Genomic DNA, 57,671 nt, shown 5'->3' on the forward strand with positions numbered 1-57,671 from the left:
GCTTTATTTTCTGGGTTTTCTATGAATTTGTAAGAAGAATTAATAATTTTATTAAAATAAGATGTGTTTTTTTTAAAAAGAAGATCTATAGATTCATCATTATAGTTTAATCTATTTTTTTCCTTAAGATACGTGTCGGCTTTTTTAAAACTATCGACAACCTTTTTTAAGGGTTCAATATTTTTAATAAAAGAAGGAGTGTTTTTTGCTTCATTAGCGTATAACGCCATTTTGGTAATCTGCTGGCTATACATTCTCTGTTTGCCTGCAACGTTTATCGTTTTTGCATCAGAACTTTGTATAGAAATAGCATTTTCAATGATTATTTGACCAGAAATAATGATCAAAATAAAAATAATAATTAATATTCTAAATTTGTTATTTAACAATATTAGGGGGTTGGAGTTAAACTAAAATTATAATTTTCGCTACTATATACTCGTTGCCGATTCTAAAAAAACAGAGAGTATGTAAATGTAAATCTATTTTAAACGAATAACAATTTTTTTTATTAAAAAATAGTGATTGCCTACTGATGTAAGAGAAAGAAAAACAGCACCAATGCAAGGAGACTTCGTTATTTTTTAGGTGACCCTTTTTAAGGTATTTAGAGCAATGTTTTTGATTGTATAACGTATAGAGTTTGTTCTTTGCTTTGTTTTTTAAATTCATAATCGAACCAAATAATTTCAGAAACTATATCTTTGAATTTTTTAAATGCTACAATCTTTTAATACAGTAAAAATGAACATAGAAAATGCACAACAGCAAGTAGATGATTGGATTAAAAATCATGGAGTTCGGTACTTTAATGAGTTGACCAATATGGCGCAATTAACCGAAGAGGTTGGTGAAGTTGCCCGAATTATAGCAAGACGTTATGGTGAGCAAAGCGAAAAAGAATCGGATAAAAATAAAGACTTAGGAGAAGAATTAGCAGATGTACTATTTGTTGTTTTGTGTTTGGCAAACCAAACGGGAATTAATTTGCAAGATGCTTTTGAAAAAAAATTAGATCTTAAAACAAAACGCGATCATGAGCGTCATCATAACAACCAAAAATTAAAATAATGAGTTTTATTAAGAATTTTATAAAAGGCGCAAAAATTGTTTTTTCCAAAATGCAAACTAAAGAATTTTGGGTAAGTTTTCTAAAAGTAGCGCTTCCTTTTTTTGTTGTGGTTACTTTAATTTCATTATTTTTAAATAGCTGGCGAGATATTTTTGAAGGTGATTTTGCAGCGGTTTCAGAATTAAATTTTAAAGGAGATCAATGGAAATCCTTTTGGGGAATAAAAATATTTATTAGCGTTTTTTATGGGTTATATATGACTATTAAAAATATAAAGTGATGAGCCTAAAAAATATAAATGATCAGTTGAATAAAAATGTAAATGAAGAAACTGAGTTGATAAACTCTTTATCTTTAGGTAAATATTTATTGATATACATTCCTGTTCTTTTTGCAATGTTTGCTTTTGGTCAATTTATAGCCAGTTTCTTTTTGGATTTTGAATTTGATTGGCGAATGATTTTATTTCAAGCTGTGAGTTTTTCTGTCTTTTTTAGAGTTTTTCATAAAGTTCGAAAAGCAATCCACAAGAATTGGAAAAATAAACACAATTAAAAAAAGCGACTCAAAAGTCGCTTTTTTTATGATTTAAAAGATATTGATTAGTCCAATTGAATCAAATCAATAGTACTTTCTTTTACTTTTTGATTTAATTCTTTTACGCCGTTATCAAAAAGTGCGTATAATTTCTTTAATTCGATGTCTATTTCTTTGGTTATTTCTCTTTTAAAATCAATGGCTTGTTGTGTTGGAGCATAATTTCCAATTCTTGTTAACGAATTTAAATGCGCTAATTTGTTGTTTAGTCTAATAGGATAATTTAAAGGATCTTGCCCGCTTTTAGATTTTGTTTGATATAAAGTTTCTTCGATTTTCGTCATATCTTTTACTAAATTAGAAGCTACATCTAACAAGGCTTTATGCTTCTCTTTATCTTTGATAGCTTTCTTTAAAACACCAACTTGAGCTCTCACTTTTTTCACATTTTTCAATGCTTTGTGTATTTCAGTCATCTTTTTATTGATGTCGTTAATAAAATCAAACTGAGCTTTCATTTCATTTTCCGATACTTCAGAAACAGGATTGTTGATAATTCTAAAAGTTTGAGTTTGTTTTGCATCATTTACAGCTAACTCTACTTTATAATTACCAGGTAATGCCATCGGTCCGCTTAAAGAAGCCCACCATAAAATCATTCCTTTTACAGATTCTGCTCCAGGATACATCATATTCCAATTAAAAATATTGTTTCCATCCTCGATTTTCAGAGTTTCTTCTTTGTTTTCTTTATTGGGTTTTGTCGAATATTTTTTAATCAAATTATTGTTTGCGTCATAAAAAGAGAGTGTAATCGTATCTTTCTTGTTTGCTGTTTTGATAAAATAATTGACAGCAACACCACCTGCATGATTGGTTCCTGCAGTTCTAGAAGTTCTTCCGTTTCCGCCAGATAGATTATAGGCATCTTTTGGCTTGTATAAAACGACCTCTTGTTTTAAAATGTTGGCGTTTAATTGATGCAACGGAGTTAAATCGTCAATAATCCATAGGGAACGACCTTGCGTTGCGGCAATTAAGTTATCATCTTTAATGGTTAAATCTGTAATCGGAACAATCGGTAGATTTTGTTGGAAAGTTTGCCAGTTTTTTCCATCATCAAAAGAAATATACATCCCTCTCTCGGTTCCGGCATATAACAAACCTTTTCTTTTAGGATCAGCTCTTAAGGCTCTTGTAAAATCTTCATTTCCAATGCCGTTCACTAGTAGTTCCCAAGATTTTCCATAGTTTTCAGTTTTGTAGATGTACGGTGCATAATCGCCAGACTTATATTTTGTTCCTACAATGTAAGCACCACCTTTGGTAAAAGGATCCACTTCAATACAGTTAATCATCATCCATTCTGGCATTTTTTTAGGAGTGATATTGTCCCAAGTTTCACCATTATTTTTGCTGATGTGTACCAAGCCATCATCAGAACCTGTATAAATTAAACCAGGTTCAAAAGCCGATTCTGTGGCAGCAAAAATAGTTCCGTAATACTCAACACCTGTATTATCCTGAGTGATGGGTCCACCAGAAGATTTTAAAGTTTCAGGATCGTTTCTTGTTAAATCAGGACTGATTAACTTCCAGGTTTGCCCCTCATCTTCGGTCGTATGCAAGTGGTTAGAAGCCGCATATAATTTCTTCTTATTGTTGGGTGAAAAGAAAATAGGAAAATTCCACTGAAAACGATATTTAAAATCTTCAGCGCCATGTCCCATTGGGTCATCTGGCCAAACATTAATAGCTCTTGTTTCATTTGTTTTATGATTAACTCTCGTTAACAAACCACCATAACTACCACCATATACAATATCATCATTTAAAGGGTCTACAGCAATATGGGCACTTTCTCCACCAGCAGTAGATTCCCAATCAGACTCCGTGATAAATCTCCCTGAAGTTCTATGAGAAATTCGCACGGTTGAATTATCCTGCTGTGCAGCTAAAATTCTATACGGAAAATGATTGTCTGTTGTGACTCTGTAAAATTGTGAAGTTGGCTGATTCATATAAGTACTCCAATTTTCGCCAGCATCAAAAGAAATTTGAGCGCCACCATCATCACCAATAATCATTCTTTGGTTATCTTCTGGTGCAATCCATAAATCATGATGATCTCCATGCGGCGCATTGTAGGTTGAGTATGTTTTTCCGCCATCGGTAGATTTATGATAACGTACATTTAAAACATATAAAATATCTTCATCTTGTGTATCTGCATATAAACGTGTGTAATACCAAGCTCTTTGGCGTAATTTACGTTCAGCATTGATCAATTTCCAGGTTTTACCAGCATCCGTAGATTTATAGATACCTCCTTTTTCGTTTTCAATTAAAGCCCAAACGATATCAGAATTTACTGGCGAAACAGTAACGCCACTAATCCCCCAAATTCCGCTTGGCAACCCTTTGTGAGTAGATATATTTGACCAAGTTTCACCTTCATCTGTACTTTTCCACATCGCAGAACCTTTTCCGCCAGAAGACAAACTATACGGAGTTCTTCTTACATCCCAAGTAGTGGCATATAAAATTCTTGGATTATTAGGGTCGATGATTAAATCGACAACGCCAGAATTTTCATCAGAAAACAATACTTTTTTCCAATTTTCGCCACCATCAACAGATTTATAAACGCCTCTTTCTTGGGTGGGTTTGTATAAATCGCCCATGACGCCTGCAAAAACGATGTCTGAATTTTTTGGATGAATTCTCATTCTTGGAATATGCCTAGAGTTTTTTAAACCCATATGTTTCCATGTTTTTCCTGCATTTTCAGATTTCCAAATTCCATCACCAGAAGAAACATTTCCACGAACAGTTTTTTCTCCCATTCCAACATAGATTACATTGTTATCAGATTCAGAAACTGCGACAGCGCCTACAGAACCGCCAAAAAATCCGTCAGAAATATTTTGCCAAGTATTACCAGCATCCGTAGTTTTCCATACACCACCGCCAGTAGAACCCATATAAAAAAGGTTTGCTTTGCCAGAAACTCCAGTAACTGCGGCGCTTCTTCCCCCTCTAAAAGGACCAATATTTCGCCATTTTATGGCACTAAAATATTCGTCAGAAACTTGGGTAGCTTTTTTTTGTGCATTAACTTTGACGTTTGCAGATAAAAAAATACAAATCGTCAGAAAAAGAATTTTTTTCATGTTGGTTATTTATTGAGTTTGGGTGTTAAAAATAAGAATTAAAATTAGTTTTTAGAATGGACATATTGTTAAATGTTTTAGAGGATAAAAAAATAAAAGAAGAAATTACAATTTCTGGTTCTAAAAGTGAATCGAATCGATTACTGATTTTACAAAAATTATTTCCAGAAATTTCGATTGAAAATTTATCAGATTCTGATGATTCCATTCATATGCAGCATGCACTTTCTACAAATAATGAAACCGTAGATATTGGTCATGCAGGAACTGCGATGCGTTTTTTAACTTCTTATTTTGCTGCGAATGAGGGTAGAGAAACTGTTTTAACGGGTTCTGAAAGAATGCAAAATAGGCCGATTGAAATTTTAGTGAATGCACTGAATACCTTAGGCGCAGAAATATCCTACGAGGAAAAAATTGGATATCCGCCGATAAGAATTAAAGGGAAAAAAATAACAAAAGACAAAGTTCAAGTACAAGGGAATGTAAGTAGTCAATATATTTCTTCGTTACTATTAATGGCATCGAAGTTAGAAAACGGATTAGAAATTGAACTTTTAGGTGCAATTACTTCGATTCCTTATATTAAGATGACATTGAGTTTATTAACCCAACTCGGAATCGAAAATAAATTTGAAGGAAATTTTATTCAGGTATATCCGAAGAAAGAAATCGAAAAACAAACGGTTGTGGTAGAATCGGATTGGAGTTCTGCAAGTTATTTTTATTCGATCATAGCATTATCAGAAATTGGTTCTAAAATTCAATTATCAGCGTATAAAAAAGAAAGTTTGCAGGGCGATTCTTGTTTGATAGAAATTTACAAACATTTTGGCGTGGAAACTACTTTTGGTGAATATTTTATCACCTTAAAAAAGAAAAAAAACAGTAGCAAAGAGGTTTTAGCAATCGATTTAAAAAATGCTCCAGATATTGCACAAACGATTGCAGTTACTTGTTTTGCAGAGGGAATTGCCTGTAATTTGTTGGGTTTACATACTTTAAAAATAAAAGAAACAGATCGTTTACTGGCGCTGCATGACGAATTATCTAAATTGGGCGCTAATATTTCGGTTACTGATGATAGTTTACATTTAGAAAAATCATCAAAAATAAAAGAAAATATTGCCATCAAAACCTACAATGATCATAGAATGGCAATGGCTTTTGCACCTTTGGCTTTAAAGGTTCCTATTCAAATTTTAAATGCCGAGGTAGTGACCAAATCATATCAGAATTTTTGGAATGATATGCAACAAATAGGAATTAATATTACTGATTATCAAAGATAAACACTCAAACACTTGACAACGCCTATTTGCATATCGTATCTTTGCAACTTTCACAGCAAATATATATATGAAATTATCACAATTTGATTTTGAATTGCCAAAAGAACTGTTAGCAAAATATCCGGCAGAACATAGAGATGAGTCTCGTTTAATGGTATTGAACAGAAAAGAGCAAACGATAGAACACAAAACATTTAAAGACCTTATTAATTATTTTGAAGAAGGCGATGTAATGATGTTGAATAACACCAAGGTTTTTCCTGCCAGAATGTATGGCAATAAAGAGAAAACGGGTGCAAGAATCGAGGTTTTCTTATTGAGAGAACTAAATGCAGAAAATAGATTATGGGATGTTTTAGTAGATCCTGCAAGAAAAATTAGAATAGGAAATAAATTATTTTTTGGAGATGACGATAGTTTAGTCGCAGAAGTAATCGATAATACCACTTCTAGAGGAAGAACTTTACGTTTTTTATACGATGGAAGTTACGAAGCTTTTAGAGAAAAATTATTAGAACTAGGAGAAACTCCTTTACCAAAAGCTATTAATAGAGAGGTGGAAGCTTCAGATGAAGAACGCTATCAAACTATTTATGCAAAACACGAAGGAGCAGTGGCAGCACCAGCTGCGGGCCTCCATTTTTCTAAACATTTATTAAAGCGTTTAGAAATTAAAGGAGTCGATTTTGCAGAGATGACTTTGCATATTGGTTTGGGAACTTTTAGTGCTGTTGAAGTTGAAGATTTGTCGAAACATAAAATGGACTCTGAACAAATTGTAATTCCTGAAGCTACAGCAGATAAAATAAACAAAGCTAAAAAGGAAAAAAGAAGAATTTGTGCGGTAGGAACTACAGTAATGAGAACTGTAGAATCTTCTGTTTCTTCAAAACAAGAGCTAAATGCTTTTGAAGGTTGGACAAATAAATTTATTTTCCCTCCTTTTGAGTTTAGTATTGCAAATGCTATGATTACAAATTTTCATGAACCAAAATCTACCTTAATGATGCAGGGAGCTGCTTTTGCCGGATATGATTTTTTAATGGAAGCGTACAAACAAGCAATTAAAGAAGGTTATAAATTCTCTACCTATGGAGATGCCATGTTAATTATATAATTACAAACTATTTATACAATCATGAGCCTCACTAGTATGTACTGAACTAAATTCAGTATTACGGTGAGGTTTTGTACTTTTGCAAACAATGGAAGTAAAAAAGAAAGATATTAGAGCCTTAACCAAAGAGCAATTACGTGATTTTTTTTTAGAAAATGGTGATAAAGCTTTTCGTGGAAACCAAGTGTATGAATGGTTATGGAGTAAATCTTTACACACTTTTGAGGCCATGACCAACATTTCTAAACAAACCCGAGAAATGTTAGAAGAAAACTTTGTGATTAATCACATAAAAGTAGATTCTATGCAAAAAAGTGAGGATGGTACGATTAAAAACGGAATTAAATTACATGATGGTTTAATTGTAGAATCTGTATTAATACCCACTAAAAAAAGAACAACAGCATGTGTTTCTAGTCAAGTGGGGTGCAGTTTAGATTGTAAATTCTGTGCAACTTCTCGCTTAAAAAGAATGCGTAATTTAAATCCTGATGAAATTTATGATCAAGTAGTAATTATTGATCAACAAAGTAGGTTGTATTACAATCATAAACTCTCAAATATTGTTTTTATGGGAATGGGAGAACCTCTCATGAACTATAAAAATGTCATGAAATCTATTGAAATGATTACTTCACCAGAAGGTTTAGGAATGTCATCAAAAAGAATTACCGTATCTACTTCTGGTGTGCCAAAAATGATTAAAAGGATGGCAGATGAAGAGGTGAAATTTAACTTAGCGGTTTCTTTACATTCTGCGGTAGATGAAGTTAGAACATCCATTATGCCTTTTAATACCACGTTTCCGTTAAAAGATTTACGCGAATCTTTAGAGTATTGGTATGAGAAAACTAAACGTGAAATCACCTACGAATATATTGTTTGGGAAGGAATTAATGATCAAAAGGAAGATATAAAAGCACTAGTCGATTTTTGTAAAGCTGTGCCTTGTAAAGTTAATTTAATAGAATATAATCCTATTGACGATGGTGAGTTTCAACAAGCAAGCTCGTCTGCAATTAATAATTATATTTCTAATTTAGAAATGAACGATATTACCATCAATGTAAGAAGAAGTAGAGGTAAAGATATCGATGCTGCTTGTGGGCAATTGGCGAATAAATCATAATTTAATTGAACGAAAATAAATAATAAAAGACCGTTATAAATGCGAAAATATGTAATTGTAATCTTGCTTATTTTAACGACCATAAGTATCAATTCGCAAGAGAAAAAAAAATCTTTTTGGAAAATTTTAAAAGGGAAGCCATTAGAAACCTCCATAAGTTTTCTTCCGATAGGGAACCATGTAAACCCTATAGATTTACTAGATACTTGGCTTACTGCCTTTAATTATAGAAGTGTAGAGGTTCTAGCATTTAAAAATTCAGTAGACGATTTAACCGTTGCTACCATGTATAAGAGAGAAATTGAGATATCAGAAAAATGGTCATTTATCTATGGTTTAGGTATTATGTATGGTTATGATGGTATTTTGGTAGATGTTCCAGGAATTCCTTTCAGAAAAACCTTTTTATTTCAAGGTCCTATTAACCCAATTACCGGTTTTACTTTTGATTATAGAGTTGCTAAAAAATTTAGTTTACAAGCCAGCATTTCTCCAGCGGTTTTTGTTTATGGAGTAAGATTTATTTTATAAGATTAAAATATTTAGTAAACCATGAAACCTGTAGAACAAATAAAACTTCCTATTAAAAGTGAGATGGAACTTTTTGAAAAAAAGTTCAAAGACGCGATGCTCTCTAAAGCACCACTTTTAAATAGAATTACATATTATATTGTTCGCAGAAAAGGAAAACAAATGCGACCCATGTTTGTTTTCTTAGTTGCTAAAATGGTTTCTGATGGCGGTTTTGATGAACGAACCTATAGAGGTGCTTCTGTGGTAGAATTAATCCATACTGCTACATTAGTGCATGATGATGTGGTAGATGATAGCAATAGAAGACGTGGTTTTTTCTCGGTAAATGCTTTATGGAAAAATAAAATTGCTGTTTTAGTGGGCGACTATTTGTTGTCAAAAGGATTGCTTTTATCCATAGATAATGAAGATTTTGATTTGTTAAAATTGATTTCAATTGCGGTTCGTGAAATGAGTGAGGGTGAACTGCTGCAAATAGAAAAAGCACGAAAACTAGACATTACAGAAGATATTTATTTTGATATTATTCGTCAGAAAACAGCTACTTTAATTGCAGCTTGTTGCGGAATAGGGGCAGCTTCTGTGGGTGCAAATCAAGATACAGTGCAACAAATGCGAAAATTTGGCGAATATATAGGAATCGCTTTTCAAATTAAAGACGATTTGTTTGATTATTCTGATGAAAAAATAGGAAAACCTACCGGCATTGATATCAAAGAACAAAAAATGACATTGCCTTTAATTTATACGCTGAATAACTGCTCTAAAAAACAAAAATCTTGGATTATTAATTCTATCAAAAAATATAACAAAGATAAAGTTAGAGTTAAAGAAGTAATTGCCTTTGTTAAAGAAAATGGCGGTATAGCATATACCATTTCTAAAATGAACGACTATAAAAACAAAGCTTTGGTTATTTTAGAAAACTACCCAGAATCTGCCTATAAGAATTCTCTTGTGCAGATGATTGAATATGTTGTAGCGCGCAAGGTTTAATTTAAATAGTTGCTTTTAAAGAGATTACAAAGTTTCTTCCGGGAGAAACAATTCCAGAGCTATAAGGTCGGTAACGTTTGTCTTCCAAATTTTCTACTCCCGTAGAAATTAAAAAATTTTCTGTAAATCGATAAGACGTTTTTACATTTAAAGTGATCCAAGAAGGAGAATATGGATTTCCATTTTCATCAATTGCATACATAAACTCTTTAGATTTTTCGGTAATTGGTAAATCATTAAAAGCTACAGAACCGCTATAATCTGCATAAAATTGCGCTTTTAATTTGCTTGCGTTATAGGTAACGCGCGTGGTGCCAAACCAAGGGGCGGCATGTCTAGAAGCACTTGTATCTCCATTGTCTAATTCTTCTTCTCCTTTTTGGTAATTAAAGTCTGATGAAATGCCTAAACCTTTTCCTAATTCAGCTTCAAAACTTGTTTGAAACCCATATACATTTGCAGCTGCAGCGTTTTGCAACGCTTGTACATTGCTTAATTCGCCATCATACATAATTTCAGTAAGACCGTTTAAAGTATAATCTCTTCGCACGATAGCATTTTGTAAATTGGTATAAAATCCTGTTACTTCAATTTTTAAGTAATCACCAAAAGTTTTTGCAATAGAAACATCTGTATTATAAGCATATTCTGCTTTTAAATTGGGATTAGGCACTACTACAGAACCTGGTTCTGAATCAAAAACTTTACCAATATCATCTACATTCGGTGATCGAAAAGCTGTTGAAAAATTTGTACTTAGTAACCAATCTTTTGCAGGTTTAAAGACCAACCCCAAACTACCTGTCCAAGCACCGTCATTTATGGTTGTTTGTGTAAAAGGAAGCGGATAAAAAGTAGTATTAAAGGTAGCGTTTAAACTGTATAAATTATAACGTAAACCAGATTGTAACACCCATTTTTTAGAAAAATCATATTGATTAGATGCATAAAAACCTAAAGAAGACCAATTGGCATCGGGGTATCGGCTAGGACCTTTCTGAGAAATATTTGTATCAATATTTGTTTGAACTCCTGTAGAATTTACATCGTTCAAAACATATTCTGTTCCGTAAAAGAACTTACTTTTTCTATTAAAACTTTTAACGAAATCTAAATTTGTAGAATAAGCATCTACTTTTTCTGTTCTTGTATTTCTGTTAGAATCGTTAAAATTTCTACTAATTCTGCTTTCTTCAAATTTTTGATAGGTTAACCTTAAAGTTACATAATCATAAAAAAGACTGTTTCCTTTTTTGTTGATCTCAAAATTATTCATCATCCATTTTTGTGGGCCGTATTTCCATTCACCATATCTCGGGTTGCCATTTCTTGTTCTTAAATGGCGATCATATCTGGCGTAGCTAGAGGTTTCGGATAAATGAAATCCATACTCAAAATTCCATTTTTCATTTGGTTTATACCTTACTTTTTGCATTAAATTTGTTTGGGTATAACCAGAGGGATTTTGAATTTTATTGTCTTTATTAGAGATGACAATATCTTGATTATTTTGTCTTTCTACATAAAAATTTCTTACATATTCGTCGGGTCCGTTGTTTCCCATTCGTAAATCGCCATAATCGTTGTAGCTTAAGCTTGTAACAAATGCCCATTTTTTATATCCTAAATTAAAATCTGTATGATATGTTTTTTCTTCGTTAGCAGATGAAAATCTACTAAAAGCATTCCCCGTAATTAAGGTTTCTTCGTTTAAAGATAGGCTAGGAGACAGGGTTTTAAAACTCATAACAGCCCCAATAGCATCACTTCCATAAATTACAGAACCTGGTCCAAAAATTATTTCTGTTTCTTCTAAGGCAAACGGATCTAAAGAAATTACATTCTGAATATTTCCTGCTCTAAAAATTGCGTTATTCATTCTAACACCGTCAATTGTGTAGAGTAATCTGTTGGTTGCAAAGCCTCTAATCATTGGGCTTCCGCCACCTTGCTGGCTTTTTTGAACAAATACTTTACCAGAAACCGTTAGCAGATCTGCGGCAGTTTGTGGGTTTATTAATGCGACTTCTTGAGGGGAGATTGCCTTGATTTTTGAGGCTAAGTCGGATGTTTTCTGTTGCCACTTTGTTGCAGAAATTACGATTTCATCAGTTCTTAAAACAGTAGGAATCAATTGAATTAGAAAGTTGTTTTTCTTTAAAATTTCATAGCTGAGATATTTTGTTTTAAAACCAAGAAAACGAATCTCTAGGATTTTTACGTTTATAAAGTCGCTAATATTTGCTTGGCCTTTTCCGTTAGTAGTTACATAGTTATTGGTGGCTCTGTTAAAAATAGTTACTTGTTCTAAGTTTTCTTTAGTTTCTTTGTTAATGATGGTTATTATTTGGGAGTGGGATGCGAAGCTAAAAGATAAGAATACTATAATTAAAATAACGTTTTTAATCATTAGAGAGGTCGTTTTGTTTTTGATAAATTATCATATTAATGATCAAAAATCATGCCTAGTTAGGTAAGGTAAAAATAACAGTAGGAATTTTATCGGAATTAGAGATTTAATAATTCATCAACAAAAGCTCTAGAATTGCTCAATCTTGGCACTTTATGTTGTCCGCCTAATTTATCTCTTTTCTTTAACCAATCATAAAACAAATCTTTTTTAGCAACATGAATTTTAGGCATTGCCAATGCCATAGAATTATATCTTTTAGCTTCATAATCAGAATTAATAGATTTTAAAGCATTGTCTAATAGTTCTGTAAAATAGCTCATGCTTTCAGGTTTTTCGTTAAACTCAATAATCCATTCATGACCACCACTGTTTTTATCTTTCATAAAAATAGGACCCACTGTATAGTCGGTAATTGTTGCGGCTGTTTTTTCACATGCTAATTTTAAAGCATCTTCTACATTCTCAATATTTAGTTCTTCACCAAAAACATTAATATAGTGTTTTGTTCTTCCGGTAATTTTAATTCTATAAGGTTCTAAAGATGTAAACCGAACCGTATCACCAATTAAATAACGCCACAAACCACTATTGGTTGTAATGACTAAAGCATAATTAACATCCGTTTTTACTTCGGATAGTGGAATTGTGGTAGAATTTTCTCCCTTATAATTTTTCATAGGGATAAACTCATAGAAAATTCCATAATCTAGCATCAACAATAACTCTTTAGAACCATTTCTATCTTGTATGGCGAAAAATCCTTCGGAAGCATTATAGGTTTCATAATATTGAAAATCCTTTTTAGGAATCAGTTTTTTATACTGTTCTCGATACGGATTAAAGTTAACGCCCCCATGAAAATAGACTTCTAAATTTGGCCAAACTTCTAAAATATTATCTTTTCCTGTGCGCTCTAAAACTCGGTTTAATAAGACCAACATCCAACTGGGTACCCCTACTAAACTGGTAATATCTTCATAAATTGTTTCATCAATAATAGCTTCCATTTTCGTTTCCCATTCTGCCATTAAAGATACTTCTTGGCTAGGTGCAGAGCTATAATCTGCCCAAAAAGGCAAGTTTTCGGTAATAATTGCTGATAAATCTCCAAAATAGGAATTACCATCTTCATGAATATCAGAACTGCCGCCTAATTTTAAACCTTTACCGGTAAATAATTGTGTTTCTTCATTATTATTAATAAATAAACATAGCATATCTTTACCTGCTTTCATGTGGCAATATTCTAAAGCCTCATTGCTTACCGGAATAAATTTACTTTTAGCATTGGTAGTTCCGCTAGATTTAGCAAACCATTTTATCTGAGTGGGCCAAAATAAATTTTGTTCTCCTTTTCTGCAACGCTCAATTAAAGGTTCTATACTTTCGTATTTTTGAATCGGAACATGCTTTGCAAAATCGTTGTAATTTTTGATAGTATCAAAATGATGCGTTTGCCCAAATACTGTTTTTCTTGCCGTATACGTTAATTTCAGCAACAATTCTTGCTGAACATCAGAAGGGTATTTTAAAAATAGTTCAATCTGATGAATCCGTTTTTTTAAAAACCAAGAAATGATTGAATTTACTATGGGAAATGCCATAATTTAAGTGCTGTTTTTTTGTAAGTTTGTTTACTGCTAAAAATACTAAAATTTCGTTATGCAATATCAAGGAGTGTTAAAAAAAATGAAAACTGAAAATTTAGAGCAAATTCAGTATTATTTAGATATGAAAACTGATTTTTTAAACATGAATCAGTTGTTAAACAAGGAAATTTCTATCAGTTTTGTACAATACGAATGCTTAAACTGCCATTTAGATAAGACAGTTTATAGACAAGGTTTTTGTAAATCTTGTTTTTTTGACATCCCGCAAGCCGCAGATTGGATTCTAAAACCCGAATTAAGCCAAGCTCATTTAGATATTGAAGATAGAGATTTGGCTTATGAAAAAGTGGTTCAATTAAAACCACATATTGTGTATTTAGCAAACTCTAGTAATGTAAAAGTTGGTGTGACTAGAAAAGGACAAGTGCCCACAAGATGGATAGATCAAGGAGCTCACGAAGCCATTGAAATTGTAGAAACTCCAAATAGATATTTAGCCGGAATTACCGAAGTTGCTTTAAAAGCACATGTTGCCGATAAAACGAATTGGCGTAAAATGTTAAAGAATGATATAGAAGATGTCGATTTAGTAGTATGGAGAGAACGATTGAAAGCTTTTATTCCCGAAGAAGCACAACAATATTTTATTGAAAACAATTCTGAAACTAGTATGAATTTCCCTGTGCATAAATATCCTGAGAAACCTAAAAGTTTAAATTTGATAAAAACACCAAAATACATTGGAAAATTAGTTGGCATTAAAGGACAATACTTAATTTTTGATGATGAAACTGTTTTGAACATAAGATCTAATGAAGGTTTGGTCGTTTCTATTGAAGTATAGAAAATGAAAAAAATGCTTCTTTTATTTCTTCTAGTTTCATCCTGTAAAAAAGAAATTTCATATTATCCTTCAAAGAAGTTTTTCAAAGAGAATAATCCTAAAGAAATTGTTATTGATGATTTAAATTATGAAGAAATTATAGATTCTATTTCTAACGAATTATTCAAAAAAAATAGACTTTTTATTGTTATCGAGGGGGATAAAGATATTTATAAAATATCACCATTTACGCATACTGGGAGCTTTATAAAAGAAAGGAATGGTTTAGAAATATGTAAGGATAGTATCGCTATTTTAGATAAGAAATACCCAAAATCTGAAATACAAAAATATTTGAAACTTCATTATGAGAATACTGGTAAAATTGAATCTTTATCAACTTCACCTAAAGATGCATTTGTCAAACTTGTTTATGAAAGGAATAAAAAAGCTGTAGAATTAAAAAAAACAATTTTAAATTTAATTAGAAACTTTGAGAAGGTTTCAATTAAAGATAAAGAGAATATTGATTTAGGAATCATGTTGAGTTTTCCAATTGAAATTCAAAGAGAAATTTCACCACCACCAATTCCTTTAGAAACAGAAAATTAATGATGAAAAACAACCTATTAAAAGTAGCCTTAGCACAAATTTCACCAGTTTGGTTAAGCAAAGAAAAAACAATCGAAAAAATTGAGAAATCAATTTTAGATGCGGCAAAAGAAAATTGTGAACTTATTGTATTTGGCGAAGCATTATTGCCTGGTTATCCTTTTTGGATTGGCTTAACAAATGGCGCAACATGGAACTCTAAAACTCAGAAAGAAATTCATGCGCATTATGTTCGTAATTCTGTAACGATAGAGAAAGGAGAATTGGATTCCATTTGCAAATTGGCAAAAGAACACAACATTGCTATTTATTTAGGAATTATGGAACGTGCAGCAAATAGAGGCGGACATAGTATTTATGCTTCTTTGGTGTACATTAATCAAGAAGGAAACATAAAATCTGTTCATAGAAAATTACAGCCTACATATGATGAACGGTTAACGTGGGCTCCAGGAGACGGAAATGGTTTGCAAGTACATCCTTTAAAAGAATTTACCGTTGGTGGTTTAAATTGTTGGGAAAATTGGATGCCTTTGCCTAGGACTGCCTTGTACGGTTTGGGCGAAAATTTACACGTAGCAGTTTGGCCAGGTTCTGATCATAATACGAAAGATATTACACGTTTTATTGCAAGAGAATCTCGTTCTTTTGTAATTTCTGTTTCTTGCTTAATGGCAAAATCTGATTTTCCTTCGGATGTTCCTCATTATGATGAAATTGTAAAAGATGCCCCACCTATTTTAGCAAACGGAGGTTCTTGTATTGCGGGTCCTGATGGAGAATGGATCATAGAGCCGGTTATCAATAAAGAAGGATTGCTTATAGAAACGTTAGATTTTAATCGAGTTTTAGAAGAACGTCAAAATTTTGATGTTGTAGGGCACTATTCGAGGCCAGACGTTACCAAATTAACGGTAAATAGAGAACGACAAAGCACGGTTTCTTATGATGATATTTTATGATTTTTGAACAAAAAGAAATAGAACTGAAACCTTACAAAAGGGGTTTTCATTCCATTACAGAAAATATTGTGAAGGCATTACCAGAAATAAAAACTTTAGAAAAAGGATTTTTAAAAGTATTTATAAAACATACTTCGGCAAGTTTAACAATTAATGAAGATGCAGATCCTACGGTTAGAGTTGATTTTGAGAGTCATTTTAATAAAATGGTTCCAGAAAATGTGGCTTATTACATTCATACGTATGAAGGCAGTGACGATATGCCTGCACATATAAAATCTTCTTTATTAGGAAGTTCAGTGGAGGTGCCAATTACAAAAGGAAAATTAAATATTGGAACTTGGCAAGGAATTTATCTATGTGAACACAGAAACTATGGAGGTTCTAGAAAGTTAGTACTTTCGGTTTTCGGAGTTTAGTTTTTAACCAGTTTTTCTAAAATAATCTCCACTCCAAAATTATCATTACTTTCAGTAGCATATTTAGCGAGTTCTGTAATGTCTTTATGTGCATTTTTCATCGCGAAACTAAAGTCTGCTTCTAGCATCATTTCTATATCATTATGATAATCACCAAAAACCATCGTTTCTGCTTTGGTTACATTTAAAAGTTGTTGTACGGCTCTTAATGCATTTCCTTTATTGGCTTTTTCATCAGAAATATCGAGCCAATTTTTACCGGATACTTTGAGTAAAATTTCTTTGTTTAAATGTTTAATTACTGGGTAAATATAATTTTCAGAGGATTCAAAGTGATAGACGGCAACCTTAAAAACAGGGATTGTTTTTGCAGTTTCAATTAAATTTTCGACTACTTCAAAGCTATGATAATATTCTTGGAATAGTTCAATAAAACGTTCGTCTTTACTTTCTATATAGGCGGCGTCATTGCAACATAGCACCATATTAGCGCCTTTAATTTCTCTTAAAATAGGAATCAGTTGTAATACTTTTTCGGGCTTTAAAAAATTAGATAGTAATACTTCATTGCCTTTTTTAGCAATACCGCCATTTTCTGCAATTACGTAAATTTGTTCTTTAATAACCTCTAACTTAGAAACAATGCTATTATGTTGCCTGCCACTTGCAGCACAAAAAATGATATTACGGTTTTGTAGCTCTTTAAAAAGATGAAAGAAACGATGACTAACTTCTCCTTTTGAGTTGAGTAAAGTACCATCCATATCAGAAACCACTAATTTTACTTTAGAAAAATCAATCATATTTACTTGGTAGAATCTCTTATTACTAAATCGGTGGTAATGACTTTGGTTAGGGTGTCTGTATTTTTATTTTCTAATTTATCAATTAAAATTTTAGCTGCAGATGCTCCCATCTGTTCTCCATGCTGACTAATGGTTGTCATTTTAGGACTAGAATGTCTCGCTAAAATTCCGTTAGAAAATGCAATGACAGATAAGTCTTGTGGAATTTTACGTCCTGTTTTTATTCCTGCTTTCATAGAGGCAACTGCGGCAGATTCGCCTGTAGTAATAATACTATCAATCTTATTTTTTTCTAAAAAAGGAATTAAAATAGTCTCATATTGCTTGTAATCTCTGTCAAATATATTAACGACTAAATCATCATTATACGGTAAACCAACATTTTCTAATCCTTTCTTATATCCCATAAAACGCTGTTTTCCGATATGAAAATCACTCATTGTAGAAACAAAAGCAATATTTTTATGACCACTTTTGTATAGAAACTCCACCGTATTTTCTACAGCATTCAAATCATCTGTAATTATTTTATCACAATCTAAGGTTTGCGCAACCCGGTCGAACATCACAATGGGCGTTCCGTTTTTTATAGTGTCTTGAAGGTGCTTATAATCTTCTTTCAGTTCTGTTTCTTTAGCTAAAGAAACAAGAAATCCGTCGATACTGCCGTTAGAAAGCATTTCAATAATTTCAACTTCCTTGTCAAAAGATTCATTAGAAATACAAGTAATTACTTTATATCCTCTTTCTAATGCTGTTTTTTCTATCCCTTTAAAAACTTGTGCAAAAAAATACTTTAACATAGTAGGAATTATAATCCCTATAGTTTTTGTACTTCTGTTTTTTAAGCTTAATGCATTAAAATTGGGTTTGTAGTTGTTTTCTTTGGCGTATTTTTGAATTTTATTCTTAGTTGTTTCACTTATTTCGTAGCTATCATTTAAAGCTTTTGAAACCGTAGATATTGAAACATTAAACTCTTTAGCGATATCTTTTATAGTAAGTTTTTTCATAGTTTAAAGTTATTGGGCAAGATATAAAAATATAACCACTCTGTTTTTAAGAAATTATTAAATTATCCTATTTTGGTTCTTTGTATCCTTTATTTCATAAATTAAATACAAAAATACAACCAAATACTCAATAAAAACAAACCATAAGTTTTCTTGCCAAGGCGAATTTGCATACGCTTGATAACTTAAAATAATGACCAAGCTCCAGACAACAGGAAACCTATATTTTGTAAAAATAGATAGTATTAAGGGGGTTGCCAAATACCAAGGATGTAAGGTTGTGGTGGTAAAATAATAAAAACATAATACAAATAACATTGCTGTAAATAATTGTTTTAAAGGGGTGTTTTTTCTGAAAAAAGTTACCATAAGTAGGAAAATAATAGTCAGAATGGGGGTTATTTTTCCAATAATAGCAATTTCATTATATCCTCTAAATAAATAGCCGATTTCTCTAAAAAGATAATAGAAACTTGCATTAAACTCAAAAGTCTTAAACCATAAACCCACGGAATTACTATAGTTTGTAATTAATTCGGGTGAATAAAAAGGAAGGAATAGAAGAATATTTATGAGGAAAACAATTCCGTAAAAAGTAATTAGTTTGCTGATTCCTATATCGTTAAGAGTCCATTTTTCTTTCTTTATATTCGTCTTGTTTTTAGAAGAAAGAGAGGGCTTCACTTCTTTTAAAATAACCTTAGGCTTCACAAACCATTGAAAAAATAAAGGTAAAAATAACAGCGGAATTAATTTTACAGCAATAGAACAAGCAATAAGAATTGCAGCCAAAATCCATTTTTGTTGATAAAGTTTGTACATACCAAAAATCAAAAAGAAAAGCATTACGGGTTCAAAATGTAAATTGCCAGTCATTTCTATGATGATGAACGGATTTAGTGCATACCAAAAAACATTTTTTATAGGAATTTGTAATTTTACCAATAGTTTTTTGGCAAAAAATAAAATTCCGATTTCAGCGAGAATAATGATGATTCTTAAAACTAGAATAGCTCCAAAAATACTTTTACTAGACAAAATGGCTGCAATTAAAAAACAAAGTTGATTTAAGGGCGGATAATTTGTGTAATTGCTTCCATTTAAAGTGCCCATTCCCTCGTATAAAGTTGAAGCTTCTGCAATTGGATGCAATCCTTCTCGAATAAATGTTTGTGGTAAAGATATGTAGGGATTGAATCCTTCAAGAATCATTCTGCCATCCCAAATAAATCGATAAAAATCTTGTGATAAATTTGGAGTAGCAAAGAGAAATATCAATCTAAAAATAACAGCAATGACAACGAGTGTTTTAAATGAAATTTGTTTGCTTTTTATGAGCAGATAAAAACATCCAAATAGCAAAACCCATAGTATCAGTAGTTTATTGAAGGCAGTTCTTTCTAAAAAATAAGCAAATACAAAGTAAATAATTACACTAAAAAAGATAAGAAAAGCGTCTTTATATTTATAGTAAAAAGACATTATGCTTTAGAAAAAATAGATTTAAAAAATACATAAGAAAATCCTGCGAAAAGCATAAAATGAAAAGGAAATAAACCAAAATCTCCTCCTTGATCTCCAACAATAAAAGCGCTGTACATTCCGAAAATAAAATAAATGGCAAGCAATCCTTCTAAAATTACATGAGCAGAAGGTTTCTGTTTAATGTATTTGTTCTTTTTCCAGCCGTCTTTTAAAGTGGTAATATTAAATTTAGGCGTCCGAATAAATTCACTTTTTTTACCTAAATGACCTTCTAAAACGGCAATAGTATTGTGTAAAGAAAAGCCCATCGCTACTGAGAAAAAAGTAAAGAATGCGCCAATATATTTAATGAATTTTACAAAGCCACTTCCATAAATATTTTTATACATATACCAGTAACAAATAAAAAATATAAGAGAGCTGGCAACGAAAAAGCTCATCACATAAAAGTAGTTTTTTAAATGGGCATATTCATTTTTAATATATAACATAGGAACACTTAAAACAGCCACCACAAAAATGCAGATAAACATAGAGCTATTTAATAAGTGCAAGATTCCATGAATTTTTGTCTTCAAAGAAATGTTTTTACTGGTAATAATGCGTTTAAGCATTTTTTGAAAGTTCTCTGCACCTCCTTTATTCCATCTAAACTGTTGCGATCTTGCCGCGCTAATTACTACGGGCAATTCTGCTGGGGTTTCTACCTTTTCTAGATATTTAAATTTCCAGTTTTTAAGTTGTGCTCTATAACTTAAATCGATGTCTTCAGTCAGTGTATCACCTTCCCAATTACCGGCATCATAAATACATGTTTTACGCCAAATTCCGGCTGTACCATTAAAATTAATAAAATGACCTTTGCTATTTCTACCTACTTGTTCTAAAGTAAAATGAGCATCGAGCATAAAAGCTTGAATTCTAGTAAGCGCAGAATAATTTCTATTGATGTGCCCCCATCTTGTTTGCACAACACCGATTTCTGAATCTTTAAAATAAGGAACAGTTTGAAGCAACCAGTCTGTTTTTGGTAAAAAATCAGCATCAAAAATGGCAATAAATTCTCCTTTAGCCGTTTTAAGACCTTCTTTTAACGCACCCGCTTTAAATCCATTTCTATTAGATCTTCTAATATGTTGAATATCAATTCCTGTTTTTTGAATTTTTTTGATGAGCTTTGCAGTCATTTGCACAGATTCATCCGTAGAGTCATCTAATACTTGAATCTCTAATTTTTTTAAAGGATATTTTAATTTTACAATATTTTTAAGCAAACGCTCCATTACATATAGCTCGTTATAAACGGGCAATTGTATGGTGACAAAAGGAATTTCATCAGGGTTTTTAAAATTGAATTTTGGCGAGAGATCTTCTTTATTTCTGTATGTTATATAGTTTATAAGTAGATTTAGCTGTGCCAATGCATAGATAAAAATTAGCACCAGACAGCATGTATAAATGATGATAACTAAATATTCTAAAACCATTATTTAAAACTGTATTTAAAAATCCAACCAAGAATTTTTATACCTGCAAAGATAGAACCTTTTACTGTGCCTGAAACTTTAGAGACGCCAATTCTGTTTCTATATTTAACAGGAATCTCTACATAACTCATTTTCTGTTTTAAAACTTTTAATTGCATTTCTACTGTCCAACCGTAGGTTTTATCTTGCATTTTTAATGCTAATAATTCATTATATTTAATAGCTCTAAAAGGGCCTAAATCAGAAAATTTTGCATTAAAAAATAACTTCATTAATTTGGTCGCTAGCCAATTACCAAAAACTTGTTGAGGAGTCATTGAGCCGTTTTCGCGCAATTCTTTTACACGAGCTCCAACTACAAAATTGATGTTATCCTGTAAAATAGGGGCAATAATTTCTGTTAATTGTTCTGGATAATCAGAATAATCTCCATCTAAAAAAACAATAATAGAAGGTTTCGTTTTTTGTTTTGAAATATAATCCATCCCTTTAAGACAAGCATAACCATAGCCTTTTTTATTTTCGGATAATACTGTTGCACCCGCATTTTTAGCATTTATTTCAGTTGCATCCGTAGAATTATTACTAATGACAATAATTTCATCAACAATTTCAGGAATGTCTTTAATGACGTTTTCAATAGAATCTTGCTCGTTATAAGCAGGAATAATTACTTTAATAATAGGTTTCATTCTCTTAAATCGTTTAGATGATTCTCTTTTTTAAAGAAGAAAAATCCGTCCACTCTTTTATTTTTTAATATTTTAAAATTTATGTAGCATATTTCTGGCGCAAAAGTACCAATATTTAGTGGCTAAATGATGCTTAAAATGTTCTTCTTTTGTTGATACTTCCTTTTTATAGTAGCATTTTAGTGATCAAATTTACGGTCATTAAAAAATCATATTTCTTTTTTTGATGCCAAGGAGATTAGTGTTTTTTTAATATTTTAATACAATATATCATGGGATTCACAGAGATTTATAGAAAATATTTTAAAGAGAAAAAACCATTTCCTTTAGACTAGCTTTCGGAAGGTTTTTTTATTTTTTATTTACCAGTCCCATTAAATCAACATCATTTCCTAATAAAATTTCTGTCGGATTTATTCTTCCATTTTCTGGGCCGTTTTCTAGCTTTAGAACGCCTCTTGGGCAAACGGCAGAACATATTCCGCAACCTACACAGCTAGAGCGTATAATATTTTCACCTTTTTGGGCATAGGCTCTTACATCAATTCCTTGTTCACAATACGTAGAGCAATTTCCACAAGAAATGCATTGTCCGCCATTGGTAGTAATTCTAAATCTTGATTTAAAACGTTGCACAAAACCTAAATAAGCCGCCAATGGACAACCAAAGCGACACCAAACCCGATTTCCAAAAATAGGATAAAATCCAGTGCCAATAACCCCTGCAAAAATAGATCCTATTAAAAAGCCATAGATGTCTTGAATTGTTTGTGTTTTGATTCCGATAACCTGATTTGATCCGGAGTAGAACGTATATAATGCAAAACCTGTCATCACCAAAACAAAAATTAAAACGGAATGAATTACTATGCGTTCTACGCGCCAAGAAAGTAATGTTTTACTTGATAATTGTCGGTACGGATCTCCTAATGTTTCTGCCAAACCGCCGCAGCCGCAAACCCAAGAGCAATACCATCTTTTCCCAAAGAAATAGACCATAATAGGTACCACAACAATTGTTAAAACAACACCCCAAACTAAAATAAATAAACCAAATGTACCACTAGCAAGTAACTCGTTTAAGTTCCATTTAAAGAAAAAATCATAGTCTAAAGGAAACGCATTTTTAAAGTCGTACCAAGGTTTATCAAAACGAACTAAAATTTCTGGAATTAAAAAAGCAAATACAATTTGAAAGAATAAAACAGAGGTTGTTCTTAGAATTTGGTATTTATTATGGCGGTATTTTATATACATTCTTACGGCCATAACAATCATAACTATGCAATATAAAAAACCATATAAAAACCATTGACTTGCAGGGTTTCCGCTAATAGATTTGCTAATAGGATCTACTAAATACACCCAGTTTACAATAAAATCTGGATAGAAATAAAGGAGTATATAAAAAGTAACTAAAAAGAAAAAAGCAAACCAACCTATCCAACCACGATTTGTAGCAGGGTTTAAAAAGATTCCATCGTTTTTAATACCAGGTTTGCCTAATAAAACAACATCAGGAATAATGTAAAGTAATGCGCCAATAATGCCCAAGCCAAAAGTTAAAAACCACATCAAAACTTGGTTGTTCGCTGTGAATCCTTTACCAGCTTTTTTTGCTAGCGCAAAACTAATGCTTCGTATTTTATCCGGTATTTTGTATTGATATTGTGCTCCTTTTTGAGTCCAATTTTTTTCAGCATTATATTTTTCAATTAATGCATCATAATAATTGTTGGAGGTTTCGAAGGCTGTAATTACTTTATGAGAAAAAGCAAAAATATTTAAACCTTCTTGGTTTACAATTCCTTTAGAAAGTTCGTCTTTTATCACTTTGCTTTTATACCCTTTTTCGGCAATAAAAGTATCTAATTCTTGCGGTGTTAAACTGAATGAGCCTGTAAAAATAGTTCCTATAAAAATTGTCAATCCTATAAGGAAGACGATTAAACCAGTTTGTTTTATAAATTTCACAATGATAATTTTATGTTATGAGTTTTAATTGAAAGATTTTGATGCTTGCTTAATTCTAGTTATTTGAGAAAATTCGTTTCCAACTTTTTTTCTTTAATTGAATATTTGTGTTTTTCTCTTCATTGAATTTCGCTACAATTTCAGCTTCATATAATTTATAAAATTCAGGATCAAAATTAGCATCGGCTAAAAATTCTAAAACATAGGTAATAGGTTTATTTTCTGTGAGCCATTTATCAAAAATTTCGTGGCGCATTCTAATTCCAAAGGTATTAATCCCTAAAAATTGATTCGTATTTTTATCATATGAAATGGTGATGCACATATTTTCTTTTGCATGTTGCCACTGAAAGTATTCTTCATTTTCTTGCTTGTTTCGTTCACTAAAAACCCAGCCATAAGTTTGATACTCAATGTCTAAAAATTTTGCAGAATTAAACCAATGTCCTGGTTTGTATGCTCTTTTATTTCCACAAATTGTTTGTGCTAGGGTTTCTCCCATCATGCGGCCTGTATACCAAACAGCTTCAATATTTCTGCGTTGCCCAATAGCTGTATGCTGTTCGGCACAATCTCCAATAGCAAAAACATCAGGAATGTTGGTTTCTAGGTAACGGTTGACTAAAACTCCTCTATTAGTTTCTATTTTTGAGTTTTTTATAAAATCAATATTCGGTGTAACTCCTGCAGTTAATCCGACTACATTACAAAAGATTTCTTCTCCTGTTTCTTCAATAATAACCGATTTTACGTGGCCATTTTCATCCGCTTTAATTTCTTTTAAATTGGTGCTCAATCGCAAATCTATATGATGATCTTGAATGTGTTTATTGATCATTTTTGATTCTTGTGCAGGTAAAACACCATTCCAAAAACTAGCTTCACGAACTAAAAATGTAACCGGAATATCTCTGCTTCTTAGCATTTCTGCGAGCTCAATTCCTATCAATCCGCCACCAACAATTACGGCTCTTTTACACACTTCTTTATTAGGAGCGTGTTTTTCTAAATTTTCTAAATCTTGTTTATGATACATCCCCATAACTCCTTCTAAATCTTGTCCGGGCCACCCGAATTTATTGGGTTTAGAACCTGTTGCAAGAATTAGTTTATCATAAGAAAGTGCCGAAGAATCCTTGAATTCTAATATTTTTTTATCCGTGTTTATTGCTGTTACAAAACCTTCTTTTAAATCGATGTTATTTTTATTCCAGAACCAATTTTCATAAGGTTGTGTGTGTTCAAACTTCATATGTCCCATATAGACGTACATAAGTGCCGTTCTAGAAAAAAAATATGTTGTTTCTGCAGAAACTAGTGTGATTTTATGATCAGAATTTTTCCTGATATGCCTTGCGGCGGTAACACCAGAAATTCCGTTTCCAATAATAACAATATGTTCCATAGTTAGTTGATTGATTATTGCCTTTAAGTCGATGTTAAAGGTAAGACCTTAAGTTTTAACTGTAATTTAGAATAGATTTAAATAAAAATTAAACTAAGTTAAGCTCTTTTTAATATAGTTTTACTGCCAATTTAACCTTATCATGTTGCAATAAATCGTTTATTTTTGCTTATGTTCTAATTTTAAGAATTCAATTTATGCACAATGCGCTATAAATTTAAATGGTAATACGAGTTTTATTTTGATGAAAATCACTATTTTTAAAAATATTTATGAAAACAAAATACTTCTTTTTATTCGGACTAATTCTTTTACAGTTATCGTGTAAAAGTCAAACCAAAAAAATTAATGGATTAAGTTTTGTGGCATCAAGAGATACCATTGATGCTACTCATATAGCCCCAGTTATTAAGGCGCAAAGTAATTATGTTGCCTTGATGCCTTTTGGTTTTATTAGAGAATTAGCATCGCCAAAAATAACACATAACTCAAATAGGCAATGGTTTGGAGAAACTAAAAACGGATTGTTACAATATGCAAAACAGTTTCAAAAAAACACCATAAAAGTGATGGTAAAACCTCAAATTTGGGTTTGGCGTGGAGAATTTACAGGTGATATCGCAATGGATTCTGAAGAAAAATGGACTATTTTAGAAGAATCATATTCAGATTTTATTTTAACCTATGCAAGAGCAGCACAAGAAATTAGGGCAGATATGTTTTGTATCGGCACAGAATTGGAGAAATTTGTAATGCAAAGACCACAATATTGGCAAAAACTAATTTTAGAAATTAGAAAAATATTTGAAGGAAAATTAACATATGCTGCAAATTGGGACGAATTTAAAAGGGTTCCTTTTTGGGGAGAAATTGATTTGATTGGGATTGATGCTTATTTTCCTTTGAGTGATAAAAAATCGCCCACAATACAAGAATTTGAAAGTGGATGGAAACCTCATAAAGAAGAAATTATGAGAATTCAAAAAAAGTTCGATAGACCTATTTTATTCACCGAATTTGGTTATCGAAGTATGGATTTTAATGGCAAACAACCTTGGGATTCTAATAGAGTAGAAGGGAATATAAATTTACAAGCTCAGTCAGATGCTTTAAAGGCGATACACAATCAGTTTTGGAATGAAGACTGGTTTGCCGGTGGTTTTATTTGGAAATGGTTTCACAGGCATGATTATGTTGGAGGAGAAAATAACAATAGATTTACACCACAAAATAAACCTGCCGAAGTCTTAATTCAGCAATTATATAAGCAATAGCTTTTTTTGTAAAAACGTGATAAATGTCTTAAAAAATATTCGAAAAAAAACTTATATTTGTTCAGTATTTAAAAATAATTACCTATGAAAAAGATAATAATACCCGTAGATTTCTCTGAATATTCAGAGTTCGCATTGAGAGCCGCTGCACTTTTATCAAAAAAAATAGACATTTTGGTTTATGCAGTGCACATGTTAGATTTACCAGATGTAAGTTTATCACAAAGTAATGAGTATAGCCAAGAAAAAACCATACTTATTACAAAGTTAGCAGAAAAAAGATTTAAAAATTTTCTAGAGAAAGATTATTTAGCAGGCGTTAAAGTGATACCTATTATTAAGAGTTCTAAAGTCTTTAGTGAGTTGAATTCAATTGTAAACGAAGTGGATGCAGACTTTATAATTATGGGTTCTCATGGGTCAAGTGGGTTAAAAGAATTCTTCTTCGGCTCTAATACAGAAAAAGTAATTAGATATGCGGATGTACCTGTTTTAGTCTTGAAAAATGAGTTGCGAGATGTTAATTTTTCTGATATTGTTATTGCTACAGATTTTTCTGAAGAATCAATTGTTGGCTTTAAAAAGGTATTAAATTCATTAGACTTTTTTAATGCTAGAAAACATCTTTTATATGTAAATTTACCTAACGAAAATTTTAAGACAACTCCAGAAATGGACTTTCTTGCAAATAATTTTTTAATGCAAGCAGAAGGAAATATCGATAGATTAATCAATGTTAATTTTGTTTGTGCAAAATCTATTGAAGAGGGGATTTTAACATTTTCAGATGTAATAGGAGCAGATTTAATAACGCTCATTACAAATGGTAGAAAAGGACTGTCTCATATTTTCTCTGGAAGTATTTCTGAAGATATTTCAAACCATTCATCTTTACCAATCATGACTTTTAAAATGTAAAAGTTAGAATCGTTTAAATAATTAGTGCTGGTTTTTTTATTTCGATCTCTAGATTCGTAAGCATTAATTATACAGTGTTCTTTGTAGTTTGTTTATACACAGATATTTTTAGAGATATTTCACTATTCGATCACAGACAAATAATCTTATTCCATTTGTTATTTAGGAAGGCAAGGTAAAATCAGAATAATGGGCACAAGTTTTATAAAGTAAAGAGCGTTATTGGACAAAAAGCCAATGCAGCTATGCTTATAAATCTTTAGAATTGGTGTTCATACGATTTTAAACATATAATGTCGTAATAAATCGTTTAATTTTCGCTTCTTTGTTTTAAAAAATCACCATTACAAAAGCGGTACGAATCCTTTTAAAGTTGAATGAATAAAAAAATAATTCAATTTATTTACACGTTACTATACATCTAAATTGGTGTTAATGATATAGAGGCTTCCATATTCTATTGGATTAATGTTACCAAAAATCGTGTGTATTTTTAACTTATTTCTTTTTTTTAAAGGTGTATTAGTGCCACAATGCTTCAAAAAAATATAGTTTAAATTGTTTTTTTTGTTTAAAAACACTTATTCCTTATTCTAGTACATTTATTTTCTAAAAAGCTCAAATACTACTACGCACCTTTTTTTGGCATTTAGACCTTTATTTAATTGTAAATTTGAATATCAATAATTTATAAACTTATAATTTCCCCCAATTATGAAAACGAATACTTTAAAACAATTAGCAATTCTTTTGACCTGTGCAATAGGTCTTTATACTACAGGTCTTAATCTAGTTACAATACCTAGCATACAATCTTTATCAGATGCAGCGACTGTTATGACTTTTTTCTCTTGTTTCTTCCCTTTCTCAATTTTATCAATCAACTTATCGATTCAAATGCTAAAAACATTTTTTAAATTTTTTAAGTTGACAACATACTAGTCTTCATTGTGAATTGTTTAAGCTAATTAGGTTTTTAAATTTAAATCAACATCAGATTTAAGAAAAGTATATGTCTAATTTTTTTAAAAAGTGATTTTAATGGATATAGTTTGCATCTAATGAAGATTTAAACAGTTCTCTAAATCGTAAATAGGATCAGTATTAAACAAAATCATTTAATTATAAGGAAAAAATTAAACTTTAGCATGACTACGGTCATGGGGATACAGGAACTAATTATTTAACTTTGACGAGTCTTATAAATTTAATTTTTTATTAATATTAAAGTTGAAGCCTTGCATAATTTAAAAAGAAATTTAGCCTGATTATTTATAGTTTTATTGTTAAAACTCCATTTAATATCTAATAAGTGATGAAGCTTTTAAAAAATTATCTAGATACTACAAATTAAATAAGGAAGTGTAAATACTGTAGGGTGTATTTATACGATTCTGGAGCGTCTTAAGAAAAAAATTAAGGCGCTTTTTTTTATTTAAAACATTACTTAAGTTCAAGTAACAAACGCAAATTTTAGAGATAGATATTTTATATTTTTCAGAAGAAAAGAAAGGACAATAGTCTTTTCTTCTTTCTGAACGGATAAATGTCTATATTTCTTCCGTCTAAAAATTATAGTAAGACACCTACAATCGCACCTATAAAAGCAATTGTTCTTTAAAATACTTCGTTTATTCTATATACAGCTCATATATTACAAACGTCCTTTTTTTAGTCTTCAAGATTTAATTTAATCTTAAATTGAAAACAGTTCTTAAAGAATATAAATCATCATAATTTTTTAACAAAAAACTATTTTAATCAATTACAAACTTAAGGCTAGAATTATTTTAAAGGAGTAGCTAAATTAAAAAAGAAGTAAAGAATTTCTTACATTGAAATTATTGTAAGAACTTCTTTATTTCTTTAATTTATAATCGTTCAAATCAATTTTGATAAACCCAAAATCTATTCAAAAGAAAAATATTTAAGAATTCTTGTTATAATGAATATCTTATTTTAAAAGAGTAGAAAGTAATAAATTCTGGGTTCAATAATAATTATAAATCATGGGGAGCACTAAAATTACAATACTTTATGTATTGGTTTTAATTTGAATTACTACAATTATGTATATATCATCTAGTTTAATTAAGGTTCTTTTCGATTTATCGAAAGAAAAAAATGCTCATCATCGATATAGAACGTTTAAAAGTTGTATAATACAATATTTTAAAGCTATAAGTTTTAATTTTATTGTTCATGAAAGCCTCTATTCGAATTTATTTTGTGATAAATATCATATTTTAACAGCATAGAAAGCAATAAATTTATAAGGTGATAAGAATGAAATGAATCAATCTAAAAATTATTTTTTTTACCTAATGATTAAACAGGAAACCCTAAAACCAATACATATGAAAACAAAATTTTTTACCCTAATTTTTTTTCTAGCACTTTTTCAAAGTTGTAGTAATGAATTTACAAAAGAAGTTTCAGAACCCGTAGATTATATTACGGATGATATCACAACTTTAGTAGTTCCAGAAGGTCATGACTTAAGACCTATTGCCTTACAAAATACAAGTATCAATTTGTCCGAAACATCTCGTGCAGACATGGTAAGAGTGAAAGTATTTGAAGTGGAAGACGGTAACTATAAGTTATTATATAGTGGTGTAATCGATAGAGAAACATCAATAAATAATGTAGTTAAAGTGCCAAATCACATCCGTTTATTATCGGTACAAGCTGATTTGGCCATAGGAACCAGAGAATGGATTCTAACCCCTAGTGAATTACAAAATTTAGTTATTGAAGATGAAATTGTACCAGATGTGGATGCAGATGAAAACAAAAGTGCTACTTCGGGAAAATCAAGTGCTAAGACCTCATCTAAAACAAGCGCATTCGTAGCTGGTGATGAACCGCCAACTTGGGACTGTGGTGATTTCGATGAATTTACGGGAAATGACAATGACGATTTTAGTATTACAAACAGTTCAACGCAAGGAATTAATGTAGATAAAAAAACAACCATATACATTTGTAGTGGTGGTTCTTGGAATCCAAGTTTTTTAAATGATAATGGTGGTAAACTTGAAATATATGTAGGGGAAGGAGCTACTTTAACACTTTCAGGAACTATAAATTCAACTATTTACAATGTAGGTACCTTTAATGGTGTCAATATAAATATTTCAAAAGATGCAGCATTTGATAACTGGGGAACAACCAATATAGTAGGTAATTTAAGTGCTAGTTCCAAAGATATTAATATTTATAACGGAACTTGCAATGTTTCTGGATCGGTAGATTTAACAGAAAACGGTCATTTAGATGTAGATGGAGGAAGACTTGCTATCGGCGGACATGTAACAAATTCAGGAACGTTTCATAACAAAGTAAACTCTGAAACTGTTGTTGCGGGTAACTTTACAATTAATGGCAACGGATCTTTTAGCAATGAATGTAAAACCACTATTGCTGGTAATTTTATCAATAATAAAAAAGTTGATTTTACAAACGCTTCTTATACGGTTATTGCAGGTAGTTTTATCAATAATTCAGACAGTGAAGTAACGATTAAAGAAGGTTCTGTTTTTAAATCGGCAAGTATTCAGTCTAATGCTAAAATAAAAGGAAGCAAGGCATATTCTGTTATAGAAACAGGGGCTATCACATTTGTTGGTAACTCATCAGGCTTTGAAGGAGAATTAGATATCTGTTCCGATAGTTTTACCGAAAGTATGAGAAATAATAAAGTTATAAATACTTGTGATACTTTTATTTCTCCAAGTGCATGCTCATTAGGTTATAATAATGTGATAGATGAAGATAATGATGGTGTTATTGCGGGTGTAGATGTAGATGACAATAACCCTAATGTAGCTTCTTACAACTTTCCACAAGGAGAAGGTAGTTTTTATACTTCGTTATATGAGGATTTGTATCCATGTATGGGAGATTACGATTTAAATGACTTTGTACATAATTATAGTTACCAAGAAGGAGTTTTAAATGGCGTAATCAACGAAATTAAGTTCGATTATAAATTTCCGGCAATCGGAGCTGGTTTTAATAATAGCTTTGTTTTAAGAGTGATGGATGATGGCGATACTGCAGTTTTAACTTTAGATGCAGCGAGTGCTTATGATAGTGCAGAAATTACAAGAGTGCATGATACCGAAAATAATACAACGTTGTTTGTCTTCAATAACATAAAATCGATTTATACTAGTAATACAGGGGCAATCATAAATACCGTTCGAATTGATTATGCAAATATTCCAGTAATCTCAGGAACCGTTACCAAGATCAACGGTGCTTATGACGAGTTTATATTGCAAAACGGAGAAATGGGGCATGAAATACATCCTTTATACAATGAGTTACATCGTAATTTTGCGGCTTTAAATTCGCCTTCTATGTATAATGACGAGAATAACTTTTCACGTTGTGATGATAAGTCTTCAGGCACTAACCTCTTTGTTAACAATAATGGGTTTCCTTGGGTGTTAACAGATCTTCCTGTTGATTTACCTTGGCCTAAAGAAGGTATTTCAATTTTAGAAGCATTTCCTAATTTTGATGATTTTGTAACGTCAAATCCTGCATTAGATTGGTATACAAATATTAATGGCAATAGAAATTCGGCTAATTTAATTGAATAGCACATTAATACAGTGCAACCATTAGCTTACAAAGGCTCTCCATACTATTGAATTAATCAATATGGAGAGTCTTTTTTTTGGCTCATTTTTCTTGATAATTGAAATAGTTTGTTTTTAAAAATCAAAAAGATCAGTATTTTAAACCTTTTGTCAAACTACTATAAAAAACACCTTGGTCGTTCATAAAAGTGCTTTTTTTGTTGTTTAAATTTAAGGAGTCTCCATTAAAATCAGTAGCTTTTAGATTTAATTCTTGAAAGATGCAAGCAGTAGCTGCAAAATCCCAAATGCTACCACCACCTTTTTCTTTTTTAGGTAGTTTTAAGAAGATAGCGGGTGCGTTTTCTGCAACCAAAATAGCATTTAAAATAGCTCCTGATCCCGAAATTTCTTTCAGTTCTTGTATCTTTAAAGTATTCATTTTATGTTGAATTATTTCTTTAATTTGAGCTTGTTTTGGGGTGTCATCTAACTTTTTATCCGTTGCATACGTTAAATAGTCATTTGTAGCGGTAACCTCCCATTTTTCACCATTTTTAAAAGCGCCTTTTCCTTTAATAGCATAGTAGAGATGGTCTTTGCTAGGGTCGTAAACTACACCAATATGGGGTGTACCATCTTTAGCTACCAAAGCAATGGATACCGAAAACCCTGGGTATTTATTGATAAAAGCCAAAGTACCATCCATCGGGTCAATACACCAAAAATAATCTTTTTGAAATCTACTTTCGTCATCTTCGGTTTCTTCGGATAATAAGGCAATATCAAAGGCAGTACAAGTTGGTTTTAAATGCGAAAAAATAATCTTTTCACAAGCGAGATCTACGGCAGTTACCACTTGTGACCCATAGCTATCACCTCCTTCTTTTTTTTCGACGATTACCTCTTGATTCATGGCTTTTTGTATGACCTTTCCGGCAGCGAGTGCTGCTTTTATAGCAATTTTTGTAAGGTGTTGTAAATCCATTTTAAAGAGTTTTAATGACTGCTTTGGTCAGGCGTTCACTATAGCTATTTATTTTCCAATGCCCCGGACTCCATCCTTTTAAAAACCGATGAAAATCTGCCCAAGCTACAGGATATAAATCCCGCCATTCTCTCTCTAACGCTTCATTTTTATTTCCCAAAGCCCTTTGTAAATAGCTAAAATACGTGTCTAGAATTTTAGTTTCTAAGCGTTCACAATCTTCTTCATCCAAACAGCTTCCTATAAAATAAGCAACATCTTTCATGCCGCAACCACCACCTACATACTGAAAATCTACTCCTGCTACTTGTCCGTTTTCAGAAAAACAAAAGTTTGCTAATTTGGCATCACCGTGCACCAAAGTTTGGTACATACAAGAGTTTAATTTACGATCGATTTTAGCCGCAGCTTCTTTCAAGTCGATATCTTTTAGTGCTTCAAGTTCTTGAGGTCTTGTGTCTAAATGCCAATACGTACCAATTTTCCAAAGGTCTTCGGGTGTTTTACCCAGATAACTTACATGAAATTTTGCCAACCATTCTAAACAGGCTGCAATGCCGAGCCAAGAAATGTTTTGTTTGCGCAACGAATACCCAGCAGCATCTAAATCTTCTAGAACAATGAGCACTTCATCATTTTGATGAGCAATACCATAACATTTGGGCAAACGTGCGGTACTTTGTGCACTATAATTTTGATACCAAGCAGTTTCTATTTGATAAGATTTTAGCTTTCGTTGATGTCCTATTTCTGAATTCCATCCTTTAGGATGTAGACTTTGTTCTGGCAGTTGTATGTGTTTTACGATCACACTTTTTAAGAGACTACCTTGTAAGAAAATGCGCATAATTTTACCATAACCACTCCATAATTCTTGAATGACTTCTTGTTCTTGCACAGCAGTGGCGCCTGTTTTTTCTAATAATATGGATTTGAAGTAGTTGTTCATATGGCATCAAAAATAGAAAATACTTTGCTGTAGGCAAATCTTTTTGAGTTTTTAAGACCTGTAAGATCTAGTTTTATTCATACCAAAAATAGATGTTTATTTTTTTATCTTCATAACAAACGTTCTCTCGGTTTTTATCTATAATATTTTTGTTTTTTAACAATATTATTGATCCATAAGATGAGTATGTAAAATTGTTATAGATTGGATGATTTTCTGGATTGAGTTGTTTTATAACCTAACATCAGTAAGTTTCATATTAGGATACTTTCTCTCTAATTAATAGTCCTTAAAAGAATTTATAACTTCAATTTATGACTGTTTTTAGTTCATTTTAAATTCATTGTAATTTTTGTTTTCAATGTTAGTCTCGAATAGTTAAGTCTAAAGGTATACAAATAGCTGTAAAATAAAAGGAAATAATTACCGCATCTTCACTTTAAAATACAAAGCATCTTCTTGATTTATAAATAAAATTAAGTCTGTATTTCTTTGCGGATTTTTTAGAATCATCGTAGTAATGTCTCCTACCGTTTTGATCAGGGGTTTTTGTGATTTTTTAGATCCCTTAAAACGATATAATACGCTTAAATTGGTGTCAAAATTTTTAAATTTTAGCGCTATATTTTTAGATGCGTTCATTCTAATCGTGCCAGTTTTTGGAGAAATTAAGTCAGTTTGTAAACCCAAGAAAGTAGCTTTATAAAGAGGTTGCTTGTAAAAATCTTGCAAAGTCATGTTACCAAAACGCAAAACCCAAATAGTTTCTTCGGGATAATGAGATTTAAATATTTTATCTTTAGGAATGTCAAAAAAATACGGATTAAATTCACGAACCCATTGGTTTCCAGAATTATAACCAGTTGCCCAAGTAGCATCTAAAATAAGCCATTTTTCATCAATTCTCACGGCGTTCCAGGCATGGTTTACCGCGGTAGAAGTTGTACCAATTTCATTGGGATTATTTCTAACATATCCTTTAATTACTTCAGATTCAATATTTAATAAATCGCAAAGTATTTTAAAAGCCTGTGCATATTCCTCGCAAACTCCTGTTTTATTTTGAAACATGTCTGCAACTAACTGGTATTTTAAAGCTTGTAATTTATTATTTTTTTCAGCTTCGGATGAAAATTCAATACGAAATCGTCTTGGTTTCGGGTTGTAATATTCTTTTAAGTTATAGCGGATGTTTTGTGTCAACCAAAAAAAAGCTGCTCTCGCTTTTTCTAAATCAGTCCTAAAATCTTTTTTAATTTGATTGGCTAAATCTTCTGCTTTAGAAAAGCGAGGGTAGTCAAGAATCTTTGTATCAACATCAGAAAAATCTTGAGAATTTAAAGAAATACTGAAAAATAGAAAAAGAGTAATCAGTTGTTTCATTAATTTTATAAGTAGAAATTTAAACTAAATAGGATGCAACTACTTTTTTGTTTTGATTTCATATCAGCGTTTTTTTAGTCTTCTTTTTTTAGTTTAAAAAGTCAAAACATTGCTCCGTTTTAACAACATAATAGGCACGCATGTGAATTTTATCAAAATAAACATTAATACAAAGCAGATAAATCCTGCAATAATCCAAAATTTTACCATTCTATTATTTTTATAATGGTTCTTTTTCCTAAAAGATTTTAAAAACCTTGCAAGCTGAAATAACGATACAGGATGTTTTATAAATTGTTCACTGTTTTTCTGATGGCAACCAAATTCGTTAATAATTTTTCCAAATTATCTAAATGCAACATATTTGCACCGTCAGATTTTGCATTTGCAGGATCAAAATGAGTTTCAATAAATAATCCATCTACATGATTTACAATTCCGGCTCTGGCAATTGTTTCAATCATTTCTGGTCTTCCGCCAGTAACACCAGTTGTTTGATTTGGTTGTTGTAAAGAATGCGTAACATCTAAAATTGTAGGAGCAAATTTGCGCATTTCAGGAATTCCTCTAAAATCAACAATCATATCTTGGTATCCAAACATGGTTCCTCTATCTGTAATCCATGCTTTTTGAGATCCTGCATCTTTTACTTTCTGTACGGCATGTTTCATGGCGCCAGGACTCATAAACTGTCCTTTTTTTAAGTTGACAACTTTTCCTGTTTGTGCAGCCGCAACGACCAAATCTGTTTGACGTACTAAAAATGCAGGAATCTGCAAAACATCAACATATTCTGCAGCTTTAGCGGCGTCAGAAACTTCATGAATATCAGTAACCGTCGGTACATGAAAAGTTTCTGAAACTTTTTGTAAAATTTTCAATGCCTTTTCATCTCCAATACCTGTAAAACTATCAATTCTACTTCTGTTTGCCTTTTTAAAACTTCCTTTAAAAATATAGGGAATTGCAAGTTTATCAGTAATTGTAATTACTTTTTCGGCAATTCTTAGCGCCATTTCTTCACTTTCAATAGCACAAGGTCCTGCTAAAAGAAAGAAATTATTAGTATCTAAGTGTTTTATATTCGGAATTTCAGATAAAATCATTTGTAAAATTTTATGCAAAAATACGAAATAAAATTAGCTATATTTAGGCTTTTAAAAATCGAAAAATAATGAAAAAAATAGGTACTATTTTAATAGCATCAGCATTACTAATTTCTTGTGGAAGTAATAAAGAAGCGAACACTGTAAACTCAAAAATCGAAAAAACACCAACAATCGAAAATTCATTTTTCATTGATTCTATGATGGTTAAAAAGCATCTCTACACCTTAGCTGCAGATGATATGGAAGGTAGAAAATCTGGAACAGAGGGAATTGAAAAGGCCGCTAAATATATAGAAAGCGAGTTTAAAAGAATCGGTTTAATCCCTTTTGAAGGATTAAAAACCTACAGACAAACTTTTAATTTTACGCCGAGAGGGGCTAAAGATGAAATTACAAGCGCCAATATTATCGGGGTTTTGGAAGGAAAAAGTAAAAAAGAAGAATATGTAATTATTTCTGCTCATTATGATCATTTAGGGATGAAAAAGAGTGGAGAAGGAGATGTTATTTTTAATGGGGCCAATGATGATGCTTCTGGTGTTACAGGCGTTTTAGCCTTGGCAGCATATTTTAAGAAAGTTGGCCATGAAAGAACCATTGTTTTTGCTGCCTTTACTGCCGAAGAAATGGGGTTAATTGGTTCTACACATTTCGGAAAAGGTATTAATGCATCAAAATTTGTAGCAGGAATTAATTTAGAAATGATTGGCAAAGTACCTAGCTTTGGACCAAATACAGCTTGGTTAACTGGTTTTGAGCGTTCTGATTTCGGAAAAATTATTCAAAAGAATTTAGCAGGTTCTGGGTATCAATTATTTCCAGATCCATATAAAAAGTTTAATCTATTTTTTAGGTCAGATAATGCTTCTTTGGCGCGTTTAGGCGTTCCGTCTCATACCTTTTCTACAACTCCGATTGATGTAGATAAAGATTATCATAAGGCTTCTGATGAAGCTGAAACTTTAAATATGACTGTTATTACGCAAACGATACAAGCGGTAGCAAAAGGAACGGAAAGTATTATTAATGGTAAAGATACACCTACAAGGGTCGTTTTAGAGCAAAAGACAAAATAGGGATATTTGAAAAATTAAAGAATGTACTACGTTTTTAATGCAACGGGTGTGAGTGATTGTAATAATTCCAATAAATTGAAATTTTATCCTCACAGGAATTTTAATTGCTGATTAAAACAGTTAATTTTGCTTAAAATATTTCGTAAAATACGTACATATATTGATATGAAAAAAGTTAGCTTTCTTTTTTTGTTTTTATTAGTGAGCTGTTCATCCTCTAAAGTGATGATAGATTATGACGCTGAAATTGATTTTTCTAACTTTAAATCCTACGCATTTTATGAAGATGTAGGAAAAGGTTTGAATGAATTTGATGTAAAAAGGGTCATTACTGTCATGAATGCTGAATTACAACAATTAGGTTTTTTACCATCAGATAACCCTGATTTTTTTATCAATATAAAATCAAATATATCAGAAGCTCAAAATAATAATACTATCGGAATTGGAATAGGAAATGGAGGAATAAATGGTGGTTTTGGTGTTTCAGGAGGAATCCCTATCGGGGGTAAAAAGTTAAATGAAGAATTTACAATTGAGTTTGTAAATGCACAAAATAATATTCTTTTTTGGGAAGCCATTTTAAATTCTAAAATTAAGGAGAAAAGAAAGCCAGAAGAAAAAGAACTGCATTTTAAAGCAATAATTTCTAAAATTTTAGAGAAATATCCACCCAAATAACACTAATTTAATTTTGTTATGTTGAATAGATAAATTGAATTGTTTTTTTGTTCATTGGTATAAAAAATCCTCTACAAAAAATAATGTAGAGGGTTTTTTTATGCGTTAAAATTTGGTTTTCTAAAATTGATATCTGATGCTAAAAGCTATATCACTTGCATAATCATTAAAATTGTTTCCAAAACCGAATTCAGGCCTTAAGTCTAAAGAAAGTAAAATTGGAACTTCTGGAAAATTGTATTCTATTCCAATATCACCAGCTGCAAAAATAAAAGTTTCAGAATAATTATCATCATCATTATGTTTACCACTGTAGTTTCCTAAACCACCACCAACACCAGCATACCAGTTAAAGCCACCTTCAATATTCCAAACCCATTGATAAATTGCTGTTGCTTTGAAACCATCGTAATGTTTATTGTCTCTTAAACCTAAATCTATTTCTAATCTATTGTTATTGCCTAAAGCTCTTTGATAGGAAATTTCTCCTCCAAAACCATCATTATCACCCAAACGTAAACCAATAGCGTTTTTAGAAATATCTTGTGCATTTACTGTAAAAGCACCAATTACTAAACTAAATAAGAATACTACTTTTTTCATAATTATATATTTTGGTTAAAATATTAAGGTAAATTTACAGCTAAAAAAAGTTGTTATGAGTTAAATTAGAGGTAATTTTTTTGTTAAAATTTACTGATCTAAAATTGTAATTCTTTCTCCTTTTGAATGACTGCTAAATTCTGGCGCATACATACTTTGTATTGTTGTAATTCCGTTGCTAAAATTACCTGCATTATTTATGCGAACATCATATTCAAAAACATAAACTCCTTTCGGTATTCTGTCAAAAAAGAAGTTTGTAGCAGCATCTTTTGTGGTTTCATAATAGCCTAAATTATCTTGCCATTTGTATTTAGATATCACATTAATTGGTTCTAATCCAGAGGCTCTCATGTCTTTCATGTGAATGAATTCCATGGTTCTATCAGAGCGTAATTCAATCCGTACCGTAATAATATCACCAATTTTTAATATAGTATTTTGGTTGATTTCTTGCAACTCTTTACCAGTATCAGAATTTACTTTTAAGAACAATTTTTTATGCAATTTTAAGGGAGTTTCTGCGGATGTTATTTTGTCTAAATCTTCAAAATATTGCCAGTACAAACCTCCCCAAGCAATTCCGCTTTCTTTTTTGTTGATAGTAATTACTGCCATTTTGGGTGTTATTTCTTGAGCATTCCAAGAAGTTTTAAAATAACCGGAGCCAGCTTCAACTTTTACATCTTTCATTGCTGAGGGATTTATTTTTTGATCACCAACTTTAATATTGACCATTTCTGTCATAGAAATCAATTCACTGCCATTTAAGAGTAAAGCATATACAGCCTCTGTAGTTGCTTTTGTTGTTTTCCATTGATTCGTCTGCTTGTTTTTTAATAACCAAACTTTAAGATTGTCAATAGTTTTTTGCTTGTCTTGATGAATATTGGCATCTAAAACTTCAGAAAAAGTTTCAATCATTAAAGCTTGCGTTTCCACGGGTGCCTGATAATAGTAGTAACCAGCGGTGTTGGTTTTCCAATACATGCCTAATTCATCAGAAGTAATTGAGTTTTCTTTTAATGATTTTAAAATTTTATGGGCACTTGTTTTTTTATCATTTCTAAAAAGTGATAAAGCAATTTGTCCTTTTGCATATAAATTATATTCATTCCAATAGTTTATAGTTTGATTTTGATAATAATCAATAGCAGTTTTCATTTTTTCATCCAAAGATATATCGGTGTAAAAACTGCGCATATATAAATACTGAATAATAAAATAGCTCAAATTGTTTTTTGATAAAAACTCTTGATAAGCTTTTTCTGCTTTCTTTTTCGTTTTAGAATTTTGTCGATTTTTTGAGGCTCTTTTTAATAATTTTTCATAGTTTTCTAAGAGTTCAATATCCAAAAACCGCACCGCTTTTTCAATCATTTTTTTTGTGGATGAATCAAACTCCGCAACGCCTAATTTTGCTAAATGTCCAAAACCCGTTACCATATGTTGCGTGATAAAATTACTTGGATATTTGCCGCCTTTAAACCAAGGAAACACGCCAGAATTCATTTGAATACTTTCCAATTTATGGAGGGCTTTTTCTTGTTCATTGCTCATTCTTGTTAAATCGAATAATAGGGCAATTCTCTTTTTTTGTTCGGTTTCTGATTGCGCATCTCTTAACCAAGGAGTTTCTTGAATAATTAATGATTTTAACGCTTCATTCTTTTCTAAATTAGACAATAATGCATCAGAAGATTTCCAAGCATCAAAAACTTCTTTAATTTTTGGATTTGAATTCGCCATAAAACTCGCCAATGTGTTTGCATAATATCTAGAGAACGTTTGTTCTGCGCATTCATATGGATATTCCATTAAATAGGGCAAAGATTGTATCGCAACCCAGACAGGGTTTGACGTCATTTCTAAAGTCAATTTGTGATTTTTTAAGCTCGAAGAAGCATTATTCTTTAATTTATTTAGCGTAAAAGTTTTGGTTTGATTCGAGCGAATCCATATCGGTAATGTTTCTGTAACCAACATTTTGTTTGTTAAAACAGGCAACACATTTTGCTCGCCATCAGAAAAATCACCAGCTTTTGCCACAATTTTATACTGTACGGTTTGTATATTTTCTGGAATTGATATCTTCCAAGAAACGTTTGTATTGCCATCTTTATCAACAGAAAAATTCTTGTTGGGCTTGGTGTTCTTTAGTTCAATGTTTATCTCTGTTCTAGAAATAGCATCTGTTAAAATTAATTTTGCAACACCATTTAATTGATTATTTGTTAAGTTGGTAATTTTAGCACTCAAGGTAATGGTGTCTTTTTCTCTTAAAAACCTTGGTGCATTGGGTACCACCATGAATTCTTTTTGAGTAACTGTTTGTAAAGTTTTGGTGGCAGATTTTAAGGTTTTTGTATGCGCTAATACTTGCAATTTCCATCTTGTTAAAGCTTCTGGCATCGTGAAGGAAAAACTAACTTTTCCGTTTTTATCAGTTGTTAACTGCGGATAAAAAAAGGCAGTTTCTTTAAAGTCTTTACGTGCTTTTATTTGTGATAATGCCTTGTCTAATTTTATTTGACCAGCTTTTGTAGTGATGATGATAACTCCGTTTGCACCCTTTGCGCCATAGATAGCAGTCGCTTCAGTATTTTTTAACACAGAGATTTGTGCAATTTCATTTTCACTTAAATTAAATTTATCAACAGAAACACCATCAACAATGTATAAAGGTTTCCCATTTCCTAAAATACTTAATACTCCTTTAATTCTGATATTTGAGGCTGTGCTAGGACTACCACTATCATTCATAATTTGAACTCCTTCGGCTTGTTCTTCAAAAGACTGTAAAGCATATCCTACAACTTTCTTTTCTCGATTTATACCATAGCCCATAACTGCAATTTCGTCTAAAGTACTGGTATTTTCTTCTAATTTGATGTCTAGATAAGTTTGATTGCTAATTGTTCTTTCTTCAGATTTATATCCGAGATATCTAAAAACTAATACATCACCTTTTTTAATTTTGATGGAATAATTGCCATCAAAATCTGTTTCTGTGCCAAAATTTGTTCCTTTAATAAGAATTGAAACTCCTGGTAATGGTCCAGATTCGTCCTCTAAAACTCCTGTTATTGTTCCGTCAAAATCGCTTCTAGAACTATTTATTTTTCTTTTGATTTCTTTTAGATATTGTTGATTTATCCAACGATTATTATTTAGACTAAAACCAAACCAATGATAAGAATCATTGCCAATTGAAGGAAACCCATAATACCTTTTTTGATTATTTTTGATATTAAAATTAGTGTTTTTAAAACTTTTGTTCGCGTTACTTACAGCGTAAGAATAATATGGCTTTTTTGGTGTAATCGGATTAAATTGCCAATTATGTGTTTTAAATTCGTCTAAAGAAGCATCATACATCGATGCTAAAATTTCTGCTGCGACTGCATCATTTTTATCATCTTTAATGGTGAAACTCCAAGTTTCATCTTGGCCTGGTTGTAGTTTATCTCTAAAAATATTGGTCATAATTTCTATAGATTCTTGTTTTTCGGGAACATGGATCAATAGGTTTCCGCTATGAAAATGATTATAATTTACAAAGTGGTATTTTATGGCAAATCCGCCAAGATCTTCTTTGTTTACAGGGATTTTAATTTTCTTTATATTGTTGTTTAGTTTGATGAGTTGTGTGTCAATAATTGTATGATTTTTCTCAATTTGAATAACAACCGTCATGTTTTTTGACGCAGAACCAATTTGTATTTCAACTTCATCACCAATGGTGTAAACCTTTTTATTGGTATTGATGGTGAATAGTTTACGATCTACAACTTCTTTATCTTTTAAGGAGAAGAGTGTAATTCTTTTTTCGTCTTTTACTACTTGATTGAATTTGTCTTTGCTTTCTAAAACAACAATATATTTCCCTGAAATCCAGCTTTCAATATTTTTTAAAATAAGTTCTTTGGATGTTGATGTGTCAAAATTTTTATTAAAAACAAGGATGCCTTTCTTCCAATTTTTTTCATCACTTTCAGTATTTGTATAAGGATCATGTGGAAATAAGGTTCGAAAAGTGTTTTCTGAAATATCTTGGTAATCGGGCGCAGGCCAAGGTCTTTGTCTAAGTGGGTTTGTAGGACCTTTTAATTTATAAATTTTGATAGTTCCTTTTGTAGCAACAAACTCGCCGTTCAAGTTTTTTGTGTCAATGTTTAGAAGATGTTCTTTTTTATTTTTATCAATTTTATCATCCATAGAAATGGTCGCCAATAAAGAATGATAACCAACTTTTACTCTTGCGGTCACGCTGTGAGTTTCTCCGTTAATGTCTGTAACATTTGCGGTAATTTCATACTTAAAAATGGGTAAATTTTCTTTCGAAACACTTTCATCAGGAAATGCTTTAAAGATAATTTCAAATTCACCTTGAGCATTTGTAATCGTTTCTCCATTCGTTATTTCTTGCGAGCTAGAATTAAGGTTTGGTCGATACCAATAATACCAATCGGGATATTGTACTTTTCTATGCACCCGATACACCACTTTTGCATCTGTAATATTTGCGCCCGAAAATGCTTTTGCAAAACCGTGTATAGCAACAGAATCATTAATTTTAAAACTTTCTGTTATAGGTTTAAATTCCGTCGAAAATTTGGGTCTTTTATATTCTTCCACAGAAATGGTTGTCCAATTATTGTAGTCAAAATTATAATTATCATAAAATTTGCTATCATGTTCAACACTTTCTTTAACTGTAATAGAAAACTTTCCTGTTAAACCATTATTAGGAATTATAAATGTGCCAGCAACAGAGCCAAATTCATTTAATTTTAACTCTAAGGTTTTTATCACTTGATTATTAACATCATTTAAAGATATTTCTACATATTCGTGTTTCAAAACTTGCGATGTAGCACCTTGTTTTTTGATGACAATCGCTTTAAAGTAAACAGTTTGTCCTGGCCTATAAATGCTTCTGTCTGTGAAAATGAATGGTTTTATAAGGACGTTATCATCTTTATTGTACAATTTTTTATCAGATTCATATAAATAATGGTTGCCAAAAGATGCAAAATCATTTTTAGTGGTCACCGATATATGTACGTTTCTATAGATTTCATTACTCTTAAAAGAAGAAAAACCAAATTTGTTCGTTGTGAGTTTTTTATGGATGTAATTGAGGTTTTTAAAAACTTTATTTTTTAGATGCACGGATGCCTTGTTTATTGGCTTTCCTGTATTTCTGTCAACAACTTGATAATTATATTTTCCATCAAAATTATTTTCAATTAATGTTAAGTTAGTCACTTGTATGGAGGTTGTTCCGTAAATAGAATTATCTTGTAAATCTTTAGTGGTTGAAGCTAAAATTAAATACATTCCGGTTTTAAATTTTGGAACAATTACTTCTGTTGAATGTTGTAAATAATCATGCTCATTTCTTAATTGATGCTTCCAATTTTTTGCTGTCTTTAGTTGGTAGATAAAAGCTTTTTTATCTTCAAATTTGTAAAGTTTAGAAAGCGCTTCTTTTTGTTTTTGATTGATATGATATGCAGTAAAAAATAATTTTGCTACATTCTTATAAGTAACTAATAATCTAGAATTTTTATCAATTGGAATAAATTCTTCTGCTTTTATAGACAGTGCTTTTTGCTTAATTTGACCTTTTAAAATGGCGCATTTTTTTGCGCCAAAACTAGTTGGAAATTCTTTAATTACTTCATCACAAATAACAAGTGCTTCTTGGTTTTTAGATTGTTCCTTATAAATTTCAGCAATCTCAAAAGCATATAGTCCGCTTGCTTCATGATTTGTAAATTGTTCCTTGGATGCAATGAGACGTTCAAATAAAATTGAATCAGAATTATCAAAAGTTGCATGTTGATGTACGAAATTTAATCTTTGAATATCAATTGCTGCAAGTGCATTTTTATTGTTTTCCTTTAAATGAAAAGCAATCAGTTTTTGATACGTTTTTAACGTATTTAATTGCAAAGACAAACTATCTTTTGATGTTATTTGTAAGTTAGAAAATGTTTTAACATCACCCAAGAAAGAAGCATCATCAATATTAAATTTGTAAGCCGGACTCGTAATCGAAGTTTCTGAAGATTGATAAAAATGCAACGCATTATGGGCTAAAAAATCAAACAAAGTGGGTCTATAAATTCTTGCGTCTTTACTGATTTGTAAAATATCAGCAAAAGCTGAAATTTTTATTTTTTGAAGTTTATCAGCATTTTCTAATGAAGCTTTAAATAGATGATGAATTTCATTAAAAAGTGTTTCTAAATCCCAAGTTCTAAAATCTTTTGAATCAACTTTTTGGGACGTTTTTGTACGATTGTAAAATTTGTATCTATTTTCATTAAAATATTGCCAATACAAATTCGCTAAAATATTTTGAAGCACGTTTTTTGTAGGGAAATCACTTTTAGAAATCTGTTCCTTAAAACTATGTATTACTTTTAATTGTGCATCTTCTTCAAGGGTTAAAGAAAATTTACTTTTATAAAATAGTGCTTTTATAATTTGCGGAGAGTTATGTTCTTTTGACGCTTTTTCATAAATATCGTCTGCAATCTTTAAGGCAGATTTTGGTAAATTCTCTACTTCCAATTTTTCTAGTTGGGTCCAAAGATTATCAAAATTATTCTGAGCTTTTGTACTCAAAGAAAAGAGGATAATTAAACAGGTTACTAGTGATTTTTTTTTCATAATATTTAACTTTAAATCAATCAGAAATTATTTAATTCCTATAAAAATACAATTCATATTTAGTTTGTAAGACCATTTTAAGAGTAAGAACAGCTTTTGAATGAGTTTAACTTTAAATGTTTCCTAAAATATAAGAACCTTTTGTATTTTTACTTTTTTAAATTTTTTGTTGATGACTATACATTTTATTGCCATTGGAGGAAGTGCAATGCACAATTTAGCAATTGCTTTACACCAAAAAGGATACCAAGTTTCTGGAAGTGATGATACCATTCATAATCCGTCCAAATCGAGACTAGAAAAATATGGATTATTACCAAAAGAATTTGGATGGTTTCCGGAGAAAATAGCATCAAATTTAGATGTGATTATTCTTGGCATGCATGCAAAGAAAGACAATTTAGAATTGTTAAAAGCACAGGAATTAGGTTTAAAGATTTATTCATATCCAGAGTTTTTATATGAGCAATCTAAAAATAAAACTCGTGTTGTTATCGGAGGTTCTCATGGAAAAACGACGATTACCTCTATGATTTTACATGTGCTGAATTATCATGAAAAAGAAGTGGATTATATGGTAGGTGCGCAGTTAGATGGTTTTGAAACAATGGTGCATTTAACGGGAGAAAATGATTTTATTGTTTTAGAAGGTGATGAGTATTTAAGTTCTCCTATTGATATGCGTCCTAAATTTCATTTGTATAAACCTAATATAGCATTGTTAAGTGGTATTGCTTGGGATCATATTAATGTTTTTCCGACTTTTGAAAACTATAAAGAACAGTTTAAAATCTTTACAGATTCTATGGTTAATGGAGGAAGTATGGTTTATAATGTTGAGGATGAGTATGTAAAAGATGTGGTTGAGTCATCGGAAAATCATATAAAAAAATACCCATATAAAACTCCAAATTATTTTATAGACAACGGAATTACCTATTTGGAGACTGCTGAGGGTAATTTACCATTAGAAATTTTTGGGAAACACAATCTTCAAAATTTAGCGGGCGCAAAATGGATTTGTCAACATATGGGAGTTGATGAAGATGATTTTTATGAGGCTATTGCTAGTTTTAGTGGCGCCAGTAAACGTTTAGAGAAAATTGTTGAAAATAATTCAACCGTTATTTTTAAAGATTTTGCCCACAGTCCTAGTAAGGTTTCTGCAACTACAAAAGCGGTAAAAGAGCAATATTCAGATAGAACAGTGCTAGCTTGTTTAGAACTACATACCTATTCTAGTTTAAATGCTGAATTTTTAGCAGAATATAAAGGAGCGCTAGATTTTGCTGACAAAGCTGTTGTGTTTTACTCACCACAAGCCGTAAAAATTAAACAATTAGAAGAAGTTTCAGCGCAACAAATAGCAAATGCTTTTGAAAGAGATGATTTAATTATTTTTACAAATCCGGAGGAATTTAAAGACTTTTTATTTAATGAAAATATGGAGAATGCAGCGGTTGTTTTAATGAGCTCAGGTAATTATGGCGGTTTAGATTTTGAAGAGGTTAAGCGTTTGGTGTAGGTTTTTTTAAGCCTAATTGAATGAGTTTTTTTATATAAAAATCTTTGTCTGAAATTCTTGTAAAGAACCAAGTTCTATGTTCTGGGTTAAAAATATATTTAAAGATAAGATTTAGTATACCTTTTGTACGCAATCTTCTTTTTATTTTTTTTTGATGTTGTATTCTCAAAGAATTATTTTCTAAAAACATATTAAATATTTCAAGATATTTTTTAGTTTCCAGATTATCATTAAACTCTATTGATTTTGGTTCGTTAAAAAGAATGTGGCAAGAAGCTAAAAAGCAATTTAAAGGTTTTTTTAATTTTTTAAAATCGTCAAAAGCGTTTTTTGTGGTTGTTTTTTTAGATAATAAAAAAACATCATAAGCATTTCGTAATGAGATATTTTTATACAGAAAACCATGGTCATTAATTTGAGATGCAAACACAGACAAGCAAAGTTGATTTTTAAAGCTTAAAAAAGATATTCCATTTATCGTTTGGTAGTCTTTTTTAATAGAATTATAATTAAATTCATCCGCATATTTTTCTATTAAAAGTTCTTTATGAATTTCTATAGCCGATAAATAATTTTTGTGTCGCATTCTGGGGTAGTGCTTGAATTGTGGATGGACATAATCAGTTTTATAATTTGTGAAATACCCATTATTCTGAATAATTTTTATAGCCTTTTCATATTCATTTTTAGAAACAATAAAATCAATATCTCCCACCATTCTTTCTCCAATATCTTCATACAGTCCTTCGAGTAAATTCCCTGTTCCTTTTAAGAAAATGGGCGTACTATTATGAGCCAATAGTAAGGTGTTAATTTCTTTGGCTTCCGATATGATCTGCTGATTTCTATGCCGATTTAAATCGGTTATACGTTTCATGTAATCGACTAAATCTTGCGGCAAATAATCAAGAAAATCGGCTTTTTTTAAGTTGCAATACAGAGTAGGAAAAATAAAATGACTAGTACTTACTTTTACAACAGTATCCCAATCAATATGCCCTGCTTTTAAATCCTTTTCAACTATAATTCTATTATGTTTTTCATGATTTATGGTCAAACATTTTCCGATAAAAAATAAGGTTTCTTTATACGTCATGATTAAATATTTTAATGATTTTTTGAGTATCTGAAAAGCTTATTGAGAACAATTTAAGTTTTTAAATCAATTTAAACATACTACATTGATTAAAAATTAAATTCGACTAATTTTTATAATTCCCTTTTTTAGTAAATATTCTGAACAAATTTATTTCATGCATTTTGTTTATTAAAAATTATAAAACAGTTAAATGTTAGGTTTCGGATTTATGAAGCCAGATTCTACCATTTTTCTTTTCAACCATTTTTTATCTTGAATAGCTTTTAGAAAATAAGTTCTATGTTCTTCATTAAAAATAAATTTATAAATCATTCTTAAACTATGATTTAGGGTTATTTTTTTTGCTGTTCTTTTAGTATGTTTTTTCCTAAAAGCATCATTAGTAATTATTTTGTTGAAGTCTTTAAGATAAGATGTTGTATTTTCATTGGTATCATATAATAAAGAAACAGGTTGATTAAAAGTCTCATAACAAATTGCTAAAAAGCAATTTAAAGGTTCTTTTAATGTATTAAATTTAGGTAAAATTTCTTTTGCCTTTGTTTTCTTGGATAGTAAAAATGCATCATAAGCATTTCTTAACGCTATGTTTTTGTAGTAAAATCCGTGGTCATTAATTTGATTTGCAAAAACAGTTAATGCCAATTGATTTCTAAAACTTAATACATTTATATTGTTAATGATTTGAGTGTCTTTGATTATGGTACTATAATTAAATTCCTGCGCGTATTTTTCGGATAAAAGTTCTTTATGAATTTCTATAGCAGCTATACAATTTTCATGTAGCATTCCAGGATAGTGCTTAAATCCTGGATGGACATAATTAGTTTTAATACTTGTGTAATATCCAATATTCTGAATAATTTCTATAGCCTTTCTAAATTCATCTTTTGAAACAATAAAATCAATATCGTTAACCATTCTTTCACCGATATCTTCATAAAGACCTTCTAGCAAATTCCCTGTTCCTTTTAAGAAAATGGGCGTAATATTATTAGCCAATAGTAAGGTATTAATTTCTTTGGCTTCTATCATGATCTGCTGATTTCTTTCCCGATTTAAATCGGTTATATATTTCATATAATCGATTAAATCTTGCGGCAAATAATCAAGAAAATTAGCTTTTTTTAAGTTGCAATACAAAGCAGGAAAAACATAATGACTAGTACTAATTTTTACGACAGTATCCCAATCAATATGACCTGCTTTTAAATCTTTTTCAACTAAAATTCTATTATGTTTTTCATGATTTATGGTCAAACATTTTCCGATAAAAAATAAGGTTTCTTTATATGTTATCATTAAATATTTTTTGTACCGATGCTATCATTTCGTCATTGTTAGAATACGTTAATTGATGACAATTTAATACTGAAAACCAGTCAAGAAAGTTCTGTGCATTTTCTTTTTTAGGCGATAACCAGGAATCTGGAATTAATTTATGAAAAGCATCAATTTTAGAGATTTTTTGAAAGTTGAGCACAGCATCTTTTTGATATTTGATAAAAACTAAATTTTCACAGGGCAAATGCGAAAAAAAATTGGTATTATTAGGTTTTAAGTATCTTACGATTTTATGCAATCGTTTAAAGTTATATTCGGCTGACGTTTCTAATTCAGGATATATAGGTAATAAGGTTTCTAAACTATTTTTTTTGATCGATATAGCGGCAGGAAAGCTATACACTTCTTGCTTTTCTGCATCAACCGGAACAAAATCGTCTGCCAAACAAGTAAAACCATTTGCTTGTAAAAGTGCTAGAGACGTACTTTTTCCATTACCAGAATCCCCTAAAAATAAGATTGATTTTTCACCATTGCTTATGGCAGATGCATGAAAAACACCCAACCAATCATTCTCTTTTTTCTGATGTATTTTCTGAATCAGTTCCATAGAAAATTTTCCTTGAAAATAATGAATTTCATTGCTATTCCAAGATCCTATCATGGCGTTATCTACAAAAAGAAAAATATGATGATGTTGTATAAAAACTTCAAATTCATTTTGATGCTTGATAACAGCATCCGTTGTTAAATGATTAAATTTGGGATGTACATAAGCAAGTTCTTTTTCCGTAAAATAGGAAACTTTAAAAACAATATTATTTATTTTATAAAATTTTATGTACTCAAAAGATGTTGGTCTTTTAAGATCTCTAAAATCATTTTCTAAATCAGAATGTTTAGAGTGTTTTTCAGTGAAAAATTTTTTTTCTAGTTCTAAAATTAAGTCTGTGGTTTTTTCTATAGGGACATTTAATTCTTGTGATACGACTGCTGCAATTTCCTTAACTGATTTTTTTTCTTGAAGTTGTTTTAAAATATCTGCTGTAGTATTTTCGAGTACCGCATATTTATTGTTCTTTTCAAACCAAACAATCGTTTTGTTTTCGATAGTTTTATGTAATGATAATTTATTTTTCATAAATAATAAAAGTAGTTATTTTCAATTTATAAAAAGATAAAACGGATGAAAAATTTTAAGTGTTTTATTGTAATTTTAAAATCCTATACCTGGTTCTTCAAGCATACTTGTTATTTGAGTTTGATAAGGAACTAAGAACATGTAAGTTCCAAGAGCGGTTAAAGTTGAATATTTACCGTAATCTCCTATTTTTTTAATCGCCTCTTTACGAGTAATTTTTTCTTGTTTTTTTTCTTTCGTATTTTTCATGCTCTTCTAGTTTTAATTATCGTAATTAGTCTGAAGTGATTTTTTTATTTAGTTTGCCTGAAGCTGTCTCGATTTGTATAATATAGATTCCAGTTTCTAAATTTGGTAAAGAAATATCTTGCACTCGTTTTGAGATAAAGTCTAGATTCATTAACTCTTTTCCGAGCATGTTAAATAATTTAATATTTGAGGTTCCTGGAGTAAGACCGATAATTCTTAAGTTAGAATTATTAGTTTTGTACATACTAATGTCCTCTGAATTGGTATCGGTTATATTTAATGTGTTGTTAGCTTTTGTATGTAAATAAAACCTTCCAATTCCATTTAAAGATTCTGCTAGGGTAAGTTTATAAGTACTAGTAGCTTCATCTAGTATGGTAAAAGTATGCAGTTCTCTATCTTCTAAAAGTATTTTAATACCAGTTGGTAAATTTAAAGCTTCGGCAGAAAATGTAATTTCAGTATTTTTATAAGCTTTTACTCCGATGGGAACTACTAAAGATTCTAAATCTTCATTGGGTAATGCTTGTCTTGCAAATGCAATTCCTTGGTTATTTTCTATTAAATGGGTATAGATTGTTGTATTTGAGGAAACTCCATTAAACATTCCGATATCAAAACCAGCATCTAAACCTTTCGTTTTGTCATCTAAATAATTAATTTTTGTTTTTTTAGTGCTGGAGCCATTAGAAATGAATAAATCTATAGAAGTATTAGCGTTCTTGTAAAAAATAGCAGTCTGATGACTTTGCATAGCTTCCGTAATTGAAGCGATACCATTAACTTTAGCGTTTACAAAGAATGCTTGTCCTGGATGAATATACCCTGTTATTAAATCGGCATAAGCACCCGTTGTTCCGGAATCAGGATCCCAAACATAAATAGCTGAAAAGGCATCTGCCAAATTATCATGAGTTGAGGTGTTTTCACTTATAAATGCAGCAATATCTATATAGGAAGGGTAAGGGTTTCCAATCAAATTCCAGTTGTTTACATTTCTTGAAATTACAGGATTTACTTTGCCATCAGGATATGTGCCAGTAAAAGAGTAAGTTCCAGAGCTCGTCCTTTTTAAGGAATACCCTATGCCAGAACTAAAAGTGCTTGTTTCTCCATCTTGCATATAGACCCAAGGACCTGTAGTTTCATTTGGTGTTCCATTTTGATAAGTAGATATTCCTCTATTTGATCCAGATCCGCTTACAATATTATTATTGTCTGCCCAATTATCGTCATAGGTTTCTCCAGCAACAGGAGAAGAAACTAAATGCCATTGATTAGAAACAGCAATGTTGTACGTAACTTCTCCTATCGAATTTCCAGTTACAATTAAAGAACCTCCTGCAGTAATGTTTAGGCTTTCTGGTTCTGTAATTGTTAAATTATTCGTTACAGCTCCAGTGGTAGAACTAATAATTGGTGCAGTAGCAACATCAGGAATTACAACATTATCAAACGCTGTAGGCACTGTGCCTGTGTCCCAGTTCGCAGCAGTTGCCCAATCAGGGCTATCACTACCATCCCAAGTAATAGTAGTTGGTAAAGAACTAGTTTCAGTTACGGTAAAAGAAGAAATAGCATAGCCATCATTAGCACCATTACAATTAAACGAAAAGCCAACAACTAAGCTAGTTGCCGAGGAAACATCTAAATTAGTGATAGCATAATTTACAGGAGTTCCATCCGTATCTCCAGATAGAACAATCGCTGTTTCTACAGGAGGACCATCATCCAAAATATAATAATATTTGAAGAATTCAGTGCTACCATTTTGTACCGCATCAGAAAGCGTAACTGCGAATGCAGCTATATCTAGGGTTGAGATACTAGTAACATCGATATCCTGACTTTCAAAAATCCCTTCACCACCCCAATCAGTTGTTTCCAATTTACCTGAAACAATTTTAAAAGTATTTAAAGTGCTATCTGTAGAGGGTGGTGTGTTGTAAGACAAAAACCATGTATTCGGCGATACACCAAATGGTCCTACCTTTACAGATCCAGCTATTGGTGGTGCGCTAGTTGAATGATCTGCAAAACCATCGTTATCATAAGAAAAGTCGGCATTAAATAATGCACCTTCTGAGGCTTCATCATCTACAATGGTTAAAGTGTGTGTAGCTTGCTGAATAACCAAACCAGTAACCGAGCTAGTTTCTGTAATGGTTAAAATAAGAGTTTCAGAATCTGTGTCTGCATCATCATGAATATCTACGGTAATATTTTGTGTTTCATCAGCAAAAAAAGATAAGGCTGTTGGTGATGTAAATGTATAATCGCTAACTTCTGCCGTGCCTCCTGTAATCGCTACATTTATATCTATTCTTTCACCAAAATAATTATTTACAGAGATCGGAATGTTCGTGCTTGTAAAAGTGATATTTGTCTCTGTTTCTGAACTATTAGTGTCATTAAAACCTATTGAAGGTGGTATTTCATTATCGATAATAGTAACCGTATGTTGATGAATGCCTAAATTAGCAGTTCCGCTAGTTACTGTATAATCGATGATAATAGTTTCATTCAGAAAATCGGTATCATCCTTTATGGTTAAAGGAATCATTAAGGTTTCATTTGCCGTAAAAGTTAAAGGTGTTAAATTAATTGTATAGTCTGCAGGGTCTGCTGTACTTAAAGCATTCACTGTTGGTGTAATGGTAACGCTTGTCATGTAGTTCATTAGAGAAACAGGAATTCCTGATGTAATAACATCTATATCTGTTTCATTAAAAGAACTAGTTTCAGTTTCGAAATTTAGGGTTGGGTCTGAAGAAATTGCTGTACCTGTTAGGATTATATTATCTAAACCAAAAGCTTCATAATTCGCGCCGGAATCGCAAACAACTCTTATGTACATTGAGTTTCCTGTACCTACAAAATTATTACTTGTAATAGTTTGTAGCGCATAGGTTAAAACAACCCCGTTATTGGTGTTATTCTCTCCAATTGCATTGTTAACTAAGTTTAATGGAAAATTGGTGTCTGTTGCTTTAAAATTATAGAGCATAGACCAATCCGTATTGTTCCAAGAATACTCCACACTTAAGTTATCATTAGCATCCCAATCATTTGGAACAGCGCCAAAATCTATCGATAATTTAAAGTTTTCATATCCAGTAACATGAATCGGGCCTGTTGATAAGATGCCTACAGTAGAAATTGTTTTAGGATTTGAGCCAACAAAAAACCAAGAATCAGTGATGTTGGTATAGGGACCATCACTCCTAATTTCATAAATACTGGGATCACTAGGTTCTGCTCTGTAAAAATATTGTTTTCCAGGATTCGTTGCGGGAGTTTGACTAGGTATGTGGTTATAGCCATTTAAATCCGTTTCGAAACCTTGAGAATATAAAGTTGTTTGTCCAAAAGAATTGTTTGCAATTATTACTAAAAATAAAATAATAGCAATTTTAAAAAAGTTTTTCTGTTTCACGTTTTTTTATTTTGTGCTACAAATTAATGTATACACAAATAAAAAGATTACGGGAATCCTCATTTAGCGAAAATTTGTCACTTTTATAATGTATCCGTACTATTTTTATGTTTTTCGTAAATAATAGTATTATTTTTTTTAAAATGAAAAAATAAAATTTCTTAAAGGGAAGATTTATTAAGAGGATCTTAATTTTTGCGCCAAAAGAAAGGTGTAAAAAGAATTAAAACGGTAAATAACTCTAATCTACCAATTAGCATTAAGAAAGAACAGAACCATTTTGCAGCAGAAGAAAGGTGAGCAAAATTGTCTACCGGACTAACAGAACCAATTCCAGGGCCAATATTACCTAAAGAAGAGGCTGCTGCTCCTATGGCAGATAAAAAATCTAAACCAAATAAAGTTAAGATAACAGATGCGATGATAAAAATAAGCATATAAATAATAAAGAAAGAAAGGATGTTAAAAACAATGGTCTGGTTTACCGATTTACCATCATAACGAACAGGAATTATAGCATTTGGGTGTAAGGCTTTTTTAAATTCTAAAAAACTATTTTTTAACATTATAATATGCCTCACAACTTTTACACCACCACTGGTAGAACCTGCGGAGCCCCCTGTAAAAAAAAGTGCAAAGAAAATACCCGTAGCAAAAAAGCTCCACATTGTAAAATCTGCAGTAACAAAACCTGTGGTAGTAACTACAGATGTTACCATAAACAAAGAATGCCTTATGGCACTTTCTGCTTCACCAAAAACTTTTGGATGTGCAATGGTGGTTTGTAAGTTTGGGTCTTGAAAGAAATAAATAATCATCGTGATGATGGCTGAAATACCTATAATTCCGAAAAAATAATATTTGAACTCTTCACTTTCAAAAACTTTTTTAACTTTTCCTTTTAAGGCAAAATAGGTGAGTACAAAATTTGTACCAGCCACCAACATAAAAAATATGATGATATATTGTACAAATGGTAAATTATTATAAAAAGCAACACTGTTGTTTTTTGTAGAAAATCCACCGGTACTCATTGTTGCCATTGCATGATTTATAGCGTCAAACCAAGTCATGCCAGCTACCTTTAATAATAAAAACTGAGCTAATGTTAAGGTAACATAAATTAAATAGAGGCGTTTGGCAGTATCCGTAATTCTAGGATGCAATTTATCTGCTGACGGGCCTGGAGCCTCGGCCATAAAAAGTTGCATACCACCAATTCCTAATAAAGGTAAAATAGCGATGGTTAAAACGATAATTCCCATCCCACCAATCCAATGGGTGGCACTTCTCCAAAAAAGAATTCCTTTTGGCATCGATTCAATATCCGATAGAATAGAGGAACCCGTTGTAGAATATCCAGAAATAGTTTCAAAAAAAGCATTCGTAATATTAGGTATTGCACCAGATAATAAATAAGGTAACATACCTGTAATAGATAGTGTTAACCAACCTAAAGTAACAATTAAATATCCTTCTTTTTTCTGAATACTCGTATTGATGGGTTTGTTAAAGAAAAAAAGTAAAAGACCAATAAAAGTAGTAATAACCCCAGCATTTAAAATACCCGAAGCCTCTGGTTCATCATTAAAAAAACTAAAAGGAAAGGCAATAAACATAAAGCAACCGTTTAAGATGGCTGTGATGCCTAAAAAGCGATAAATTATTTTTAAATTGACGGCGCCCATTTTATTTAAATAAACTCTCTACAGCAGAGATGGCTTCTGGTAAACAGAATACAATTACTTTATCGCCGCTTTGAATTTGCATATTTCCAAAGGACATTAAGGGTTTACCGGCTCTAATGATACCGCCAAAAACGGCTTCTCTAGGAAAGCGTAATTCTTTAATTGGTTTCTTTGTAACTTTTGCATTAGGTTGTACTTCAAATTCAAAAACTTCAGCGTCAATATTATGAAGATTGGCAAGTTCTAAAATTTCACCTTGTCTAATATGTTTAAAAATATTACTGGCAGCAATAAGTTTTTTGTTGATTAAAGATTGTATTCCGATGGTCTGAGAAATATCAATATAATCCATATTCTCTACCAAAGCAATCGTCTTTTTAACACCCTTAGATTTTGCCACTAAACAAGACATAATATTGGTTTCAGAATTACCTGTTACCGCAATAAAAGCATCCGTTTCTCGAATATTTTCTTCTTCTAAAAGTTCTAGATTTGTTCCATCACCATTGATTACCAATGTGTCGCAGAGCGTTTCAGCAAGCATTTCTGCTTTCTCTTTGTCTTTTTCTATTAATTTTACTTTAAAGTTGTCTTCGCAAAGGTGTCTTGCCGTTTTTTGCCCAACACTACTTCCGCCAAGAATCATCACATTTTTAATATTAAATTGCTCTTTTCCGATAATCGGATACAAGTCTTTCATACTATATTTGGGTACGGAAAAATAAACTTGATCATCTAATTTATAGGTGGTATTACCCCTAGGAATAATTGTTTGAGAAATATTTTCTCTTTTAATTGCAATCGTTGTATAATCTATATTCGGGAATTTCTTTTTGGCTTCTTTTACTGTTAAATCCACCAAAGGTGATTTGAATGTAAGTGTGGTTCCCATCACATTAAATAAGCCACTTTCAAATGCTACAGTATCGTTAAATGAAGATTGATTTAATAGCATTTTTATTTCATTGGCTGCTAATTCTTGAGGAGAAATCATAAAATCGACTCCAAATTTTTTAAAATCTACTTCGCAGTCGTTTAAAAATTCAGGATTGTCTATTCTAGCGATGGTTTTTTTTGCTCCTAAAGCCTTACCAATAACAGAAATTGTAAAATTAGTGTTCTGGCTGTCTGTAACTGCTATTAATAAGTCTGCAGAACTAATTCCTATTTCTTTTAATAATTTTATGGAAGTTGCATCACCTTTTTTAGTAATTACATCTAAGTGATTATTAAGGTATTCTAATTTTTGACCATCAAAGTCAATAATATAAGTGTCTTGAGATTCGTAAGAAAGTAGTTTTGCCAAATGAAAACCGACATCTCCTGCGCCAGCAATTATAATTTTCATATTTTAGAATAGAAATAAGGAACAAAGATATAAAGACTTACTGAAGTAAAATAAATAAAACTGTTTTTTCAATCTTTTTGACTGATTTTTGTA

At 31.1% G+C, this 57,671-nt stretch carries 42 protein-coding genes (1 of these 42 running past the window's edge); 18 read left to right on the plus strand and 24 right to left on the minus strand.

The window, feature by feature from the left end; translation table 11 throughout:
• Positions 1 to 389: the 5' portion of a PAS domain S-box protein gene (locus K8354_RS00940; protein ID WP_223444702.1), read on the minus strand. Its footprint begins 1,735 nt before the window's first position; the window shows 389 of its 2,124 coding nt (coding positions 1-389); its start codon is at positions 387 to 389; its stop codon lies beyond the left edge, outside the window.
• A 355-nt stretch (positions 390 to 744) separates the two neighbouring features.
• Between K8354_RS00940 and K8354_RS00945 the strand changes: the two genes are divergently transcribed.
• From K8354_RS00945 to K8354_RS00955, 3 genes are read left to right on the plus strand one after another with little or no spacing between them, the layout of a single operon-like run.
• On the plus strand, positions 745 to 1,071 hold the full coding sequence (locus tag K8354_RS00945) for a nucleotide pyrophosphohydrolase (protein WP_223444703.1): 327 nt from the start codon (positions 745 to 747) through the stop codon (positions 1,069 to 1,071).
• Positions 1,071 to 1,352, plus strand: coding sequence for a hypothetical protein (locus tag K8354_RS00950; RefSeq protein ID WP_223444705.1), 282 nt, complete (start codon positions 1,071 to 1,073; stop codon positions 1,350 to 1,352). Before K8354_RS00945 ends, K8354_RS00950 begins: the two co-directional genes overlap by 1 nt.
• Complete coding sequence (locus K8354_RS00955; RefSeq protein ID WP_223444707.1) at positions 1,352 to 1,627, plus strand: hypothetical protein; 276 nt, start codon at positions 1,352 to 1,354, stop codon at positions 1,625 to 1,627. The genes K8354_RS00950 and K8354_RS00955 overlap by 1 nt, the downstream gene beginning before the upstream one ends.
• Positions 1,628 to 1,674: 47 nt before the next feature.
• Here the strand turns inward: K8354_RS00955 and K8354_RS00960 are convergent, their stop codons facing one another.
• Positions 1,675 to 4,782, minus strand: a complete 3,108-nt coding sequence (locus K8354_RS00960) for a VPS10 domain-containing protein (protein ID WP_223444709.1) — start codon at positions 4,780 to 4,782, stop codon at positions 1,675 to 1,677.
• A 56-nt stretch (positions 4,783 to 4,838) separates the two neighbouring features.
• Between K8354_RS00960 and K8354_RS00965 the strand changes: the two genes are divergently transcribed.
• The 5 genes from K8354_RS00965 (at position 4,839) to K8354_RS00985 (ending at position 9,850) form a co-directional block, all read left to right on the plus strand.
• A complete protein-coding gene (locus tag K8354_RS00965) occupies positions 4,839 to 6,074 on the plus strand; it encodes a 3-phosphoshikimate 1-carboxyvinyltransferase (protein WP_223444712.1) in 1,236 nt (411 codons plus the stop codon).
• A gap of 67 nt (positions 6,075 to 6,141) precedes the next feature.
• Positions 6,142 to 7,191: a tRNA preQ1(34) S-adenosylmethionine ribosyltransferase-isomerase QueA gene (gene queA / locus K8354_RS00970; RefSeq protein ID WP_223444714.1), complete on the plus strand. Its 1,050-nt coding sequence runs from the start codon at positions 6,142 to 6,144 to the stop codon at positions 7,189 to 7,191.
• An 88-nt stretch (positions 7,192 to 7,279) separates the two neighbouring features.
• Positions 7,280 to 8,320: a dual-specificity RNA methyltransferase RlmN gene (gene rlmN, locus K8354_RS00975; protein WP_223444716.1), complete on the plus strand. Its 1,041-nt coding sequence runs from the start codon at positions 7,280 to 7,282 to the stop codon at positions 8,318 to 8,320.
• 39 nt (positions 8,321 to 8,359) lie between these two features.
• Positions 8,360 to 8,851 carry a hypothetical protein gene (locus K8354_RS00980; protein ID WP_223444717.1) on the plus strand — a complete coding sequence of 164 codons (492 nt, stop codon included), beginning with the start codon at positions 8,360 to 8,362 and terminating at the stop codon, positions 8,849 to 8,851.
• Positions 8,852 to 8,872: 21 nt separating this feature from the next.
• Positions 8,873 to 9,850: a polyprenyl synthetase family protein gene (locus K8354_RS00985; RefSeq protein ID WP_223444718.1), complete on the plus strand. Its 978-nt coding sequence runs from the start codon at positions 8,873 to 8,875 to the stop codon at positions 9,848 to 9,850.
• Between the two features lies 1 nt (position 9,851).
• Here the strand turns inward: K8354_RS00985 and K8354_RS00990 are convergent, their stop codons facing one another.
• Together K8354_RS00990 and K8354_RS00995 are read right to left on the minus strand one after the other, a co-directional pair.
• Complete coding sequence (locus tag K8354_RS00990; RefSeq protein ID WP_223444719.1) at positions 9,852 to 12,260, minus strand: TonB-dependent receptor; 2,409 nt, start codon at positions 12,258 to 12,260, stop codon at positions 9,852 to 9,854.
• A gap of 98 nt (positions 12,261 to 12,358) precedes the next feature.
• Positions 12,359 to 13,867: a GH3 auxin-responsive promoter family protein gene (locus K8354_RS00995; RefSeq protein ID WP_223444720.1), complete on the minus strand. Its 1,509-nt coding sequence runs from the start codon at positions 13,865 to 13,867 to the stop codon at positions 12,359 to 12,361.
• A 58-nt stretch (positions 13,868 to 13,925) separates the two neighbouring features.
• Between K8354_RS00995 and K8354_RS01000 the strand changes: the two genes are divergently transcribed.
• The 4 genes from K8354_RS01000 to K8354_RS01015 are packed head-to-tail and all read left to right on the plus strand — an operon-like array spanning position 13,926 to position 16,689.
• Entirely contained in the window at positions 13,926 to 14,717 is a 792-nt protein-coding gene (locus K8354_RS01000) for a DUF2797 domain-containing protein (RefSeq protein WP_223444721.1), read from the plus strand.
• Between the two features lie 3 nt (positions 14,718 to 14,720).
• Entirely contained in the window at positions 14,721 to 15,308 is a 588-nt protein-coding gene (locus K8354_RS01005; protein WP_223444722.1) for a hypothetical protein, read from the plus strand.
• A 2-nt stretch (positions 15,309 to 15,310) separates the two neighbouring features.
• Positions 15,311 to 16,270, plus strand: a complete 960-nt coding sequence (locus K8354_RS01010; RefSeq protein ID WP_223447749.1) for a carbon-nitrogen hydrolase family protein — start codon at positions 15,311 to 15,313, stop codon at positions 16,268 to 16,270.
• Positions 16,267 to 16,689, plus strand: a complete 423-nt coding sequence (locus K8354_RS01015; RefSeq protein ID WP_223444723.1) for a secondary thiamine-phosphate synthase enzyme YjbQ — start codon at positions 16,267 to 16,269, stop codon at positions 16,687 to 16,689. The genes K8354_RS01010 and K8354_RS01015 overlap by 4 nt, the downstream gene beginning before the upstream one ends.
• Here K8354_RS01015 and K8354_RS01020 read toward each other — a convergent pair.
• From K8354_RS01020 to K8354_RS01050, 7 genes are all read right to left on the minus strand, one after another.
• Positions 16,686 to 17,492: an HAD family hydrolase gene (locus tag K8354_RS01020; RefSeq protein ID WP_223444724.1), complete on the minus strand. Its 807-nt coding sequence runs from the start codon at positions 17,490 to 17,492 to the stop codon at positions 16,686 to 16,688. The two genes, K8354_RS01015 and K8354_RS01020, sit on opposite strands and share 4 nt — an antisense overlap.
• A 2-nt stretch (positions 17,493 to 17,494) precedes the next feature.
• A complete protein-coding gene (locus tag K8354_RS01025) occupies positions 17,495 to 18,508 on the minus strand; it encodes a LacI family DNA-binding transcriptional regulator (RefSeq protein ID WP_223444725.1) in 1,014 nt (337 codons plus the stop codon).
• Positions 18,509 to 18,565: 57 nt separating this feature from the next.
• Positions 18,566 to 19,990, minus strand: a complete 1,425-nt coding sequence (locus K8354_RS01030) for an MptA/MptB family glycosyltransferase (RefSeq protein ID WP_223444727.1) — start codon at positions 19,988 to 19,990, stop codon at positions 18,566 to 18,568.
• Positions 19,990 to 21,480 (minus strand): cellulose synthase family protein, encoded by a 1,491-nt coding sequence (locus K8354_RS01035; protein WP_223444730.1) that lies wholly within the window; start codon positions 21,478 to 21,480, stop codon positions 19,990 to 19,992. The genes K8354_RS01030 and K8354_RS01035 overlap by 1 nt, the downstream gene beginning before the upstream one ends.
• Positions 21,480 to 22,172, minus strand: a complete 693-nt coding sequence (locus K8354_RS01040) for a glycosyltransferase family 2 protein (RefSeq protein WP_223444732.1) — start codon at positions 22,170 to 22,172, stop codon at positions 21,480 to 21,482. The genes K8354_RS01035 and K8354_RS01040 overlap by 1 nt, the downstream gene beginning before the upstream one ends.
• A 351-nt stretch (positions 22,173 to 22,523) precedes the next feature.
• Positions 22,524 to 24,146, minus strand: a complete 1,623-nt coding sequence (locus K8354_RS01045) for a 4Fe-4S binding protein (RefSeq protein WP_223444735.1) — start codon at positions 24,144 to 24,146, stop codon at positions 22,524 to 22,526.
• A 55-nt stretch (positions 24,147 to 24,201) separates the two neighbouring features.
• Positions 24,202 to 25,551, minus strand: a complete 1,350-nt coding sequence (locus K8354_RS01050) for an NAD(P)/FAD-dependent oxidoreductase (protein ID WP_223444737.1) — start codon at positions 25,549 to 25,551, stop codon at positions 24,202 to 24,204.
• 272 nt (positions 25,552 to 25,823) lie between these two features.
• Between K8354_RS01050 and K8354_RS01055 the strand changes: the two genes are divergently transcribed.
• The 3 genes from K8354_RS01055 to K8354_RS01065 all read left to right on the plus strand — a co-directional run bounded on the left by K8354_RS01055 (position 25,824) and on the right by K8354_RS01065 (position 32,356).
• Positions 25,824 to 26,825 carry a glycoside hydrolase family 113 gene (locus K8354_RS01055; protein WP_223444738.1) on the plus strand — a complete coding sequence of 334 codons (1,002 nt, stop codon included), beginning with the start codon at positions 25,824 to 25,826 and terminating at the stop codon, positions 26,823 to 26,825.
• A gap of 84 nt (positions 26,826 to 26,909) precedes the next feature.
• Positions 26,910 to 27,743 (plus strand): universal stress protein, encoded by an 834-nt coding sequence (locus K8354_RS01060; RefSeq protein WP_223444739.1) that lies wholly within the window; start codon positions 26,910 to 26,912, stop codon positions 27,741 to 27,743.
• Between the two features lie 2,357 nt (positions 27,744 to 30,100).
• Entirely contained in the window at positions 30,101 to 32,356 is a 2,256-nt protein-coding gene (locus tag K8354_RS01065; protein ID WP_223444740.1) for an LruC domain-containing protein, read from the plus strand.
• 130 nt (positions 32,357 to 32,486) lie between these two features.
• On the opposite strand, the gene K8354_RS01070 is transcribed toward K8354_RS01065, so the two are convergent.
• From K8354_RS01070 to kdsA, 4 genes are all read right to left on the minus strand, one after another.
• Positions 32,487 to 33,323 carry a 3'(2'),5'-bisphosphate nucleotidase CysQ family protein gene (locus K8354_RS01070; RefSeq protein ID WP_223444741.1) on the minus strand — a complete coding sequence of 279 codons (837 nt, stop codon included), beginning with the start codon at positions 33,321 to 33,323 and terminating at the stop codon, positions 32,487 to 32,489.
• 1 nt (position 33,324) lies between these two features.
• Positions 33,325 to 34,272, minus strand: coding sequence for a phosphotransferase (locus tag K8354_RS01075; protein ID WP_223444743.1), 948 nt, complete (start codon positions 34,270 to 34,272; stop codon positions 33,325 to 33,327).
• Positions 34,273 to 34,695: 423 nt separating this feature from the next.
• Positions 34,696 to 35,655, minus strand: coding sequence for a transglutaminase domain-containing protein (locus K8354_RS01080; RefSeq protein ID WP_223444745.1), 960 nt, complete (start codon positions 35,653 to 35,655; stop codon positions 34,696 to 34,698).
• 287 nt (positions 35,656 to 35,942) lie between these two features.
• A complete protein-coding gene (gene kdsA / locus K8354_RS01085) occupies positions 35,943 to 36,761 on the minus strand; it encodes a 3-deoxy-8-phosphooctulonate synthase (RefSeq protein ID WP_223444747.1) in 819 nt (272 codons plus the stop codon).
• A gap of 68 nt (positions 36,762 to 36,829) precedes the next feature.
• Here kdsA and K8354_RS01090 point away from each other — a divergent pair, with 68 nt between their 5' ends.
• Both K8354_RS01090 and K8354_RS01095 read left to right on the plus strand, forming a co-directional pair.
• Complete coding sequence (locus K8354_RS01090; protein WP_223444749.1) at positions 36,830 to 37,840, plus strand: M28 family peptidase; 1,011 nt, start codon at positions 36,830 to 36,832, stop codon at positions 37,838 to 37,840.
• A 165-nt stretch (positions 37,841 to 38,005) separates the two neighbouring features.
• On the plus strand, positions 38,006 to 38,521 hold the full coding sequence (locus K8354_RS01095; RefSeq protein ID WP_223444751.1) for a DUF4136 domain-containing protein: 516 nt from the start codon (positions 38,006 to 38,008) through the stop codon (positions 38,519 to 38,521).
• 120 nt (positions 38,522 to 38,641) lie between these two features.
• Here K8354_RS01095 and K8354_RS01100 read toward each other — a convergent pair whose 3' ends face one another.
• Together K8354_RS01100 and K8354_RS01105 are read right to left on the minus strand one after the other, a co-directional pair.
• Entirely contained in the window at positions 38,642 to 39,124 is a 483-nt protein-coding gene (locus tag K8354_RS01100; RefSeq protein WP_223444754.1) for a hypothetical protein, read from the minus strand.
• Between the two features lie 90 nt (positions 39,125 to 39,214).
• Positions 39,215 to 45,808 (minus strand): alpha-2-macroglobulin family protein, encoded by a 6,594-nt coding sequence (locus K8354_RS01105; RefSeq protein WP_223444757.1) that lies wholly within the window; start codon positions 45,806 to 45,808, stop codon positions 39,215 to 39,217.
• Positions 45,809 to 45,980: 172 nt separating this feature from the next.
• Between K8354_RS01105 and K8354_RS01110 the strand changes: the two genes are divergently transcribed.
• Positions 45,981 to 47,333: a UDP-N-acetylmuramate--L-alanine ligase gene (locus tag K8354_RS01110; RefSeq protein ID WP_223444759.1), complete on the plus strand. Its 1,353-nt coding sequence runs from the start codon at positions 45,981 to 45,983 to the stop codon at positions 47,331 to 47,333.
• Here the strand turns inward: K8354_RS01110 and K8354_RS01115 are convergent.
• The 7 genes from K8354_RS01115 to trkA form a co-directional block, all read right to left on the minus strand.
• Positions 47,317 to 48,429: a nucleotidyltransferase domain-containing protein gene (locus K8354_RS01115; RefSeq protein ID WP_223444761.1), complete on the minus strand. Its 1,113-nt coding sequence runs from the start codon at positions 48,427 to 48,429 to the stop codon at positions 47,317 to 47,319. The genes K8354_RS01110 and K8354_RS01115 overlap by 17 nt on opposite strands.
• A gap of 189 nt (positions 48,430 to 48,618) precedes the next feature.
• The gene (locus tag K8354_RS01120) at positions 48,619 to 49,734 is read right to left on the minus strand and encodes a nucleotidyltransferase domain-containing protein (RefSeq protein WP_223444762.1); all 1,116 of its coding nucleotides are present in this window, start codon (positions 49,732 to 49,734) and stop codon (positions 48,619 to 48,621) included.
• On the minus strand, positions 49,721 to 50,857 hold the full coding sequence (locus K8354_RS01125; protein WP_223444763.1) for a phosphoenolpyruvate carboxykinase (ATP): 1,137 nt from the start codon (positions 50,855 to 50,857) through the stop codon (positions 49,721 to 49,723). The genes K8354_RS01120 and K8354_RS01125 overlap by 14 nt, the downstream gene beginning before the upstream one ends.
• Before the next feature lie 75 nt (positions 50,858 to 50,932).
• Positions 50,933 to 51,106: a hypothetical protein gene (locus tag K8354_RS01130; protein ID WP_223444764.1), complete on the minus strand. Its 174-nt coding sequence runs from the start codon at positions 51,104 to 51,106 to the stop codon at positions 50,933 to 50,935.
• A gap of 25 nt (positions 51,107 to 51,131) precedes the next feature.
• On the minus strand, positions 51,132 to 54,542 hold the full coding sequence (locus K8354_RS01135) for a T9SS type A sorting domain-containing protein (protein ID WP_223444765.1): 3,411 nt from the start codon (positions 54,540 to 54,542) through the stop codon (positions 51,132 to 51,134).
• A 188-nt stretch (positions 54,543 to 54,730) separates the two neighbouring features.
• Positions 54,731 to 56,230: a TrkH family potassium uptake protein gene (locus tag K8354_RS01140; RefSeq protein WP_223444766.1), complete on the minus strand. Its 1,500-nt coding sequence runs from the start codon at positions 56,228 to 56,230 to the stop codon at positions 54,731 to 54,733.
• A gap of 1 nt (position 56,231) precedes the next feature.
• Positions 56,232 to 57,578 carry a Trk system potassium transporter TrkA gene (gene trkA, locus K8354_RS01145; protein ID WP_223444767.1) on the minus strand — a complete coding sequence of 449 codons (1,347 nt, stop codon included), beginning with the start codon at positions 57,576 to 57,578 and terminating at the stop codon, positions 56,232 to 56,234.
• Positions 57,579 to 57,671 lie beyond the last annotated feature (93 nt).

This window comes from Polaribacter litorisediminis, assembly GCF_019968605.1.
GTDB lineage: Bacteria > Bacteroidota > Bacteroidia > Flavobacteriales > Flavobacteriaceae > Polaribacter > Polaribacter litorisediminis.

What these genes read in the sequence shown, in the direction of transcription:
- K8354_RS01000 (WP_223444721.1), top strand. Translation starts at nt 13,926, where the DNA reads ATGCAATATCAAGGAGTGTTAAAAAAAATGAAAACTGAAAATTTAGAG.
- K8354_RS01110 (WP_223444759.1), top strand. Translation starts at nt 45,981, where the DNA reads ATGACTATACATTTTATTGCCATTGGAGGAAGTGCAATGCACAATTTA.
- K8354_RS01100 (WP_223444754.1), bottom strand. Translation starts at nt 39,124, where the DNA reads ATGAAAAAAGTAGTATTCTTATTTAGTTTAGTAATTGGTGCTTTTACA.
- K8354_RS01035 (WP_223444730.1), bottom strand. Translation starts at nt 21,480, where the DNA reads ATGGTTTTAGAATATTTAGTTATCATCATTTATACATGCTGTCTGGTG.
- K8354_RS01130 (WP_223444764.1), bottom strand. Translation starts at nt 51,106, where the DNA reads ATGAAAAATACGAAAGAAAAAAAACAAGAAAAAATTACTCGTAAAGAG.
- kdsA (WP_223444747.1), bottom strand. Translation starts at nt 36,761, where the DNA reads ATGATTTTATCTGAAATTCCGAATATAAAACACTTAGATACTAATAAT.
- K8354_RS01115 (WP_223444761.1), bottom strand. Translation starts at nt 48,429, where the DNA reads ATGACGTATAAAGAAACCTTATTTTTTATCGGAAAATGTTTGACCATA.
- K8354_RS01125 (WP_223444763.1), bottom strand. Translation starts at nt 50,857, where the DNA reads ATGAAAAATAAATTATCATTACATAAAACTATCGAAAACAAAACGATT.
- K8354_RS01105 (WP_223444757.1), bottom strand. Translation starts at nt 45,808, where the DNA reads ATGAAAAAAAAATCACTAGTAACCTGTTTAATTATCCTCTTTTCTTTG.
- K8354_RS01075 (WP_223444743.1), bottom strand. Translation starts at nt 34,272, where the DNA reads ATGAACAACTACTTCAAATCCATATTATTAGAAAAAACAGGCGCCACT.
- rlmN (WP_223444716.1), top strand. Translation starts at nt 7,280, where the DNA reads ATGGAAGTAAAAAAGAAAGATATTAGAGCCTTAACCAAAGAGCAATTA.
- K8354_RS01050 (WP_223444737.1), bottom strand. Translation starts at nt 25,551, where the DNA reads ATGGAACATATTGTTATTATTGGAAACGGAATTTCTGGTGTTACCGCC.
- K8354_RS00995 (WP_223444720.1), bottom strand. Translation starts at nt 13,867, where the DNA reads ATGGCATTTCCCATAGTAAATTCAATCATTTCTTGGTTTTTAAAAAAA.
- K8354_RS01010 (WP_223447749.1), top strand. Translation starts at nt 15,311, where the DNA reads ATGAAAAACAACCTATTAAAAGTAGCCTTAGCACAAATTTCACCAGTT.
- K8354_RS01070 (WP_223444741.1), bottom strand. Translation starts at nt 33,323, where the DNA reads ATGGATTTACAACACCTTACAAAAATTGCTATAAAAGCAGCACTCGCT.
- K8354_RS00980 (WP_223444717.1), top strand. Translation starts at nt 8,360, where the DNA reads ATGCGAAAATATGTAATTGTAATCTTGCTTATTTTAACGACCATAAGT.
- K8354_RS00955 (WP_223444707.1), top strand. Translation starts at nt 1,352, where the DNA reads ATGAGCCTAAAAAATATAAATGATCAGTTGAATAAAAATGTAAATGAA.
- K8354_RS00945 (WP_223444703.1), top strand. Translation starts at nt 745, where the DNA reads ATGAACATAGAAAATGCACAACAGCAAGTAGATGATTGGATTAAAAAT.
- trkA (WP_223444767.1), bottom strand. Translation starts at nt 57,578, where the DNA reads ATGAAAATTATAATTGCTGGCGCAGGAGATGTCGGTTTTCATTTGGCA.
- K8354_RS01040 (WP_223444732.1), bottom strand. Translation starts at nt 22,172, where the DNA reads ATGAAACCTATTATTAAAGTAATTATTCCTGCTTATAACGAGCAAGAT.
- K8354_RS01090 (WP_223444749.1), top strand. Translation starts at nt 36,830, where the DNA reads ATGAAAAAAATAGGTACTATTTTAATAGCATCAGCATTACTAATTTCT.
- K8354_RS01025 (WP_223444725.1), bottom strand. Translation starts at nt 18,508, where the DNA reads ATGAAAAAACTTACTATAAAAGATATCGCTAAAGAGTTTAATGTTTCA.
- K8354_RS00960 (WP_223444709.1), bottom strand. Translation starts at nt 4,782, where the DNA reads ATGAAAAAAATTCTTTTTCTGACGATTTGTATTTTTTTATCTGCAAAC.
- K8354_RS00950 (WP_223444705.1), top strand. Translation starts at nt 1,071, where the DNA reads ATGAGTTTTATTAAGAATTTTATAAAAGGCGCAAAAATTGTTTTTTCC.
- K8354_RS01030 (WP_223444727.1), bottom strand. Translation starts at nt 19,990, where the DNA reads ATGTCTTTTTACTATAAATATAAAGACGCTTTTCTTATCTTTTTTAGT.
- K8354_RS01140 (WP_223444766.1), bottom strand. Translation starts at nt 56,230, where the DNA reads ATGGGCGCCGTCAATTTAAAAATAATTTATCGCTTTTTAGGCATCACA.
- K8354_RS01120 (WP_223444762.1), bottom strand. Translation starts at nt 49,734, where the DNA reads ATGATAACATATAAAGAAACCTTATTTTTTATCGGAAAATGTTTGACC.
- K8354_RS01060 (WP_223444739.1), top strand. Translation starts at nt 26,910, where the DNA reads ATGAAAAAGATAATAATACCCGTAGATTTCTCTGAATATTCAGAGTTC.
- K8354_RS00990 (WP_223444719.1), bottom strand. Translation starts at nt 12,260, where the DNA reads ATGATTAAAAACGTTATTTTAATTATAGTATTCTTATCTTTTAGCTTC.
- K8354_RS00985 (WP_223444718.1), top strand. Translation starts at nt 8,873, where the DNA reads ATGAAACCTGTAGAACAAATAAAACTTCCTATTAAAAGTGAGATGGAA.
- K8354_RS01065 (WP_223444740.1), top strand. Translation starts at nt 30,101, where the DNA reads ATGAAAACAAAATTTTTTACCCTAATTTTTTTTCTAGCACTTTTTCAA.
- K8354_RS01055 (WP_223444738.1), top strand. Translation starts at nt 25,824, where the DNA reads ATGAAAACAAAATACTTCTTTTTATTCGGACTAATTCTTTTACAGTTA.
- K8354_RS01020 (WP_223444724.1), bottom strand. Translation starts at nt 17,492, where the DNA reads ATGATTGATTTTTCTAAAGTAAAATTAGTGGTTTCTGATATGGATGGT.
- K8354_RS01015 (WP_223444723.1), top strand. Translation starts at nt 16,267, where the DNA reads ATGATTTTTGAACAAAAAGAAATAGAACTGAAACCTTACAAAAGGGGT.
- K8354_RS01080 (WP_223444745.1), bottom strand. Translation starts at nt 35,655, where the DNA reads ATGAAACAACTGATTACTCTTTTTCTATTTTTCAGTATTTCTTTAAAT.
- K8354_RS01005 (WP_223444722.1), top strand. Translation starts at nt 14,721, where the DNA reads ATGAAAAAAATGCTTCTTTTATTTCTTCTAGTTTCATCCTGTAAAAAA.
- queA (WP_223444714.1), top strand. Translation starts at nt 6,142, where the DNA reads ATGAAATTATCACAATTTGATTTTGAATTGCCAAAAGAACTGTTAGCA.
- K8354_RS00965 (WP_223444712.1), top strand. Translation starts at nt 4,839, where the DNA reads ATGGACATATTGTTAAATGTTTTAGAGGATAAAAAAATAAAAGAAGAA.
- K8354_RS01095 (WP_223444751.1), top strand. Translation starts at nt 38,006, where the DNA reads ATGAAAAAAGTTAGCTTTCTTTTTTTGTTTTTATTAGTGAGCTGTTCA.